Source organism: Halomonas ventosae (genome assembly GCF_004361885.1).
Classification (GTDB): Bacteria; Pseudomonadota; Gammaproteobacteria; order Pseudomonadales; family Halomonadaceae; genus Halomonas; species Halomonas ventosae_C.
This window is the reverse complement of record NZ_SNWH01000004.1, coordinates 170,563-225,294: the sequence shown is the minus strand read 5'-3', so window position 1 is coordinate 225,294 and position 54,732 is coordinate 170,563. Positions and strand designations below refer to the sequence as shown.

General features: G+C 59.1%; 43 protein-coding genes and 5 pseudogenes (1 of these 48 only partly in view). 22 read left to right on the top strand and 26 right to left on the bottom strand.

Translation table 11 applies throughout. The features are described from left to right. Window positions 1-160 precede the first annotated feature (160 nt). The 4 genes from DFO68_RS05310 to DFO68_RS05295 all read left to right on the top strand — a co-directional run bounded on the left by DFO68_RS05310 (window position 161) and on the right by DFO68_RS05295 (window position 4,342). Window positions 161-1,654, top strand: a complete 1,494-nt coding sequence (locus DFO68_RS05310) for a site-specific integrase (protein WP_133482630.1) — start codon at window positions 161-163, stop codon at window positions 1,652-1,654. Next, window positions 1,651-2,127, top strand: coding sequence for a hypothetical protein (locus DFO68_RS05305; RefSeq protein WP_133482629.1), 477 nt, complete (start codon window positions 1,651-1,653; stop codon window positions 2,125-2,127). Before DFO68_RS05310 ends, DFO68_RS05305 begins: the two co-directional genes overlap by 4 nt. After that, window positions 2,124-4,052: a DNA topoisomerase III gene (locus tag DFO68_RS05300; RefSeq protein ID WP_133482628.1), complete on the top strand. Its 1,929-nt coding sequence runs from the start codon at window positions 2,124-2,126 to the stop codon at window positions 4,050-4,052. Before DFO68_RS05305 ends, DFO68_RS05300 begins: the two co-directional genes overlap by 4 nt. Before the next feature lie 131 nt (window positions 4,053-4,183). Next, on the top strand, window positions 4,184-4,342 hold the full coding sequence (locus tag DFO68_RS05295; RefSeq protein ID WP_243726422.1) for a helix-turn-helix domain-containing protein: 159 nt from the start codon (window positions 4,184-4,186) through the stop codon (window positions 4,340-4,342). Window positions 4,343-4,790: 448 nt separating this feature from the next. Here DFO68_RS05295 and DFO68_RS05290 read toward each other — a convergent pair. Next, window positions 4,791-5,549, bottom strand: a pseudogene (locus tag DFO68_RS05290) (transposase); the annotation flags it as partial. Window positions 5,550-5,635: 86 nt separating this feature from the next. Between DFO68_RS05290 and tnpC the strand changes: the two are divergent. Beyond that, complete coding sequence (gene tnpC, locus DFO68_RS05285) at window positions 5,636-6,862, top strand: IS66 family transposase (protein WP_133482627.1); 1,227 nt, start codon at window positions 5,636-5,638, stop codon at window positions 6,860-6,862. 435 nt (window positions 6,863-7,297) lie between these two features. Here the strand turns inward: tnpC and DFO68_RS05275 are convergent. The 3 genes and pseudogenes from DFO68_RS05275 to DFO68_RS05265 form a co-directional block, all read right to left on the bottom strand. Further along, window positions 7,298-7,939 (bottom strand): annotated as a pseudogene (locus DFO68_RS05275) (helix-turn-helix domain-containing protein); the annotation flags it as partial. A 357-nt stretch (window positions 7,940-8,296) separates the two neighbouring features. After that, window positions 8,297-8,908: a LysE family translocator gene (locus DFO68_RS05270; RefSeq protein WP_133482626.1), complete on the bottom strand. Its 612-nt coding sequence runs from the start codon at window positions 8,906-8,908 to the stop codon at window positions 8,297-8,299. Window positions 8,909-8,910: 2 nt separating this feature from the next. Beyond that, window positions 8,911-10,485, bottom strand: coding sequence for a B12-binding domain-containing radical SAM protein (locus tag DFO68_RS05265; RefSeq protein WP_133482625.1), 1,575 nt, complete (start codon window positions 10,483-10,485; stop codon window positions 8,911-8,913). A gap of 107 nt (window positions 10,486-10,592) precedes the next feature. Here DFO68_RS05265 and DFO68_RS05260 point away from each other — a divergent pair, with 107 nt between their 5' ends. From DFO68_RS05260 to DFO68_RS05215, 10 genes and pseudogenes are all read left to right on the top strand, one after another. Further along, window positions 10,593-11,510 carry a LysR family transcriptional regulator gene (locus tag DFO68_RS05260; RefSeq protein ID WP_166637524.1) on the top strand — a complete coding sequence of 306 codons (918 nt, stop codon included), beginning with the start codon at window positions 10,593-10,595 and terminating at the stop codon, window positions 11,508-11,510. 697 nt (window positions 11,511-12,207) lie between these two features. Continuing rightward, window positions 12,208-12,513: an indolepyruvate ferredoxin oxidoreductase subunit alpha gene (locus DFO68_RS15980; RefSeq protein ID WP_347813120.1), complete on the top strand. Its 306-nt coding sequence runs from the start codon at window positions 12,208-12,210 to the stop codon at window positions 12,511-12,513. Window positions 12,514-12,561: 48 nt separating this feature from the next. Continuing rightward, window positions 12,562-13,608, top strand: coding sequence for an iron-containing redox enzyme family protein (locus tag DFO68_RS05250; RefSeq protein WP_133482622.1), 1,047 nt, complete (start codon window positions 12,562-12,564; stop codon window positions 13,606-13,608). A 29-nt stretch (window positions 13,609-13,637) separates the two neighbouring features. After that, window positions 13,638-14,348: a 2OG-Fe dioxygenase family protein gene (locus tag DFO68_RS05245; RefSeq protein ID WP_133482621.1), complete on the top strand. Its 711-nt coding sequence runs from the start codon at window positions 13,638-13,640 to the stop codon at window positions 14,346-14,348. A 29-nt stretch (window positions 14,349-14,377) separates the two neighbouring features. After that, window positions 14,378-15,235: a ThiF family adenylyltransferase gene (locus DFO68_RS05240; protein WP_133482620.1), complete on the top strand. Its 858-nt coding sequence runs from the start codon at window positions 14,378-14,380 to the stop codon at window positions 15,233-15,235. A 28-nt stretch (window positions 15,236-15,263) separates the two neighbouring features. Continuing rightward, the gene (locus DFO68_RS05235) at window positions 15,264-16,337 is read left to right on the top strand and encodes a pyridoxal phosphate-dependent aminotransferase (protein WP_208107355.1); all 1,074 of its coding nucleotides are present in this window, start codon (window positions 15,264-15,266) and stop codon (window positions 16,335-16,337) included. Between the two features lie 96 nt (window positions 16,338-16,433). Continuing rightward, window positions 16,434-17,375, top strand: coding sequence for an N-acetyl-gamma-glutamyl-phosphate reductase (gene argC, locus DFO68_RS05230; protein ID WP_133482619.1), 942 nt, complete (start codon window positions 16,434-16,436; stop codon window positions 17,373-17,375). Window positions 17,376-17,386: 11 nt separating this feature from the next. Further along, window positions 17,387-18,247 (top strand): diaminopimelate epimerase, encoded by an 861-nt coding sequence (dapF, locus tag DFO68_RS05225; protein ID WP_166637523.1) that lies wholly within the window; start codon window positions 17,387-17,389, stop codon window positions 18,245-18,247. A 10-nt stretch (window positions 18,248-18,257) separates the two neighbouring features. Further along, window positions 18,258-18,773, top strand: coding sequence for a GNAT family N-acetyltransferase (locus tag DFO68_RS05220; protein ID WP_133482617.1), 516 nt, complete (start codon window positions 18,258-18,260; stop codon window positions 18,771-18,773). Between the two features lie 56 nt (window positions 18,774-18,829). Continuing rightward, window positions 18,830-19,066: pseudogene (locus tag DFO68_RS05215) on the top strand (transposase family protein); the annotation flags it as partial. Window positions 19,067-19,160: 94 nt separating this feature from the next. Here the strand turns inward: DFO68_RS05215 and istB are convergent. Both istB and istA read right to left on the bottom strand, forming a co-directional pair. Beyond that, window positions 19,161-19,916, bottom strand: a complete 756-nt coding sequence (gene istB, locus DFO68_RS05210; protein ID WP_133482616.1) for an IS21-like element helper ATPase IstB — start codon at window positions 19,914-19,916, stop codon at window positions 19,161-19,163. Window positions 19,917-19,932: 16 nt separating this feature from the next. Next, window positions 19,933-21,497 (bottom strand): annotated as a pseudogene (istA, locus tag DFO68_RS05205) (IS21 family transposase). On the opposite strand from istA, the gene DFO68_RS05200 reads away from it, so the two are divergent. Beyond that, window positions 21,486-22,406, top strand: a complete 921-nt coding sequence (locus DFO68_RS05200) for a LysR substrate-binding domain-containing protein (protein WP_133482615.1) — start codon at window positions 21,486-21,488, stop codon at window positions 22,404-22,406. The pseudogene istA and the gene DFO68_RS05200 overlap by 12 nt on opposite strands. A gap of 249 nt (window positions 22,407-22,655) precedes the next feature. Here the strand turns inward: DFO68_RS05200 and DFO68_RS05195 are convergent, their stop codons facing one another. The 4 genes from DFO68_RS05195 to DFO68_RS05180 are packed head-to-tail and all read right to left on the bottom strand — an operon-like array spanning window position 22,656 to window position 27,208. Then, window positions 22,656-23,753, bottom strand: coding sequence for an SAVED domain-containing protein (locus DFO68_RS05195; RefSeq protein ID WP_133482614.1), 1,098 nt, complete (start codon window positions 23,751-23,753; stop codon window positions 22,656-22,658). 21 nt (window positions 23,754-23,774) lie between these two features. Then, a complete protein-coding gene (locus tag DFO68_RS05190; protein WP_133482613.1) occupies window positions 23,775-24,251 on the bottom strand; it encodes a Mov34/MPN/PAD-1 family protein in 477 nt (158 codons plus the stop codon). Beyond that, a complete protein-coding gene (locus tag DFO68_RS05185) occupies window positions 24,252-25,973 on the bottom strand; it encodes a ThiF family adenylyltransferase (RefSeq protein ID WP_133482612.1) in 1,722 nt (573 codons plus the stop codon). It lies immediately after the preceding gene. After that, complete coding sequence (locus DFO68_RS05180) at window positions 25,970-27,208, bottom strand: nucleotidyltransferase domain-containing protein (protein ID WP_133482611.1); 1,239 nt, start codon at window positions 27,206-27,208, stop codon at window positions 25,970-25,972. Before DFO68_RS05180 ends, DFO68_RS05185 begins: the two co-directional genes overlap by 4 nt. A gap of 491 nt (window positions 27,209-27,699) precedes the next feature. On the opposite strand from DFO68_RS05180, the gene DFO68_RS05175 reads away from it, so the two are divergent. Genes DFO68_RS05175 through DFO68_RS05165 form a run of 3 tightly spaced genes read left to right on the top strand, consistent with a single transcriptional unit; the run spans window position 27,700 to window position 30,874 of the window. Next, window positions 27,700-29,286: a DNA topoisomerase gene (locus tag DFO68_RS05175; RefSeq protein WP_432206835.1), complete on the top strand. Its 1,587-nt coding sequence runs from the start codon at window positions 27,700-27,702 to the stop codon at window positions 29,284-29,286. Between the two features lie 16 nt (window positions 29,287-29,302). Further along, window positions 29,303-30,241 (top strand): ketopantoate reductase family protein, encoded by a 939-nt coding sequence (locus DFO68_RS05170; protein ID WP_133482610.1) that lies wholly within the window; start codon window positions 29,303-29,305, stop codon window positions 30,239-30,241. A 60-nt stretch (window positions 30,242-30,301) separates the two neighbouring features. Beyond that, window positions 30,302-30,874 (top strand): hypothetical protein, encoded by a 573-nt coding sequence (locus tag DFO68_RS05165; RefSeq protein WP_133482609.1) that lies wholly within the window; start codon window positions 30,302-30,304, stop codon window positions 30,872-30,874. 657 nt (window positions 30,875-31,531) lie between these two features. Here the strand turns inward: DFO68_RS05165 and DFO68_RS05160 are convergent. From DFO68_RS05160 to DFO68_RS16035, 4 genes and pseudogenes are all read right to left on the bottom strand, one after another. Further along, window positions 31,532-32,149: a TPM domain-containing protein gene (locus DFO68_RS05160; protein ID WP_133482608.1), complete on the bottom strand. Its 618-nt coding sequence runs from the start codon at window positions 32,147-32,149 to the stop codon at window positions 31,532-31,534. A gap of 62 nt (window positions 32,150-32,211) precedes the next feature. Further along, a complete protein-coding gene (locus DFO68_RS05155; RefSeq protein WP_133482607.1) occupies window positions 32,212-32,994 on the bottom strand; it encodes a TPM domain-containing protein in 783 nt (260 codons plus the stop codon). Then, window positions 32,991-33,611 carry a LemA family protein gene (locus DFO68_RS05150; protein ID WP_133482606.1) on the bottom strand — a complete coding sequence of 207 codons (621 nt, stop codon included), beginning with the start codon at window positions 33,609-33,611 and terminating at the stop codon, window positions 32,991-32,993. Before DFO68_RS05150 ends, DFO68_RS05155 begins: the two co-directional genes overlap by 4 nt. Window positions 33,612-33,672: 61 nt before the next feature. Further along, window positions 33,673-33,776 (bottom strand): annotated as a pseudogene (locus DFO68_RS16035) (prolipoprotein diacylglyceryl transferase); the annotation flags it as partial. Between the two features lie 839 nt (window positions 33,777-34,615). Here DFO68_RS16035 and DFO68_RS05140 point away from each other — a divergent pair. Continuing rightward, on the top strand, window positions 34,616-34,870 hold the full coding sequence (locus DFO68_RS05140; protein WP_133482605.1) for an SHOCT domain-containing protein: 255 nt from the start codon (window positions 34,616-34,618) through the stop codon (window positions 34,868-34,870). 208 nt (window positions 34,871-35,078) lie between these two features. Further along, window positions 35,079-37,394: a copper-transporting P-type ATPase gene (locus DFO68_RS05135; protein WP_243726418.1), complete on the top strand. Its 2,316-nt coding sequence runs from the start codon at window positions 35,079-35,081 to the stop codon at window positions 37,392-37,394. 181 nt (window positions 37,395-37,575) lie between these two features. Here the strand turns inward: DFO68_RS05135 and ppc are convergent, their stop codons facing one another. Genes ppc through cysM form a run of 5 tightly spaced genes read right to left on the bottom strand, consistent with a single transcriptional unit; the run spans window position 37,576 to window position 45,709 of the window. Then, the gene (ppc, locus tag DFO68_RS05130; protein ID WP_133482604.1) at window positions 37,576-40,224 is read right to left on the bottom strand and encodes a phosphoenolpyruvate carboxylase; all 2,649 of its coding nucleotides are present in this window, start codon (window positions 40,222-40,224) and stop codon (window positions 37,576-37,578) included. Next, window positions 40,221-41,099, bottom strand: a complete 879-nt coding sequence (gene mazG, locus DFO68_RS05125) for a nucleoside triphosphate pyrophosphohydrolase (protein ID WP_133482603.1) — start codon at window positions 41,097-41,099, stop codon at window positions 40,221-40,223. Before mazG ends, ppc begins: the two co-directional genes overlap by 4 nt. After that, entirely contained in the window at window positions 41,096-43,378 is a 2,283-nt protein-coding gene (gene relA, locus DFO68_RS05120) for a GTP diphosphokinase (RefSeq protein WP_133482602.1), read from the bottom strand. Before relA ends, mazG begins: the two co-directional genes overlap by 4 nt. Continuing rightward, window positions 43,371-44,810, bottom strand: coding sequence for a TRAM domain-containing protein (locus DFO68_RS05115; protein WP_133482601.1), 1,440 nt, complete (start codon window positions 44,808-44,810; stop codon window positions 43,371-43,373). Before DFO68_RS05115 ends, relA begins: the two co-directional genes overlap by 8 nt. 2 nt (window positions 44,811-44,812) lie before the next feature. Beyond that, entirely contained in the window at window positions 44,813-45,709 is an 897-nt protein-coding gene (gene cysM / locus DFO68_RS05110; protein ID WP_133482600.1) for a cysteine synthase CysM, read from the bottom strand. A gap of 117 nt (window positions 45,710-45,826) precedes the next feature. Here cysM and DFO68_RS05105 point away from each other — a divergent pair, with 117 nt between their 5' ends. After that, entirely contained in the window at window positions 45,827-48,556 is a 2,730-nt protein-coding gene (locus tag DFO68_RS05105) for an ATP-binding protein (protein WP_133482599.1), read from the top strand. On the opposite strand, the gene DFO68_RS05100 is transcribed toward DFO68_RS05105, so the two are convergent. From DFO68_RS05100 to lepA, 7 genes are all read right to left on the bottom strand, one after another. Beyond that, a complete protein-coding gene (locus tag DFO68_RS05100; RefSeq protein ID WP_133482598.1) occupies window positions 48,496-48,873 on the bottom strand; it encodes a holo-ACP synthase in 378 nt (125 codons plus the stop codon). The two genes, DFO68_RS05105 and DFO68_RS05100, sit on opposite strands and share 61 nt — an antisense overlap. Further along, on the bottom strand, window positions 48,870-49,670 hold the full coding sequence (gene pdxJ / locus DFO68_RS05095) for a pyridoxine 5'-phosphate synthase (RefSeq protein ID WP_133482597.1): 801 nt from the start codon (window positions 49,668-49,670) through the stop codon (window positions 48,870-48,872). Before pdxJ ends, DFO68_RS05100 begins: the two co-directional genes overlap by 4 nt. A gap of 96 nt (window positions 49,671-49,766) precedes the next feature. Continuing rightward, entirely contained in the window at window positions 49,767-50,468 is a 702-nt protein-coding gene (recO, locus tag DFO68_RS05090) for a DNA repair protein RecO (protein ID WP_133482596.1), read from the bottom strand. After that, window positions 50,469-51,368: a GTPase Era gene (gene era / locus DFO68_RS05085; RefSeq protein ID WP_133482595.1), complete on the bottom strand. Its 900-nt coding sequence runs from the start codon at window positions 51,366-51,368 to the stop codon at window positions 50,469-50,471. After that, window positions 51,365-52,072 (bottom strand): ribonuclease III, encoded by a 708-nt coding sequence (gene rnc, locus DFO68_RS05080; protein ID WP_133482594.1) that lies wholly within the window; start codon window positions 52,070-52,072, stop codon window positions 51,365-51,367. The genes era and rnc overlap by 4 nt, the downstream gene beginning before the upstream one ends. A 93-nt stretch (window positions 52,073-52,165) precedes the next feature. After that, window positions 52,166-52,969: a signal peptidase I gene (gene lepB / locus DFO68_RS05075; RefSeq protein WP_133482593.1), complete on the bottom strand. Its 804-nt coding sequence runs from the start codon at window positions 52,967-52,969 to the stop codon at window positions 52,166-52,168. 14 nt (window positions 52,970-52,983) lie between these two features. After that, on the bottom strand, window positions 52,984-54,732 hold the 3' portion of the coding sequence (lepA, locus tag DFO68_RS05070; RefSeq protein ID WP_133482592.1) for a translation elongation factor 4. 69 nt of this gene lie beyond the right edge of the window; only the last 1,749 of its 1,818 coding nucleotides appear in the window; its start codon lies off the right edge, out of view — the gene reads right to left on this strand; the stop codon is at window positions 52,984-52,986.

The window sequence follows — 54,732 nt, the reverse complement described above, 5'->3', positions numbered from 1 at the left end:
TCTCGACCGCGGTCAAGCAGGGGCTGGCGGCACATACGGCACTGGAGCAGCTCTTTACGGGTGAAGTGCCGGATTTCATGCGACAGGACGACCTGGATCAGGCGGCGTGAGCTGAATAGTTACACAAAAACTAAAATACAAGACATGGAAAAACCACCTTATGTTTGCATCTCATGCCCAAAGAAAAGGAGTGATAAGAAGGAATATTGATAACTATGAAAAGCTCTCTATTTATCTATCTCCAAATGGTGAGGCGGTTTCGCAAGCGGTATGCTTGCCTGAAAAAATAGCGGCGGCATATTTTAGTGAGGCCCTTGGTTTTATTGAAAAATTACATCCGTACAGACATCAGATTTCCGAATCTTATGAGGAGTTTTCAACTAAATATACGAAGATCATCGAAGAAAAAAGATATTCTTGCGCCCGCATACGGCGGAAATATGCTTTAAAAGGAATAAAATACGAATTAGATAGCTTAGGTGTAAGCTTTGATTACAGGGGAGCTTGGCTGTCAAAGCTGAGAGGAGCTTGTTATATTGTTATTGCCGCATTTACAGGATGTCGAGACGGTGAGATTAAATCTTTTAACATTGACTCATACAAAGAAAAGAAGTACGCAGGGATCAAAGTATCGGTTCTTCATGGTAATCATACCAAGCCCAATGTAGGTGGTGTTTCAAGAGAGACTTCTTGGGTAACTATACCAAGTGTTAAGAAAGCTATTGAATTACTCTGGGATGCTTTCAGATTTGCTCGTGAAGGTTGGAGAAGTCAGGCGGCTGATATTGAACACTTTGACGAGCGACATAAATTCTTGAGAGATATTGATAGCCTTTTTGTAACACTTCCATATCTAACAGGCTATCAGCCTAGGGCCGGCAAGCAATCACTTGCACACTCTCTTAGGACGTTTGTTCGCTCTGTAGATTATCGGGCAACAAGAGAAGATGTAAATGAATTTGATCTTTTAAACCCTACCAGGGAAGGAGACCTGAAAGTCGGAGAGATTTTGGAAGTTCACCCTCACTGTTTCCGTCGAACATTTGCTGTTTATCTTGTACGTAACAAATTAGCGTCACTGCTAGATATAAAGTATCAGTTCAAACATATGAACATAGCAATGACTTCCTGGTATGCAAGTCAAGCCAATCTCGCCTCGCACTTTGATATGATGATCGACTCAGACTTACAGGATGAAATAGCAGGAGAGAATAAGAACTATACGGCAGATATATTTTATTATCTTTACAATGATGCTGAAACCTTAGCAGGACCCGAGGGTAGACGAATAAAAAATCTCCGTGCTGAAGGCGATTTTACAGTATACCTTAGCAAAGAAGAGATTCTGAAACAGGTAGAGGAAGGGCGTCTTTCCATTACTGAACATCCAGGCGGATATTGTACAAATCCAAATTGTGATAGAATTTGCGACATGTCTGTTTGTCAATATAAAGTTGTTACGCTTAAAAAGGCCAGATCCTTAATCCCCACCAGGGAAAAGTTAATGGCAAAATATAACGCTATGTTGGCCAGTGGAATTGATATGCCTAATGTAATATCTAAGATATACTTCGAGATCAGGTCTATAGAGAAGGTTTTTTCCGAGCACAATATCGACTTCGACATATTCAATGGACAGGATTTTCATATATGAGTGGCGAAGATAAACTTTCAGAAAGAGGGGTGGCAACAACTCAAAGGCTAGAATCGGCCCTTAAAAGGCTGATCGAAGGAAAGCCAGAGCGGACTCCAAATGATGGAAAACTGAACCTAAGTCGCATAAATAAAGAAGCAGGACTTAGTTCAGGAGGAATTTATTACTATGTGGAGTTTGTAGAAAGAGCTCGAAAAATAATAAATGAGAATAAAGCAAAAGACGCAGCTTCATCATCTGCATCCAAAAAATTATCCATAGAAAAACTCAGAGCCCAAAGAGACAAAGAGCACGAGCTAAAAGTGCATTACAGGTCACAACGAGATGAGATGAAAAAATTCTGCGACCACGTAGTAGCACGTCATGCGAACTTGGAGTTCTCTCTGTATGAGGCGCTAGAGAGGATAGATGCGCTTGAGGCTGAGTTGAAAAAAGTTACAGTAGTAAAGCTTGATCGAGGTAAAGAAAGTTGATTTTATACATCGCCGAAAAGCCAAGTGTTGGTAGAGCAGTCGCAGATGTACTCCCTAAGCCACACCAAAAGGGTGACGGATTTATCAAAGTTGCTAGTGGCGACGTTGTGACTTGGTGTATCGGCCATTTACTGGAGCAGGCTGAGCCAGAAGCTTACGACCCCGAGTACAAAAAATGGAAAAGAGAGCACCTCCCAATCATTCCGGTCGAGTGGAAGCACGAAGTCAAAAGCCAAACACAAAAACAATTCAACACCATTAAAAAACTTATTAAAGAAGCCGATCAGCTTGTTAACATGGGCGACCCTGATCGTGTTGGTCAGGTTCTAGTCGATGAGGTCATAAATTATTCCGGCGTCAGTAAAGAAAAACGTGATGCGACGCTGCGTTGTCTCGTCAACGACATGAACCCTGCCGCTATCAGAAAGGCCTTGAATGATCTCCGCAAAAACACTGATTTTATATCTTTAGCAACATCCGCCTTGGCAAGGGCAAGGGCCGATTGGCTGTATGGTATAAATATGACTCGTCTGTGCACCCTCCTTGGACAAAGTGCCGGTTACAACGGAGTTTTGTCCATTGGGCGAGTCCAGACACCCGTCTTGGGCTTGGTTGTCCACCGGGACCGAGAGATCGAGAATTTCGTATCTAAGCCTTTTTACGAAGTGTTTATCACACTGCAAACACCTACAGGAGAGTCTTTCGTCGCAAAGTGGAAACCAAGTTCCGCTTGTGAAGCATATATGGATGAAGAAGGTCGTGTGCTTTCACGAAAGCTGGCTGAATTTGTTCAGGAAAAAGTTAAGGGGAAAAATGGAAGCGTCAAGGCCGTTAAACGTGACAGGAAGAAACAAACCTCTCCCCTGCCTTATAACCTATCAGGTCTCCAGGTTGATGCGTCAAAGCGGTTCAACCTCAACGCCCAAAAAACTCTGGACATATGCCAGCAGCTATATGAGCGTCACAAGCTGATCACCTACCCACGATCAGACTGCCGATATCTGCCCAACGGCCACTATGACGAACGTCAGGCCGTAACTAATTCGATTGCTAAAACTGCAATGGGGCTAGTAGATGCTGTAAATAAGGCAGACCTCTGCCTGAGAAGCAAAGCATGGAATGACGCCAAAGTGGGTGCCCACCACGCCATTATTCCTACGTCCAGATCGATGTCTTCTGATCGTTTGACTCAGGATGAGAGGAACGTCTACGAACTTGTTGCCCGTCAATACTTGATGCAGTTCTACCCTGCTTTCGAGTATGCAGAGCATCAAATTGATAGTGAGGTTGAAGGCGGCTTGTTCGTTGCTAGGCAGAAGTCAGTCATTTCTGATGGATGGAAAGCGCTGTTACCGCCTAATAGAAGTGAAAAGCAAAATACTGAGTTTTCTTCAGCAACACTGCCGAATGTTAAAGAAGGTGATTTTGTTATCTGCACTGACGGCAGAATAGACGAGAAGCAGACAAGTCCCCCGAAGCGCTTCACAGATGCAAGCTTGCTGGCCGCTATGACAGGGATTGCACGATTTGTATCAGACCCGGAGATCAAAAAGGTTCTCAGAGATACAGACGGGCTTGGGACTGAAGCTACCCGTGCTGGAATCATCGAGCTTTTGTTCAAACGACAGTTTCTGACTAAGAAAGGCAAAGAGATTCATTCAACTGAAATCGGACGGCAGCTTGTGAAAAGCCTGCCTGAGCGGATGGTCGTTCCAGATATGACGGCACACTGGGAGTCTCAACTTGAAGCAATCAGCGAAAAGCGGATGCGTTATAGGCAATTCATGCAGCCATTGACGGAAGGCCTGGGAATATTAATTACTGAAGTCGAAAATCAAGACTTTACAAGCTTGAAGGGTATGGGTAAAAAAGTAGTTAGAAGGCGAAAAAAATCAAGTAAAAGGACCACTCCTAACTCGAATTGAAATTTTTGTGTGGGAAAGTAACCTCAACTCACATAACGTGACAGGAACTCATGACATGTGGTATTTTTGGCAGTCAGTATAGAACAATTACGAGTGGGGATACTGACATACTTTGATGCCATCTTGCTCGCATGATGGGCGAGCATAAGGTGCGCATAGCTGCTGTCGCTAGAGCTACTGAGCTGAGCAGGACCACAATCACCCTGCTATATAAAGAAACGGAACAGAAATTTGATCCCGAGTCCGATGATAGGCTACGTCGTCTTTTTAATTTTCAGGTTGGAGTTTAACTTGAAATAATCAAATAAAAGCAGGAAGCGTTATGATATTCCACGAAGACACTTGCGAAAACATACCGACCATCTTCCACCTTTTTAATAAATTCAAGTTATCAATCCAGGAGATCAATCAACTTCATCCGGTTCGTGACTGGCTCTCTCCCATGCTAATCAACAATCAGGCATCAGTGAAATGTTTATAAATACTGCGTTTCGCCTCTTGCTAACTCCTGAATCCGTGAAGTCGGCGCTGACACTCTCCCTATCACCGCCAGCGAGCATTTTTTGACCACTCGCCCCGCATATCGAGGGATTCGCGGGCCCGATGTCACCGAAAATGCCCGTGCCGATCGGTCCCGATGGCCCGGTTTTTCCCGATTTTTCACCCGCCAGGCACGGCCCGTCTGGCGACCGGTAGTCGCCACTCGCGCATTGCCTGGGGGTGGTCTCCGGCAGGCGATCAGCATGGCGATCCTCGCGGGTAACGCAGGCGGGTCCGCAACGTCTTGAGTAGCGTCATGCGCCCGATGTCCTGACCGACGTCGAGGATGATCTGGCGCGCCTTGTCGATCACCACGGCGGCGCGATGGACCAGTTCCTGCAACACGGTGCGCAGCCGGCGCCGCTTGGCCGGATGGCGGACCGGGCTCAGCTCGCCGGTCATGCCGAGCTGTCCCATCAGCCGCAGGATGTTGTAGGCCAGTTGGGCGAGATGCAGGATCAGGTCGTTGGTGGCGAACTTGCCGGACGGCAAGCGCTCCAGGTCGAGATCGGTCTTGATCTCGCTGTGGAACTGCTCGTGGGTGGCATGCGCCTGGTAGCGCTTTATCACCGCCTCCGGCGCCTCTTCCAGGCTGGTCCACCAGCCTTCCAGCTCATAGTCCGGTTCGATCAGGAGTTGGCCATCGGGATCAGCGGTGCGTTCCACCAAGCGCATCACGCGCTTGACGACGTATTCGACCTTGTCGTCGCGGATCGAGACGGTCTGGGTCCACATCGCCTGGCGCTTGCCGGGGCGCAGCGCTTCCCAATAGCCTTCAGCCACGGCCAGCCAGGTGTCCAGATCGGCCTTGGCCGAGTCCCGCGGGTTCCATTTGACGAGATAGTCCAGCCGCCGGCCCGCCTCGGCAAAGGCCTGCCGCTGCCGTTCGAGCAGCGCCAGGTGCGCCTGGCTGTCGAAGCCGCTGTCCTCGCGCAGCAGGATCGGTTGCTCGGTCAGGCCCTCCCTGTGTGTCAACCTGAATCCATACACCGGCTCAGTGAGTTAAACTCGATGTCAGAGCCCGAGGTTCAGGAGCCCGTATCATGCCTAAACCGCCAACCGAGCTGCCGGAGGGCATGACGCAGGACGACGTCGAGGTGATCGCCACGCGCAGCACCTTCCGTCTCGCTCAGCGCCGGGCCAGCTTCGAAGTGCTGGAGTATCGCTGTCCGGTATTCAAGGTCAGCAAGGAGGCGCCGCCCCAGGCGACGCCGGCGCCGGCCACGCTGTTCGACGGTTCGCTGGCCGATGTCAGCTTCATCGCCGGCCTGCTGGTCGACAAGTTCTGCTACCACCTGCCGCTCTACCGTCAGCATCAGCGCCTGCAGCAGGCCGGCATCCAGCTCAGCCGCACCACGCTGACCCAGCAGGTGGCGCGGGCCGCCGCCCTGCTGTCGCCGATCCACCTGGCTCAGCTGGAGCACGTGCTGCAAAGCCAGGTGCTGGCCATGGACGAGACGCCGATCAAGGCGGGCCGCAAGGCCAAGGGCAAGATGAAGGAGGCGTGGTTCTGGCCGCTGTACGGCGACCACGACGAGATCAGCTTCACCTTCTCCCCGTCGCGCGCCAAGGCGCATATCGACAAGGTGCTGGGCGAGCACTTCGAGGGCGTGCTGCTGACCGACGGCAACGCCTCTTACCCCTGCTATGCCGAGAAGCGTCCGGGGGTGACCCACGCCGAATGCTGGGCTCACGCACGAAGGCACTTCGAGAAGGCGCAGGGTAGCGATGAGGCGGTCGAGGAAGGTCTGCTGCGGATCGCCGGGCTCTACAAGACCGAGACTTGGATCCGCGAGAAAGGCCGTGAAGGGCCCGACAAGCTCAAGGCGCGCACCACCTACAGCGAACCCCAGGTGCGCGCCTTCTGGCAATGGTGCGACCAACAACTCCAGCGTGACGATCTGGAACCCCGCCACCCGCTGCGCCAAGCCGCCGAGTATGCGTTGAAGCGGCAGCGGAGCCTGGAGGTGTTCCTGTCCGACCCTGACGTGCCGATCGACACCAACCATCTGGAGCGCGGCCTGCGCTGCATTCCCATGGGAAGGCGTAACTGGCTGTTTTGCTGGAGCGAAGTCGGCGCCGAGCACGTCGGCATCGTGCAGAGCCTGCTGACCACTTGCCGGTTGCAAGGCGTCGATCCCTACACCTACCTGGTCGACGTGCTCCAGCGCGTGGCCCTCCATCCGGCCTCTCGGGTCGAGGAATTGACACCGCGCCGCTGGAAGGCCCTGTTCGCGGACGCGCCGCTGCGCTCCGATATCGAACGCTGAATCGACAGCCGCCGGCGCGTCGGGCAAGGTAGCGCCTATCCCGATGCACGAGATCCGGTTTCCCATGCGTATCGACGACATGAGCCTCGACCAGCTCCTGGCGCTCAACGACCTCATCTGCCGCCGTATCGACGAACTCCAGGCCCGTCAGGAGATGGACGTGCTGAGCCGCCTGACCCTGGGACAGACCGTCTCCTTCGAGAGCCGCGAGGGGCAAGTCTTCGGTCGCGTCATCAAGATCAACCGCAAGACCGTCGTCGTGCAGTCGGAAGACCACCGACAATGGAAGGTCGCGGTGAGCCTGATCCAGCCACTACGCGACGTATAAAGGCAAGCGGAAACCGGCACGCCTTGGAATGATCGCTTACGGTGAGGCGCAGCCAGTCTGCCAAGGATGCCAAAGCGTTCATGAAGCGCGTGGAGGAGAAGGCTCGCGTTGTCCGGATCGCCGCCATGAGCCGCCAGGAAGGCGCTGAAGGCCTTGATGGCGTCCTTGCCGTGGCCGGGGACGGCGAAGATCACCGGCTCCTGCTTGCGCTGCATGTCGAGGAACACCGTGACGTAGCGCTGGCCACGTCGGGACGCGGTTTCGTCCACTCCGACGGTGGCCACGTTGCTCAGATCCAGCTCCCCCAGCATGCGGCCAACGTAGTGGTGCACGATGCGCCACAGCCGCTTGTCGGAGATCTCCAGCTGCCGGGAGACGGCCAGTACCGGCATCTCCTTGACCAGCGACATGGCGGCTTGCTCGAACAGCAGGGTGAAGTCGCTGCCTGGCCGAGCCCAAGGTACCTCTATTATGCGCTTGACGCCATGCTCCGGGCACTTGGTGCGGGGCACGCGGGCGTGAAGGTAGCAGTGGTGCTGGAAGAAGTTCAGGTGCCGCCATGTCTTGTCGGCAAAGTCGTGAGCCGGACAGGCCTTGCCGCAGTCAGGACAGGGGTAGAGGCTGCCCCGCTCGGCCTCGACGTAGAGATCCAGGCGATGGGGTGACACGGAGGTATCCAGGTGCTGGTCCTTGAGGATCCAGGGCGCTTCCAGGCCCAGGCCGAGGGTCAGAATCTGGGTGCCGTCCATGCCATGCCTCCTGTCGTCGTGGAGGTCATATCCTGGCCCAGCTCAGGGGGCGAATTCCACACCCAACGACGAAGAGCCCTCTTAAATCGTGTTCTGCCAGGAACATCCTGATTCTACATGAGAAAACCACTCGGCATCTTCGTTTTCAGGTCGGGCTCATGAATAAGCCGGGATTAAATTTGGTCAGTTGAGACATCCTCAGCATAGACCATAGGTTGTGCCGATGTGAGTCAGTGAACTCCACTAATGTGACACCATCATTGATAGTGACTTCGAAATCGTAATTCAGGCACTCTTCAGTATTGATTTTCATTGCCATATCTATTCCAACTTAAGGCCAACATATATAGGCCGGAATCAACCAAAAATTACGACCCCGCCAAGAACTAAGAAGACAATTGAAACAGCAAGCCTCCCATGCTTTTCGTAGTTATCACCCCCGAGCAGATGGTTTTTTATTTTGGATGAGATCAATACGATCAGAACATCTCCTAGCGACATAACCAGATTGGCGAGAGTTCCAATAACAAACAGCATCAGGACAGGATTGTCAGCTTCTTGAGGAAGAAACTGGGGAATGAATGCGAGATAAAATAGCGAACTCTTAGGGTTCAGCACCTCTACAAGAGAGCTCTCCTTAAAAGAGGATGGTCGAACACACGCCATCTTGCCAGCTTCAAATTCATGCGCCCAGAACTGATATAGCTTACGAAAACCTAGATATAGAAAATAGCCACCACCTGCAAAACGCAAACAATCAAACAACACTGGACTGGTGAGCAAAAAGCTGGCTACTCCGGTCGCAGCAATTATCACATGCACCTGCGAGCCACAGAAAACACCAACCACTACCCTGAAGCCCGCAGCTCTCCCCTCTGCCACGGTTCTTGAGATCGTGTAGAGCATCGCCGGCCCCGGCACAAATGCAAATACCAGGCAAGAGCTGAAAAAAAGCATGTAATTTCCCATGGCTATAGCTCATCGCCTACTACAATTCCAAGATTTTTACTATAGCTCCTGATCTCATCTCTTACAGAAGCTATATCAGCTTTGCACAAAGCTGGCATCATAGCCCTAACGTAGTCATTTATTGCAGTGTCTCGGTCAAATATATCTTTATCCTGATAATAACAAGCCACTTCATCCAACACCGCGTCTTCAGAAACCTCAAGCCCAAGAGATTTTGCTTCTCGCTTTGCCGCTTCAGGGTTTATTAAATATTCATAATCCTTAGATCCTGGCTCCGGGGAAAGCATCTCCACGTCGGCGCTAACAATTACATCCCTGCCCATTTCCAATATTTTCTTATACTCTCTCACATTCTCATCAAGCAGTTCTTTATTCATTCCTATATGGCCAAGAACAAAACCTGCCTTAATTTTCACGCCAAACCTCCGAGCATTCTTTATGGCACTAATATTTGCCATATACATACTTTCAGATGAGGCAATAATACTCTTCTTTCTTAGCGGCTTCTTAAGGGCTTGCAGTGACCTTATGGCGCCGGCATCAATTCCAACAAACAGAACCTTGAAGCCAATGCTTGCCATAGCTTCCATTACATTACGCTTTTCCATACCATCAGCCCTAGCATACCCAACTAGCATTGGACGCTTATGGGTCGGCAAGTCCAACCACCATTTGGGCTTAAATTTATCCATATCTAAAAGTAGGCGGGCAAACGTTAACGGGAGCTCATCTGCCGTTATATACAAATAGTCATATCCATTATCATGAGCAGCCTTTATTGCACTCCAGGCCTGCTCATGATGAAGATAATTTCTCCACATCCCTCCATACTGGATAGAACAAAATGAACATGCATCATCTCCCTTGAATTTTATACAACCTCTGGCGATTTCTACAGGCACCCCAGACGTCACAAAACGCTGGGTTAAATCATGAATCCTACCGGTTAATCGCGATTGAAAGTTCTTCTTGTAAACACCAGTATGATCAAACACTTTATCTATCAGAGAATAATCTATATGGTGATTTATTTCTTCATCTCCCCCATTCGCAGGATTTATAATATCTTTTGTCACCAATGATGGTAACCTACGGCTGACATGTTCGTGATCCCTTATGTCATCCAACAAGCATTTTAAAGTTTGATAAACCTCATTGCCAACCACCCCGTAATCAACAGACCAATACCTTCTCATTATCTCTTTATGCATGACACTAAAATGATCATTACCAAAAATGGTCTTTATTTCTTCATCTGCTGCCTTTACAAACTCCCCGACATAAAGACAGGAATCAAAATTTGCAGTTATCGCACTTAAGCAAACTGCCAGAATTTTATCTGCATTTTCCCGAACATAAACAAAAAGCTCATCAATAGGAACAGCCACCCCGTCAAAATAGACAGATTCATACCCAAATTTACCCACATACGACGCAAGAGAAAGGACCCCAAGATGGGGAAAATTAGCCCAGTCAGTATGCTGGACACCTTTTGCAACTGATCCTTCACCATTTTCAAGATTCGCGAAAAAATCGTCTGAATTAGCGGGATTAACAAAAACCACTATATTTCTCATAGCCACCCTCTCCACAAAATAAATGAATTGATAACAAAATGCAGAGCGGTTGGAAAAAGGAAAAAATTAAGGTATGATATTAGTTCAACTCATGCATGAGATTTCACATGAAGCAACCACCACCTCTCTACGCCCTTAGAGCGTTCGAAATGGCCGCTAGATTAGGCTCTTTTACAAGAGCAGCTGATCATTTATGCCTGTCGCAAAGCGCGGTAAGTCATCATGTTAAAAATCTCGAAAATCACTTGGAATGTAAGCTATTCCAACGCAACGGAAAAATACTTTCACTCACCGAAAGAGGAGAGCAATTATCGAGCGACCTTAGAGATGCATTCATGCTTATCGAGAAGGCTTGTTATAAAAATCTAGGAGAAGCATCGGGAATAAAAATAAAAACCCCTACATCACTTACAGCGAGGTGGCTACTATCAATAACACATAGCTACAACAAAAAATCCAGCAGGAACCCTATACAGATAAGTAGCCACTGGATGGAACCCGACGAAGTTGACTTCCATTCAGAGCCATTCGACGGAGCAATATTGTTAAGTAACGGTGACTTCCCCGATCATGTGGTTTCTACAAAACTATTTGATGAGTGGCTAGTACCCATTTGCAGCTCAGATTTTCTTGATGTGCATGCTGAAAGCTTTACCTCCGTCCAGCACCTTCCTCTTCTTCACCCGTCACTAGACAAACGAGACTGGAAAAAATGGCTATATAAAACTGGGTATAAAAACAATTTCAACGTGGAGGAAGGGATGAAATTTGACACCCTAGATCAAGGGATAACTGCCGCATACCAAGGGCTAGGAATAAGCATCGCCGATTTATCAATGATAAAAAACGACCTAGAAAGCCATAGATTACATATACCCTTCCCCTACGCTGTTCATTCAGGCATGGGGTACTTTTTCGTTCGTCCTAAACATTCTGCACGTCAAGAATTGTTAGAAGATTTTGTTTCCTTTTTGTCCCAACACTCTCCAAATCATGATGTACCTGGGTTAACATACATAAAATAATCTCCCATAAGGCGCATCCTTATTTATTGGCATACGCATTCCGGAGGATGTGCCACTTAGAGCTATTATAATGATTTTCCCATCTTCTTTAACGCATTCAGAACAGCAGCTTCACCAAGCACGGTTTTATTTTGGGTATCCGGAAGATCTGGTTGATATTCTCTTGCTGGCGGATGGAAACTACCGCTGACTTCTCCGGATTTTCTGGTTGAAGACCTTTACTGGCGGACTTTTCGTGAACAACCTGATGGGTTTACAGATTTAAGCCTTCCGCCGGTGCAGCATGGCCATGGCGGGCGGTAGGGGAAGATGTCGCTCGGACCGGCTTGCCTTGTAAACGCCAACGAAGGTTGTCCAAGAACAGCGCCGCCCTCTGGCGTCGACACCCCGGCAAGTATGCGCCCCTGCCGGTTTTTTGTGCCTGTTGGGGCCTTGAGAGACGGGACCCATCAACCGCGGTGGATCCAGGGATTGGCTCCGATATCGGCCGCTCCCTGCGTAAGTCATGAATTACACTCCACTCATCTATTGACCATAAGTTCTCAATGCAATGACGTACACGCGAATAGGATAACATCCATTGAATAAGCGGATGCGCACATGTAGTTTGAATAAATCGGTTGCGGAGAGTTGGCGGTCTCAATGAGCAAATGCAACACCTGACCCATCACCATCAGGTAGGTTGTTGCCAGAATAAATGGGGATGCACATGGCGTATGTGGTAGGAGAAGAGTGTGTCAACTGTAAGCATACGGACTGCGTGGATGTGTGCCCAGTTGATGCGTTTCGAGAAGCAAGGGATTTGCTCGTCATCTGTCCAGATACTTGCATCGATTGTGGCGTATGCGAGCCCGAGTGTCCAGAAGATGCAATATTCTCTGAAGAAGAAGCTGACAAAAGCCAGGTAGAGTATGTACATATAAATAATCGCCTGGCGAAAGAGTCGCCTGAAATAACACAAAGCTTTTCCAGCAGGAATTATAGCGCTGTTGAGCTGGCTTGATCCTGCTTTGTTGCGGAAATTTTTCGATAAAACGCTGGAGGAGGGTAAATGATACAGCTGAGTGACGATATTCTGGATTGGATTGAAAAAAGTGTGTGTCTCCCGCCGAACGATTGGGAGGACTTAAATAATAACTTCAGCTTAAGGAAAAAGCTGAACGAGAGTAGCAGGAGGCTAGCAGACGCAGCTTTTAAGGTGGGTGATCGGAAGTCACGCGAGAAAGTGCATAAATGCCTCGCAGCTATTTACAATCTTGACTTCTCAACTGCCACCGTTGACAAGATTGATGCCGAGGTTCAACCAATACTTAGGGATATTGCCTCTGTATTGGAAAAGGCAGTACTCGACTACGAAATCAGCTTGATTCCGGAGTCCAGTCTCGCGGCGTATCCTCGCGATGGCAAGGAGTATGTGAAATGGCTGAAGAAACTGATTTCCAGCCATAAATCTAGTGTTCACCCCGTATACAACGACTACATCTCAGAGCATGCAGATGCCGATGACCTGGCATTCTATCTGATCCAGGAATCCAGCCTGGACCCCCGCTTCGACGACATCCTGGCGCTCATGCAGATCGGCCTGCCTGTCGATCAGAAGCTCGAGCTCGGTCAGAACTATTGGGACGAGATGGGGAATGGAGAGCCTGAGAAAGTGCACTCTCATCTGTTCCAGTCTGCTCTGTATTCCTTGGGTATCAGCTCGCAGCGGATTAAAGACGAGATGCTTCCTGAGGCTCTGGTTCAGGGGAACCTGTCGGCATGCCTCGCCTTGTCACGGCGCCACTATTTCAAAGCAGTCGGCTATTTCGGCGTCACTGAGTACCTTGCGCCAAGACGGTTCAAGCATGTCGTGAAAGCTTGGCGTCGCAATGAACTCCCCGAGGTCGGTATAGAGTATCACGATCTTCACATTGTGATCGACACGCAGCATGCAAATGGGTGGTTTAACAATGTCGTTGCGCCTCTCGTCGAGGAAGATCCGGCAATTGGCCGGGATATCGCTCTTGGTGCCGCCATTCGCTTGAGCACATCCTCTCGGTATCTGGATCAGCTGTTGAAGCACTTCGAGACGAATCGCGAAGCTGCCTCCTTATAATAGAGTTTTGAGTTTCATGGAGATTTATTATGGCTCTAAATGAGAGCGGATACGCTATCATTGAGCTCCCCGAGATTGGGGAGGAGCTGATAGAAAGTTTCAACAGGCTTGTGGCGGATCCTTATATCGGGAATGGCAACCGGCACCGCCGGTTCTCTCAATATAAGATGAGTTTCTCGGGCGAGGAGTGGAAGTTCCATCTGCTACCGCACCGTCCGTACATGACCTTTCCTAAGTACAACAAGGTGGCCGGTGGAATAAAGCGCTACTATGAGCCTCTAGAAGTGGACTTCACACCCTTTATCGCCGCGGGCGCCAAGTCGATCCCTCTCGATACGTCTGATGAGTGGCAGATCAACGTACACCAGTACCGTGTGATCACGAATTCGGAGGTGGTCGGTGTCACGGTCCCCGAGGGACCCCATCAGGATGGGCATGATTACGTCATGATCGCCGTCATCCGGCGGAACCGTGTAACAGGGGGCGAGATGAGCCTTCTCCCGGTAGGGGGTGAGGGGGAAGCCTTCTTCAAGACTACTGTGCTGGATGGTCAGGCAGCTCTGCTGGATGACCGGCGCATGTTCCACTATGTCTCCGAGATCGAGCCAGTGGAAGAGGATGGCCACCGAGATATTTTCGTCGTTGCCTTTTCCCGTTGGGCTGATCGATGGCATGGCGACGACTTCGAGAAAAAGGTGGTTGGAGAGAGTCAGCTGTCACCAGCGGCAGAAGTGTCATAATCCAAAACCAATAGGACAGGAGAACAGCAATGGATCAGTTTGATCGCAACATCCTCTTCAGCCGCATGGTCGGTCTTGTGTCGCAGTCCGAGCTGGATGCCCTAGCGGGCAAGCGCGTGGCTGTTCCGGGCTGCGGGGGAACCGGCTTCACGTACGCTGAGTGTCTGGCGCGTATGGGGGTAGGGGCCATCAATATCGCGGATGCCGACACCTTCGGCCCCGAGAACATGAATCGCCAGTTCGGCTGCACCGTCGACACCATCGGCCTGAAGAAGTCGCAAGTGCTCTCTGAACGGCTGAAAGCGATCAATCCCGCGATGGATGTGCAGGTGGTCGACTTCCTCACAGAGGACAACGTCGATGAGTACCTGGAGGGCGTCGACGTGGTATGCGATACCCTGGACTTTTTCGTCGCGGCGCCGCGCCGGCTCCTGTACAAGGCTGCACGCGCCAAGGGGATCACGGTCATCATCTGCTGTCCGGTCGCCTTCGGGGTGACGGCGCACGTCTTCGAGCCCGACGGTATCACCTTTGAGTCCTTCTTCGGGATCAATGACGCTCAGTCCGAGACGGAGCAGCTGGTGCGGTTCGGCCAGGGCCTCACGCCGTCCAGCCTGTTCAAGGCCTACACAGAGTCTCCGAGCCTGGATTTCGAGGCTAAATCGGTCGCCTCCCTCAGTGCCTCCTGCCTGATGGCCACATCGTTTGGCTCCATGCTGGCGCTTATGAAGCTCTTGGATATCGAGCCCGGTCTAAAGCCGGCGCCATACTCCTATGAATTCGACCTGCGCGCCGGCGCTTTTAAGGAAAATCTCACCGAGACTAGTGCCGGCGAGGCCGGGGCCACCGAATCATCGGAGTGTTCGGCATCGGTTGGCAGCGCATGACTAGCCATTCGCAGAAGGGGCGGTAACGGTGGAAACCATCAGCATTCGTGACTGGGTGTTCCAGGAGGCCGCGGGGCGCTACGACATTGATCTAGGAGACAGCAATGCTCCCTGCTGGAGGGTCGGAGATCTCCCGGACACGAGCCAGGTCGTGCTAGATTACGGGGCCGATCGGGGTACCAGTGCGCTCCGTGAGCATGTCGCTGAGCTCTATGGCTATAGCCCGCGCGCTATTGGCATCACACATGGAGGGCAGGAGGCCCTGTACCTCCTGTACCGGACGCTGCTCAAGCCTGGTGATCATCTGATCACCTTCTGGCCTGGCTGGCAGCAGTCCTGGCTGGCGCCGGAACGCAGTGGGTGTACCGTTACCGCTCTGCCGTATGGCGATGGCTTTCGGATGGACTTTGTCCAGCTCGTGGAGGCAATTCGCCCCACAACCCGGGCCATCGTGGTCAATACCCCATGCAACCCAACGGGGAAGGCTTTGACGGCCACTGAGCGTGACATACTGCTCCAGCTGGCCAGGTCTCGCGACCTGTACCTGATAGCGGACGAAGAGTACCTCTGCGACTTCTCGGAATCACTGGTGCATGAAGACCCGAGGGTGATATCGGTCTCAGGACTTTCTAAGGTCTATGGGGTGCCAGGGCTGCGCATCGGCTGGCTATGTGGTGACGAAACTGTCGTGGCCAACGCAATAGAATACAAGCATTTGACCACGATATCCAATTCGGCACTCTGCGAGCATCTCGGATCCACGCTGCTTGCACGGCGCGCCCATCTATTGGAGGGTTATAAAAAGCTCCTCAAGGAAGGGTATGAGACCCTCCAGCACTGGGTGGCTTCATGTGGTGGTCGGGTTTCGATCGTCGAGCCGGAAGGTACACCGTTCTGCTGGGTCAGGCTGCATGTCCCAGGGTCCTCTCTGGAATTCTGCCGAAGGGTGCTGCACAGCACGGGGGTGCTGACGATGCCCGCCGAGCTGTTCGGCGAGAAGCATGGCATGCGCTTGACCTTCGTGCGCCCCACGGCCGAGCTCGAGGAAGGTCTTGCCAGGATCAAGTCGGTTCTCCTGGAGTCGGCAGGTCAGATAGCCTAGCGGACAGTGGTTGGCTTTTCACTGTCAAACTGTTGCGGCTCAGTACCGGCCTGTTGTGACGCCGTGCTGGCGCTGATACAGAGATAAGGTGATCATATGAAAAGTGTGTTTATCGATGGTGAATCAGGGACCACGGGGCTTCAGGTCCGTGAGCGCCTTGCTATCCACCCCCAGATCAAAGTCGTGAGCATCGATCCGAAACTCAAGCGCGATGCGAACGAAAAGCGTCGCCTGATGCGGGAAGTGGACGTCGCCGTGCTCTGCTTGCCGGACGCGGCAGCGAAAGAGGCAGCGGCGCTGGCGCAAGACGTCGGCTGTCGCGTGCTCGACGCGAGCTCAGCCCACCGGACAGCCGAGGGGTGGGTCTTTGGGTTGCCGGAGCTCAGCGACCAACAGCGTGCTGCCATCGCTGGTGCGCAGTGTGTGGCCAATCCCGGGTGCTACGCCACGGGGGCCATTCTGATGCTGGCGCCCTTGGTGTCTGCTGGGGTTCTGTCCGGAGATGACGTCTACGCTATCAATGCCGTCTCGGGCTATTCGGGGGGTGGCAAGCAGCTCATCGAGCGCTACGAAAGCGGGGAGTTCCAGAGTCCCGCTGTGGCGGCCTATGGCCTGGATTTTCAGCACAAGCATGTCCGGGAGATCCAGGTGCTCAGCGGCCTGGCCCATGCCCCCATCTTCATTCCGAGTGTGGGGGCCTACCGCCAAGGCATGCTGGTGAGCATCCCGCTGCAGGAGGTAAGCGGCGAGAAGCTCGACTGCCTGCAGGGTACTCTCGAAGCGTCCTATCGCGCGGAAGACTTCATTAAGCTCCAGACCTTTAACAAGATCGATCCGGATACGGCGCCGTTCCTGACGCCACATGGCCTGGATGGGAGCAACGAGGTTCATATCCATCTCTTCGGATCCGAGGATGGTTCCCGGGGCCTGTTGGTGGCCAAGCTGGATAACCTCGGCAAGGGCGCTTCCGGTGCGGCAGTGCAGAACCTGAATCTGATGCTGGGGCTCGATGAGTCCCTCGGCGTCGATATTCGCTAAAGGAGCTGCGGTTGGAATTTATCAAATACGATGCCCTGGAGAATGACTACTTGGTTCTGGATCCTGCCTCTTGTGACCTGACCTTGGACCCGGCGGTCATTCGGCGTATCTGTGATCGTCGCCACGGTCTCGGGAGCGACGGCATTCTGTACGGACCCCACCTTGACGATGGACAGTACGGGCTGCGCATCTTCAATCCGGATGGCACAGAGTGCGAGAAGAGTGGCAACGGGCTTAGGATCTTTGCTCGGTACCTGCGTGATGCGGGCTATGTGACGGCAGGAACTGCGCAAGTCTACCTCATGATGTCGGATGCGATGGTGGATGTAGCCTATCTGGGCGATCAGGACGACCTGATCCAGGTGGCGATGGGTCAGTACACCCTGAGGTCAAGTGAGATTCCGGTCCTGCTAGAACTTCCCGTTGTCCTGGGGGTGAAGATGCAGGTGGGGCAGCACTCGCTGACCGCCTCCTGCGTCAACCTGGGCAACCCGCACTGTGTCGTGCTGGACCTGCCTGTTACAGAGAACACGGCGCGTACGGTGGGGCCCGCACTCTGCGAATCCGATCTTTTTCCGGAAAGGGTCAATGTCCAGATCACGCGCGTTGTTGATCGCCAGACGCTCGAGATCGAAATCTGGGAGCGTGGCGCTGGCTACACCCTGGCTTCCGGCAGCTCCAGCTGCGCGGCTGCCATCACCTGCCACCAGCTAGGCTTGGTCGATGCTGAGGTGACGGTGCACATGCCAGGCGGAACCGTCGGCGTGCAGATCGATAAGGCATCCGGCGTTCATCTGACGGGTCCCGTGAAAGCGGTCTTCGCCGCCAACCTGTCGCAAGACCTGAATTCCTACCTCGCTAAGGATAAGTGAGACCTACAACATGAGCTTTACCCATCGCGAAGCAACCATCGACGACCTTCCCCGAATCGTCGAGATCTACAATCACGCCATCGAGACGCGGCGGAGCACCTGTGATGTGGAGCCTCTGACGACTGAGTCCCGCGAGGCGTGGTTCTACAGCCATAGCGGCAGCTGCCGGCCGATTTGGGTGGCTGAGGATTCTGCGGCGCCGGAGAAGGGCGTGGTCGGGTACCTGAACTACTCCTACTTCATGAATGATCGGCCCGGGTACTTCATTACGTCCGACATGGGCTTGTATCTCCATCCGGACTATCAAGGGAAGGGGCTGGGGAGCTATCTCCTAGGGCAGGCGATCGAGCATGCGCCGGCCCTGGGTATCGAGGTGCTGTCGACCACCATCTTCGCCTCCAATACGCCTAGTATCAGACTGTTCGAGAAGTTCCAGTTCGAGCGCTGGGGCTTCATGCCGAAGGTAGCCCGCATGGGCGATATCGAGCATGACCTCGTGATGGTCGGGCGTCGCGTGACCTCTTAATGAGGCGAACAGTCCGTGAGCTCATCGACCCCGCCAGGGAATTGTAAGGGGATTGCGTGACCAGCCTGGCCGATAACCTCCTCCTCTTGCCGGAATACCACATCCTGGGCACCAAGGTAGAGGAACATGATCTCCACCTCCAGGTTGAAGCGCCGGACCCTGTAGCCTGTGAGGGGTGCGGTGTAGAGAGCGAGTTCGTCAGGTTCGGTAAGCGCGATGTCGCCTATCGGGACCTCCCCATCCGTGGCAAGCGGGTCACACTTTGGGTGGTCCGCCGTCGTTATACCTGCCGGATGCGTATTCCGGCGAACGTGACCGGTCATTCCGGCGATCGTGACCGATTTGCTCACTCCTCTCTCGCTGGCTCTGGTTTTGTAAGCTGACCGGTCACGATGGGTCAACTTCTGCCGCTTGCGGGGCGGCGCTCTTGCGCATCGATTCTCCTCTGAGTGTCAGGCGGTGGGCGCTGTGTAGCAGCCGGTCCAGGATGGCGTCAGCCACCGTCGCGGCGCCGATGTAGTCGTGCCAGTGCTCGATGGGCAGCTGGCTGGCGATCAGCGTCGAGCCCCGGCCATGCCGGTCCTCGATCACCTCCATCAGGTCCTGGCGCTGCGGTGCGGTCATCTTCTGCATGCCCCAGTCGTCGAGGATCAGCAGGTCGGTCTTCTGCAGCTGACCCATCAGCCGGGCGTAGGAGCCGTCGCCCTGGGCGATGCGCAGCTGCTCGAACAGGCGCGGCACCCGCAGGTAGCGCACCGAGTAGCCTTGCCGGCAGGCCTGGTTGCCCAGCGCGCAGGCCAGCCAGGTCTTGCCGCACCCGGTGGGGCCGGTGATGCACAGGTTGAGCGCCTGGCCGATCCACTCGCCGCTCGTCAGCGGTGCCATGCGGCCGCGCTCCAGGCCGCGGGGGTGGCGGTAGTCGATGTCCTCGACGCAGGCCGTCACGCGCAGCTTGGCGGCCTTCAGCAGCCGGTCGAGGCGGCGGTTATCGCGATGCAGGACCTCTCGGTCAAGCAGCATGCCCAGGCGCTCCTCGGACGGCAGGTCGTAGGTGTCCGGCTGGGTGAGCTGGTGAGCTAGGGCGTCGTGCATGCCGGTCAGCTTGAGGCGGCGCAGGGTGTCAAGCAGGGGCTGGATCATCATCGGTCGTCTCCTCGGGTCAGTGGTAGTACTCGGCACCGCGCACATTGGTATGGGGCGGCAGATCGTCGAGCGCTTCTGGGAGCGTCAGCATCGGCTGCTGATCCAGCCCCTGCTTGAGAATCGAGGCGATGCTGCTGTAGCGCGTGGTGGGGATCGCCAGAGCATGCGCACAGGCCTGCTCCAGTCGGACCTTGCCGTAGCGCCTACTGAGCTGCAGCAGACCCAGGCAGGCACGGTAGCCATGCTCACAGGATGAGGGCGGTCCTGAAGTTGTCGCTGGGTCATTTCCAGCGTGGCAACGCCGATGTCCTTCGCCCAGTCCAGGAAACGACTCGGTGACCAGTCGCGGTGGGCCTGGTGGCGCTTGGGCATGTGCTCGGCCAGGGTCGAGAAGCGCCCCGGGGCATGGCGCGGGTGTGCCGCCACCTGGTGGCCCTTGTGGAACACCTCCACCATGGCGTGGGTCAGGCGCACCTCCAGCACTTGGCCAACCAGGCTGTGCGGGACGCTGTAGAGGCGTTTGTCGAGATCGAGGTGGTAGTCGATGCCGGGCTTGGCCTTGCGCCACTCGGCGTACTCGTAGAGCGTCTCCGGCAGCGGGCGCAGCACCGGCCGGTCGATGACCTGGAACAGGTCGCGCCGGCTCTCCTCGCGGCCCTGGAAGGGTCGGCGGTTGAGGTCCTCCAGCAGCTCGCGGATGGCCTGGTTCAGTGAACACAACGTGAAGAAGGTGTGGTGCCGCAGGCGGGCCAGAATCCAGCGCTCCACCAGCAGTACCGCGGCCTCCGCCTTGGCCTTGTCCTTGGGCTTGTAGGGCCGCGCTGGCAGCACCGCGACCTGGTAGTGTCGGGCCATCTCGGCGTAGGTCGCGTTGAGCTGGCTCTCGTAGCGACACGCCCGCGTCACGGCGCTCTTCAGATTGTCGGGGATGAGCAACTCGGGGACGCCGCCCAGGAACTGGAAAGTACGCTGGTGAGAGGCAATCCAGTCGGGCAGCGCCTGGCTCCAGGTGGCCTCGGCGTAGGTGTAGCTGGAGGCGCCCAGCACAGCAACGAACACCTGGGCCCGTCGTTCCTCGCCGGTGGCCTGGTTGATGATCGGCACGGTCGGGCCGCAGTAGTCGATGAACAGCTTTTCGCCGGCACGGTGGACCTGGCGCATGCTGCGCCGCTGGCGTTCCCGCCAGGCGCGGTAATGATCGCAGAACCGACTGTAGCGGTAGGCCTTGTCGTCATGGACCTCGACGTACTCTGCCCACAGCAGCTGCAGGGTGACGCCCTTGCGCTTGAGCGCCTGGTGGATCTGGAAGTAGCCCGGCGCCGAAAAGCGCACCGGCGGCGACTTGGCCGGGAACAGCCGCGCCTCCAGCGCCGCTTCGTCGGTGCCATCGGGTAGTGGCCAGCTGATGCCGGCCACTTGGGCCAGGCTGACGTACTTGCTGACCACGCCCTTGGAGAGGCCGCAGGCCCGAGCAATCTTCTCGTGGCTGAGGCCGGCGTCGTACTTGAGGCGCAACACCTCATAGTATCGAAAGCATGATGAGTAGTTGAATACGCGGGAGAGCGAGACATGGCGATAGATACCCGAGCACTTATCACTTTGCGTTCGATGGAGCAATTCATTGCTGTAGCGGAGGAATTACACTTCCATCGTGCTGCAGAACGACTGAATATGTCGCAGCCGCCTCTAACCAGTGCCATCCGTAAGCTAGAGGACGATATCGGTGTCACTCTCATCGAGCGTGGCAACCGCGTACTTGGCTTGACTCCTGCGGGAAAGAAGTTTCTTGACGAGGCACGTGAAACCCTTCGACGGGCGGAACAGACCATCACCGCTACGGTAGATGTAGCTGCAGGTCGAACAGGCGTATTGCGCCTGGGTTATGTGGGAAGCGCACTTTACGGTCGGTTACCTGAGGTTATTCGTGAATTCAGGGCAAGTCATCCGAAGGTTCGTCTTGAGCTACGTGAAGCAACTACCGCTGCACAGATTGCCGCATTACGTGATGGCATATTTGACGTAGGTGTTTTGATCCCTCCTCTTGTGAATGCTGGAGATGTTACACAGACACAATTCGATAGTGACCGCTTATGCATGGCCATCCCAAGAGATCATCCTCTCAGTAAGCAGTCAGAGCTAACGCTTGCCGACCTCTCAAATGAACCATTTATTTTGTGGCCAATGGTTGAAGGACGAGGCTTTCATCTTCAGGTTATTCGCCTTTGTGCGAACGCAGGCTTTGTGCCAATGGTTACACAGGAGGCACACGGGATGCATGCAGTGCTGTCTTTGGTGTCTGTCGGAGGAGGAGTCTCCGTCGTCCCCCAAAGTATGAGTGGCTTTCGTGGAGACCAGATCAGCTACCACCCGTTATCGGGTTCAGAGCCTAGATTTGATCTCGTAATGGGTTACTGCCATTTATCTCCATCGGCGCAGGCCTTCGTTCGTTCCGCCGAGGACACGAGGCCTACTGCTTTACATCCCTCATAATAATGCAATACCCGATGAGGTGTACTTCGATCAACCACTGTTCCAGGCGGCCTGACACCTGATGACAACCCGATCAGAGCTTAGCTCGCCTGTCAGGTGGTCCAGTGAATGGGGTCCACTTCAACCAACCACCGATCCGCACGCCTGTCGCTTGATGACACCCAGCTAGATCGCATTTCACCTATCAAGTGATCCAAGTTCTGAGTTTCACTTAATAACACCTCCGTCAGAGGGTATGTATAACGACTGTTAGTCGCCACTAAAGAATATTTTAGCATAATCAACTCCAGCAACAGGCATCAAAACACCCCAAGGATAGGCCCGTTCTTTACCACGTTCAAACTGATAAACAATCAGCTCAGGTAGATTACGTTTGTCATATCGGCGCCCAAATGTGAAAACCACGCTGTTTGGCGCTGCCATAACTAAATGTATGCGTTTTACATCATGCTCACTGAGTTGCTTGACAACTTCAAAAAATTGCTGTGCTAGGCGATTTTGTTTTTCGCGAGACCAATGTGCGTCTGAGGACATGCCATCGAGAGTAAGCCTCACAGCGGGATAATTAAATGTACTTTTTAAGTTTTTGTCGTCAATTGCATAAGAGAAAGCAAGTGCTATCACCACATCTTCTTCATGAACAACCCTTTCAACCCCATTTACACTAAATTCAGCTCCATCGTCTTCTTCATCTAGTTTACGCCAGTTTTCTCGCGTTCGATCCCAGTCATATAGATCAATCACTCCCTCATCGTCCAAAAGCACGCCTGTTAGAAAAGTATAAGGAACAGATGTTAGACCACCATAAAAGACTTTCAGGCTGCTCCTTTCGGAACTTTTTTTGTGCTGAAGTATCGTTCGGTGCACACTATAAATCTCACTTAGTGCGCGTTCGGGCTCGATGACTTTTCCATCCAGACGATTCCGCAAGTCAAGCAGAACGGGGATAATTTGCCCTTTAGTGTTTTTTCTCACTACTTGATCAAGTGGAGAACCATCATCATCACGAAGTCCTCGACCTTCAACCACTACAACTCTCTTCTTAGAGTTGTTTTTTGCCTCGCTCACAACCCTATAAACAATCAAGCTCAACGCGATTAATATAGCAATAGAGCAGATTGCTAGTATTAAGATGTGGATATCAGTGAAAGTTTTTTGTACGGACAAAATTTCTTCAGGTACAGTCCCCAGAATAAGACGCAAGATAAATGCCACAAATGGCGGGACACCGAAAACAGCTAATAACACACCAAAAGCCGACTTTAAAATAATAGCTTCAATTGAATGAACGCGAAATAGCCAGTCGGTTCCCTTGCGGACAAAATTTTCAAAGAGCTTTTTGATCATTTATATATCACTCACCACCAATTAATATCTGGCTATTAATTTCTCATGGACCAAGCCTATCGGGGTCGGCTCATAATCTCTAACGAAAAGGCTTGCACTAAATTCAAGCTGCGAGCACCACTTCAACCGAGCTATTAAAAGGACTGCAAACTCAACACCTCCTGAACCGTCGACTAAATCCTTCATCGCATTCAGATCCTGCAAACTGGGCTGCACTTCATAGCTTGGATGAGTGTGCCATTCACCAAGATAGTTGTATCTACGATAGTCTGCCCCAGTTCTTTCAAAGAAATCGGTTAGAGCTTGGCTATGCTGCTCTGCATCACGGACAAAATTCGAATGAGAACCACTACTGCAATCAACAGAGAAATCTACAATCCTAAACTTTTGATCTTCAACCTCTTCACCCATAATTATTCCGCCAATTTCACGGCGTCCGGCGCGGAGCATATGGCAGCGCATTTTATTCAGCACATCAGTTGGCAGAAGAATTTGCATCTAACTATCCTCAGAAGGAAAATGCTCTCTAAAGAGCTGTGCAAGCGCTTCTGGCTCCAACATATCAATATTCTCTCCCCATTCCCCATCAGGCATGAGGTCAATAGGGCGAGTATCAAAAGGCTCATTGAATAGCCACTCTGAAGAGAAACCGACAACATAGGCGGAAACAGGGAAGATACTTGCTTCTGGGCGAGACAGAATATCGGATGCAAATCTAGCCGCATATCCTGCCATGATCGAAATCTCAGCATCTTCTGCAATTAACGGTTCCCCTTCTCCATCTCGGCCATCATAATGACTTACCCCTTCTGACCGGATCCAATCCATACCTTGGTCATTGCACCAGACCTTAATTTGAGATCGTGCTGCTAACGGGATGGGATCTATATCGGGGCGGGCACGAGCAACAATTCCACCGATACCCCCAGCAAACACCTCCACCCAAATCATTGGTTTTTTCTGACGTGTTGACACCGAGGCGATCATATTAAATGCTGTTGGTTCAGCTGTAGCATCTATCAGGAGATCGCATTCACCAAGTGACTCGAGGGCTCCAGCCATCGAGTCTGCGCTTTCTTGACCACCGAGGGCGATCCGCAAGGCTTTGATATCCACGTGAGGATTAATTCTGAGCAGCCGACCACGCAAGGCTTGAGCCTTGTGAGCGCCTGTATCGTTAAGGTCTAGTTCATTGCGAATGACATTACCGGGAAAAAAAATATCCTCATCAATAAAAAAGAAACTTCCTACACCAGACCGGCACAAGCTAGCAGCAATTTTTGATCCAATGGAACCGCACCCAACAAGACCTACCACTTTGTTAGAAAGAGAGAAGCTAGTGTCTGGCAAACGTTGCTTTTCGCTCGGAAGTCGCAATGTTGTATAGTTAATGACTTTACGATCATTAATTTCCCCAAAAATACAGAAAAATGACCAAGACTCTTCGTCACCTATTAGCAGATGCGAAAAGCTGTTGCTGTTCAGTAGCGAGTCACACAGATCAACTAGCTCAAAACTTTCGAGAAGCGCTCGCAGCTCATCCGCATTACTTGCACTAGGACTACCGACTCCGACTAGCCGAACTACTAACCCCACATCGTTTATTCTTCCTTCTGGGAACACGAAATCACTAGGCAATGCCGACTCTTCATTCGCACCAACATGAGAAAGCGTTGATATATATACAGACGATGAACTCCGCTCACTCAAAAAAACAGAGGTTGGCTCGCGCTCATTCAATGCATTGAGGATTTTTATATCGTGCTCGGTTACTAAAAATCGAAAATGTTTTGACCGCATGTCACGTCCTAAAGACGCCACGTGAGCCGAATGTGCGTAAAGCATTTTGCCTTGCTCGGGGCGCTCTTCCAACAATAATTTTTGGCAGCTAACTATCATGTCCGCCCCTGTGACTGACGGCTTCCAGTTATCCGGCCGATACTCCAAGCAAAGCTCACCATCCGCACCGTACTGATGCAGAGAAACTTGCGTTCTATCTTTTGTATAAACCATCGGTGGCGTATCTGGGAATACGCTCGGATAGACCATCTGAAAAGCAAACTCTTCATCGCTATTGGTGACTTGGAAGTCTACGCACATAGCAAGATCCACGCTGATTTGCCACCTCGAAACCCGAAGCCAATCAACCGTGGCTTCAAGCTCTGTGATGGAGAGCTTTTCAGAAGATAGCCGCGTGCTATTCGTAATCCACCAGGTCATGCGAAGCCATCCGGCTTTTTGGGGGTTCTTGGCTCGTCAGAGAAAGACACATTGGGTGCCGAAAAAGCCGATGCGGCTGTTGCAGCACTCAGAAGTCCGCCCCCTACGGAGCTCGAAGAATTGATACTATTGCTTACTTGATCAGTCAGATCACTCCCAATGCGACTAGCTAGAACACTAGATATACGCCGGTGTTCGACAAGGCGTCCGGCTTCACGAAAATCCTCACGGGCCTCTTCAAGCCAATCAAAAAATGCTACCGCCCGCTCAGGATGAGCCTCCCACTTGTCTGCAAAATTTTCGAGGGCATCAGTGGGATTCCTGATGATATATTTCTCACCATCATGACCAATCGCATCTTGCATGCGGCTCAAGATCGAAAGCAGGGCAAGACCAATTGTTTCCTCACCTCGATAAGCGTGTGCTGCTAGCGTGGAAATAATGATGGAGATAGGCTTGTTTGTTGGGTCATCAGCAAACATTATGTCTCGATGACGTTTTAGAATCATGATAGCTGATTGAAGTGGGGTTCTGACGCGGTAAGTGGGAATATCTTCGACACTGGCCGTAATTATTCCGCCTGAGCGCACCTCGTCTAGCACCTGTTGCCGCCGACGTTTAAAGACATCTCCCATTCGCAACTTAAACCATTCTGCGTACCCGCGAGGATTGGAACGCGGCCAGTCATTTGTGATCTGATAGTATTGAGGGATTACTTCATTATCAGTAATCGCAACAGCTGTATCGGAAAACTGGGCATCCAGCCTTCTATCTTCGAGCAAACGGCGTTGATCGTGCCCATTTGGAATACATGGAACGATATCCATATGAAATTGCGCACCGTCGGCATATTCTAACCGCCAACACCGCCGACCTTCGTGAACTTCCTTTGAGATTCCTTTACTTTCTCGATAAAGCTTGACTTCATGGCCAAGGAGTTCTTTCAGACCAGCTTGTGTCAGCTCTGACTTATCAAGGTTATTCAAATTACAGGCGCAGTCGACATCATATTCTTCTTCAGCAGACTGTGGTTTGATGACTGTACCCAATCGAAAGGAGCCCTGTACAAACACATCCGGGTCAAGATGTCGCACACAAGAACCGTCCCTATGAAACCATTCTCCAAGAGATTTATAGCTCTTCTCCGCCTGCTCATATCGTGAGATAGGAATTTCAAGGACTTTTGCCAGAGCATCTAAATAAGCTTCACTCTGCTTGGTGATTGTAACTGTCATGCGCACCACTCCCGGCTTCATTTTCTTACAAAGTGGCTTCCAAAAGCATATTAGCCTTAACCACCCTTGCACAAAATTAGCATATATAGAGAAGAAAGAAAAATCAAACTACCACATATGGTAGAAAACAAATCTTCCCCTCAGCTCCCGCAGTGAACATAGACCCCAACACCAGCATCAGGGAAGCACCAGCTACAGCATAATCATCGGAATCACATCAACCTGCGTCGATCGACAATGGTGCTGCTCCCGCAGAGGATGGAATACTGTTGTAAGTATTCACTAGCATTAGCTATAGGAAATTTCGTGATGGACGCATAGGATGGCGCAAGGCTTTCCACCATTCTTACAGCGACCTGAACTAGGCTGGGTCACGCCAATTTGCGAAAAAGCACAGAAAATATGAAATCATGAAATATCCAATAAAATCATATAATTACACATTTTCACACTTTTGCACTTGTAATAGTAACGACGAGGGCCAGCTGCTGGTGCAGGAGGTGATCGAGCACCTGGGCTGGAAGGGGCCGGTATCCCGGCTGCTGGTCAGCGACCTCAACCGCCCGGCGGTGCAGCGCGCGCTCGCCCGGCTCGAGGACAACGGCCGTTTCGAGCCGCTCTATCGGGCGGCCCAGTGTCGCGCCCGGGCCGACTGGCTCTACGGCATCAACCTGACCCGCGCCTGGACGCTCACTGGCCGCCAGGCCGGCCATGACGGTGTGCTCTCGGTGGGCCGTGTCCAGACCCCGGTGCTCGGGCTGGTGGTGCGCCGCGACGCCGAGATCCGCGATTTCATCCCCAAGCCCTTCTTCGTGCTGTGGGTCGACCTCGCCGTTGCGCAGGGCCAACTGCGCGCCTGGTGGGTGCCCGGTGAGCCCCACCCCCTCGACGACCAGGGCCGCCTGCTGGTCCGGAAACCGGCCGATGCCCTGGCCGAGCGGCTGTCCGGCGCCGAAGGGCGACTCACGTCGCTCGAGCGCCGCGACAAGCGCCAGGCCGCCCCGCTGCCCTACTCGCTATCGGCGCTGCAGGTCGATGCCGCCCGACGCTTCGGCCTCTCCGCCAAGGCCACCCTAGACATCTGCCAGCGCCTTTACGAGCGCCACCAGCTGATCACCTACCCGCGCTCGGACTGCCGCTACCTGCCCGAGGAGCATTGCGCCGCGGCGCGGGCCACCCTGGAGGGCGCCTGCCGCCAGGACGAGACGCTGCGCGGCTGGCTTGCCGGGGCGGATTTCGCGCGGCGCTCCAGAGCCTGGGACGATCGCAAGGTCGGCGCCCACCATGCGCTGTCTCCCACCGGCAAGCCCGCCGACCTCGCGCGACTGGAGAAGGCCGAGGCCGATGTCTTCCGGCTGATCGCGCGCAACGTGCTGGCGCAGTTCTATCCCGCGCTTTCCACCCGCGAGGTGAAGGCGGAATTCACCATCGTCGGCGAATGCTTCCGCGCCCGCGGCCAGGAGATCCTCGACCCCGGCTGGAAGCCGTTGTTCACCACTCGGGACGAGGCGCCACCGTTGCCAGTGCTCACCGAGGGTGAGAGTTGCCGGGTCCAGGAGACCGGGGTCGAGGAACGCGAGACCCGCCCGCCGGAGCCTTTCACCGACGCCAGCCTGATCAAGGCGATGATGAACATCGCCCGGTATGTCGAGGACCCGGCCGTGCGACGCACCCTGCGCGAACACGATGGCCTGGGCACCGAGGCGACCCGTGCCGGTATCATCGAGACGCTGGTGGAACGCGGCTACCTGGTGCGCCAGGCCAAGGCGCTTAAGGCCACACGGCTCGGCAGCGCGCTGATCGCCTCGCTACCCGTGGCGGTGGGCCGCCCCGAGCGTACCGCACTCTGGGAACAGCGCCTGGGCGCCATCGCCGAGCAGGGCGAGGCCCCGGCCCCCTTCCTCGCGGCGCTGATCGAGGATCTGCATGGCCTGCTCGCTGCCGCCGACACAGGCCGGATGCGCGAGGCGCTGCACGGCGCCCAGGGCGAGCAGGCCCCGGCAGCGCGCTCGCCCCGTGGCACCCGGCACGGCAGTCCGCGCCGCAAGGCGGCCACACGGCGCACTCGTCGCTCATGACCCCGGGAGGTACCCGATGACCCGAAAGACGACGCACTGGATCGTCGGCCCCGGCGCCCTGGGCCGGCTGATCGCGCTGAGACTTGGCGACCACGCAGCGATCACGCTGATCGGGCGACGCCCGCTCCCCCTCGTCCAGACCCTGATCACCCCGGAGAAGGCATTCCTGACCCGCCGGGTCGAGGTAGCCCGGATCGATGCCCCGCCATCGCCACCGCCCGAGGTGGTGCATCTGACGACCAAGGCATACGCTGCCGAGGCGGCCTACGCCACCCTTGCCACCCGGCTGCCTGACGGCACTCCCCTTGTACTGTGGCAGAACGGTTTCGACTGCCAGCCCCGGCTCACCGCGCGCCATCAAGGGCCGGTGCTCTGCGCCAGCACGACCGAGGGGGCCCACGTTCAGGACGAGACGCGGGTGATCCATGCCGGACATGGCCATACCTTCCTGGGCTGCCTCGATGGCCGGCATGGCGAGCTCGCCGAGCGACTGGCCGTCACTCTCTCGGCGGCCGGCCTGCCCACCGAGGCGGTAGACGACATCCGCGTGCGGCTGTGGCGCAAGCTGGCCGTCAATGCGGTGATCAACCCGCTGGTGGCCCACTTCACAATCCATAACGGCGAGCTGCGCGACCCTCCCTTCCGGCGCATGGTCGAGCGGCTGATCGCCGAAGTCGCGGCGATCCTTGCCGCCGAGGGCATCGCGCCTCCTGAGGGCGAAGGGCTGGCGGGCTGGCGGAGCCTGATATGGCAGGTCATCGAGGCCACGGCCACCAATCGCGCCTCCATGTTGCAAGATGTCCAGGCGGGGCGACTCACCGAGCACGAGGCGATCCTCACCCCGCTGCTGGATGCCGCCTCACGGCACCGGCTACCGGCCCCCTGCCTTGACGGGCATCTCGATGCCCTGCGCCACCGGGCGGCGGCATTGGCGCAACCTCCAACGGCTTGCTAGGCTTGGAAGACCACAATTTAAAGCCCACAGCCCGTCAGCTGACGACTCAAGGTCGGGAACATGCAACCGGATTCACGCCTTGCCATCGCACTGGCCGCCATCCTGACGCTGGTGGCACTGTCCGCTCACGCCGACTCGCCCACGCCTGCCTATGGGGGCAAGACGCGCAACCTCGCCCAACTCGACAACGGCATGATCGTGCAGGGCGGCGATATTGAAACCCTCGACGGCTATACCTCGGGGTTTCGCCTCACTGCCGGCTTCACGCCACAGAATCTGCCCGGCCTCGACCTGGGAGCCGAGTTCAGCTATCGCGAAAGCGATGACGTGCCGGTGGATCTCGCCGATGGCCAGCATGTTCTCGACACCACCAGTCTGGGTGGCAGCCTGATGGCCGGCGTGCGCTTCGGGCCGCTGGGCCTGTATGCCAAGTCGGGCCTGGCGGAGTGGCAGGGCGATCCCGTGGGGGATAACGATCGACTCCGCGAAGGTAGCGGCATCGCCAGGGTGCAGGGCTTCGGGGCCCGCCTGCAGTGGCGACGCCTGGTGAGCCGCCTGGAGCTCGAGAAGATCGATGCCCCGGCCATGGATCATCTCAACCTGATGACGGCCTCCATACACTACCCGTTCTGACCCTGCTTTCGCGCTCCTCACCACCGAGCTGCTCACACATATCGGCTGATCATCTACAGGCGACAACTTCTCTCAGGCGCCTGCCATGGCGGTGGCCTCAATCTAAACCCCAAGGCCAGCGCCAGAAATTCGCCACGCTCCCTTCACGCCCCCTTTGAGTCGATTATCAAGGGAATGGCGCACTCTACCCGGTCATCCCTCGCTGACATCCCCATGACATCACCCACAAGCTCCGCCTTTTCCCCTTAGCTTCACTGTGTCGTCCAGGCGGGTGACGGGAACCCCCGGAAGGCGGGATTTGCATGATGTCGATCAAGGTGTGGTGCCATCCGCCTCTGATGTTCCTCTTTCACTTGACCATTGGGTAACACAAGGGTTTTAGGCTTTGAGCACCTTGGCAGTTCCCAAACGCCTGAGCCTCGCAGAGATGCTGCCGGAAAGGAGCCGTGGAGCTGCCATTGACGGCTCCCGCCACCACCCCATGTCGTACGGATCGATGTCGGTGGCCGCGTCGAAGTCACCGAGGCGCTAATGGTCTTCGTAGATGCCGCCGGTCTGGTGTCATGCCGGTTCCTCCCGTCGGTCGGCCGATGTCGAAAGGTAGCCCCTCGGCCGGGGAGGGGCGCTCGCCATGCCAGGCGCATGGGAAGAAGAGGGTCAATCCAGCATGATCAGGTGATTGGGCAGTTCGTTGCGCTCATGGGTGGCCGGTACCTGCTCCTTGAGGTGTTCGCCGCAGGCCTCGATGCACGCCAGGAACCCCCGCAGGGTCTCGCCGGCCTTCACCTGCCGGGTGAACGCCGCCACGATGGATTGCCAGGTCTCGTCGCTGATACGTGCCGAGATGCCCCGATCAACCAGGATCTCCACATAGCGCTCGGCCTCGGAGACGAAGATCAGCATCCCTGTTCCCCCCTCGGTGTGGTGCAGCTCCTGTTCCAGGAACTGCCGCCGGGCGAGGTTGGCCGCCCGCCAGTGGCGAACCGATCGCGGGATCAGCCGGGTGGTGATGGTGGGGAGGCGGAACACCAGTCCCAGCACGATGAAAGTCGCCCACTGCACCAGCGTCAGCTCCCAGGCCGTCAACCAGCCGGGAAAGTAGTTGATCGCCCCGGGCACCACCAGGGCCAGCAGGCCGGCCCAGAGCAGCGGGATATAGGCATAGTTGTCCGCGCGCGGCGCCAGCACGGTGACCAGCTCGGCATCGGTATCGCGTTCGACCCGATGAATCGCCTCGGCTACCTGGCGCTGCTCGTCTTCACTCAATAAGGCCATGGGGGTCGTGATCTCCGAATCCTGATTGTGATGTCGGTGTCGCCACCGGGCGAAAGGCCGGGTTACCAGCCGCCGGACGCGCCGCCGCCACCAAAGCCACCGCCACCTCCGCCGAAGCCACCGCCTCCGCCGAAACCACTCCCGCTGCCACCACCGCGCGACCTGCCGCCGAGCGCACCGCCCAGCAGCATGCCCGATAGCAGGCCGCCGCGGCCGCCTCGCACCAGGGTCATGACGATGACGAACATCACGAAGAAGAGAATCGATGCCGGTCCTTCAGGCCCCTGCTTCCCGGCCGGGGTGCCGGAGGTGGTACTGGAGTCCATGGGCTCGCCGCCCAGCACCCGGATCATCGCCTCCACGCCCTCGGTGATGCCGCGGGCGTAGTCGCCCTCGCGGAACGCCGGCGTCAGGATCTGGTTGATGATCACCGAGGACTGGGCGTCGGTCAGCCGACCCTCGAGGCCATAGCCGACCTCGATGCGCACCTTGCGCTCGTTGGGCGCGACGATCAGCAGGGCGCCGTTGTCCTCCCCTTCCTGGCCGATACCCCAGTGGCGCCCCAGCTGATAGCTGTACTCCTCGATGCTGACGCCCTGTAAGTCCGGCAGGGTGGCCACCACCAGTTGCTCGGTGGTGGCTGCTTCGTGCGCCGCCAGCCGCTCGCTCAGCTGGGATTCGGTGGCCGGCTCCAGCAGCTCGGCCTGGTCGACCACACGGCCGGTCAGTTCGGGAAAGTTGAGCGCCTGACCCTCAAGTCCCTGGGCCTGGAGGCCTTGTGCCTGAAGGCCCAAGGCCGTCGACAGCAGCAATGCCAATAGCGGAATGCGCAGAAGATCGCTCATTCAAACTCCACCTGGGGGGCCTGGTCCGCATTCTCGGTCGTGGCCTCGAAGGTCTCGCGAAGCGGCATGTCGCTGTAGAGGAGGCTGTGCCACAGGCGACCGGGGAAGGTGCGGATCTCGGTGTTGTAGCGCTCGACGGCGGTGATGAAGTCGCGCCGGGCCACGGCGATGCGGTTCTCGGTGCCCTCCAGCTGCGACTGCAAGGCCAGGAAGTTCTGGTTCGACTTCAGGTCGGGATAGCGCTCGGACACCGCCATCAAGCGGCTCAGCGCCCCGCTGAGCTGCTGCTGGGCCTGCTCGAACTGGCGCATCTTCTGCGGGTCGTCCAGCGACTCGGCGTCGATCTGGATGGACGTGGCCTTGGCCCGCGCCTCCACCACGGCGGTCAGGGTCTCCTGCTCCTGCCGGGCAAACCCCTTGACCGTCTCCACCAGGTTGGGCACCAGGTCCGCACGCCGCTGGTACTGGTTCTCCACCTGTGCCCAGGCCGACTTCACCTGTTCGTCATAGGTGGGGATGTTGTTGATGCCACAACCCGTCAGCAGCATCGCCAGGATCAGCACAAGGGCCAAACGCCAGACGCGAGGGTCGGGAAGCGGGGTGGGTCTCGTCTGCATGGGGTCAGTCATCCCTGTCATTGCGAATCGATCACGTCCAAGGTACACGAAGGAAGCGATGCCAGGCCGCCACGAAGCCGACTGAACGTACATAAGGTCATACCAGTGAAACTGCACCGGCCCGATGGCGATGGCAACCGGATCGATCTGAGGATACTGTAACAGAGGTTTGCCGCGCCATCTGACTTGATCTGTATCAATGGACAGGATCCGCTTCTGGGTCATTGCTATTGGATAGTGGGGATATATCTATAGTGAAGACATATCCTACCATAGGAGCCATGCATCATGGTCAGGCATGCCCTCTTTCCCAAGCAATCCACGCGGCCGCCGTCGCCTGGCCGCGCCTTGGGATGGGTATCCTGCTGGGCATGGTGCTGGTCTCTTTAGTACCACCACGGCGGCGCCCGTGCTCTCCTCCACCGCGTCTGGCCAGGTTGGCGTCGAGCTTCTCTCGGACACGCACTCGAACGTCGACCTCATCGAATCGACGCGGACCATCCTCGGCCGCACTGCCACCATGACCATGGGACTCGCCAGGCCGGTAGCGCCCTGTTGCGCATGGAGCGCCAGGACTTGGAGTTCGAGCCCCATCCCGCGATTCCAGACATGGCCGCGTCTTGCCGGTTCAGGCCACGTCGCGGATTCCCGTGATCGCGCTGGGTATGAGCCTGGGGCTGTTCCTGGCCGTGACCTTCATCCTGTGTGTCGGCCTCGGCCTGCTGTTTCCCGACCGGGCGATGTCTGAGAGTTGGCTGCGCCTGCTACCAGGCTTCATCTGGCCAAGCTTCTTCCTGGGGCCGGTACGTCGCCCTGGTCTTCGGCCCGCTCTACAACTTCTTTGCATGCGTGCGGCGTTGATTCCAGGCCACCGAAGATGCCGAACATTGATGGGGATCAAGACCCGGATACTTTCACCTCGATCTTATCTTGACCCTTGGGTTACCCACAGGTCTTAACCTGACGGCAGGGCAGGGTGATTCAACATGACAGGAGATCCGACCATGTGGGGCGACATGATGACGTATATGGGGAGTTACGGCTGGGGGCATATGCGCTTCAGCGGGCTCATGATGGTGTTGTTCTGGGGCGCCGTCCTTGCCCTGGCCGTTCTCCTGGTCCGTCGTCTGACCCGCGACCGAGGCGAGGCCATGTCTCAACAGCGGCCAACGGCCCTGGATCTTCTGCAAGAACGCTACGCTCGGGGAGAACTCGACCGCGAGGAATACGAGCAACGCAGGCGCGATCTACGAGGTTGATGACGCGGCCAAGGCACCTGGGGCGTCCCTCGCTCGCGCGAAGGAAGACTCGGAGATACCCCCAGCCAACGAAGGTAACGGAGACGGCTTCATGACTCAGCAGCACATCAAGCGGCGCGAGCACTCGCATCACGGCAAGCAGCAGGAAGGCACCGATGCCGGCTCCATGAACGCCAGTGATCAAGGGGCTTCCCCATACACTTGCCCGATGCATCCCGAGGTCGTCTCCGATCAGCCGGGTGACTGCCCGAAGTGCGGAATGCACCTCGTGCCCGCGGGAAGCAGCGAGTCACAGGCGCATGACGACCATGTCCATGGCGAGTGTCACGGGCATGGCACCGACCAGGCGGGAAGCGAACCGGGCCGCGGCGGCAAGTACGACAAGGTGCCGTCCGGGCATGCCGGCGCCGTCTACACCTGCCCGATGCACCCCGAAGTGCGCCAGACCACTCCCGGTACCTGTCCCCTGTGCGGCATGGGGCTGGAGCTGGAGTCGGCGGCCGTCGACGATGAGGGGCCGAATCCCGAGCTGGTCGATTTCACCCGACGCTTCCGGGTCGCGGCCGTACTCACGCTGCCGATTCTGGTGCTGACAATGGGCCCTTACCTGGGCCTCGGGTCCATTCGCGACTTCTTCGGCGAGCGAAGCGCGATGTGGATCGAGTTCGCGCTCAGCACGCCGGTCATCCTGTGGTCGGGCTGGCCGTTCCTGGTGCGCGGCGTCACTTCCTTCCGCACGATGAACCTCAACATGTTCAGCCTGATCGGCATGGGAGTCGGTGCGGCCTATCTCTTCTCGATCGTGGCGCTGCTGGCACCCGGCATCTTCCCCGAGGGCTTCCGCCGGGACGACGGCACGGTCGGCGTCTATTTCGAGGCCGCGGCGGTGATCGTGACCCTGGTCCTGCTGGGCCAGGTGATGGAATTGCGCGCCCGCGAGGGCACCGGCAAGGCGATCCGGGCACTGCTCGACATGGCCGCCAAGACCGCCCGGGTGATCCGGCCCGACGGCAGCGAAGAGGAGGTGGCGCTGGAAGACGTGCAGGTGGGCGATCAACTGCGCGTGCGGCCCGGCGACAAGGTGCCGGTGGACGGTGTGGTCGTCGAGGGTCGCTCCTCGATCGACGAGTCGATGATCTCCGGTGAGCCGGTCCCGGTGGAAAAGGTCGAAGGCGACAAGGTCACCGGGGCCACGATCAACGGCACGGGCAGCCTGGTCATGGAAGCCACCCGTGTCGGCGCCGACACCATGCTCAGCCAGATCGTCGAGATGGTGGCCGCCGCCCAGCGCTCGCGCGCGCCGATCCAGAAATTCGCCGACAAGGTGGCGGGCATCTTTGTCCCCGGGGTGATCGGCGTTGCCGTGCTGTCGTTCATCGTCTGGGCAATCTGGGGACCGGCGCCGGCGCTGTCCTACGCACTCATCTCGGCGGTCGCGGTGCTGATCATCGCCTGCCCGTGTGCGCTGGGACTGGCCACGCCGATGTCGATCATGACGGCCACCGGGCGCGGCGCCCAGTTGGGGGTGCTGATCAAGAATGCCGAGGCCCTGGAGCGTTTCGCCAAGGTCGATACGCTGATGGTCGACAAGACCGGCACGCTGACCGAAGGCAAACCGAAGCTGGTGGCCGTACTGCCGGAGGCGGGGCATGACGAGGCCGAAGTGCTGCGCCTGGCGGCCAGCCTGGAGAAAGGCTCCGAGCACCCGTTGGCCGAGGCCATCGTCGCCGGCGCCGAGGAGCGCGGCGTATCCCTTGCCGATGCTACCGATTTCGAGGCCGTGACCGGCATGGGCGTCAAGGGCGTCGTGGGCGGCCAGTCGGTGGCCCTCGGCAACGCCAAGCTGATGGCCGAACTGGGCCTCGACGGGGGCCGGATTTCCGAGACCGCGAACGCCCGCCGCGATGAGGGCGAAACGGTAATGTTCGTGGTCCTCGATGGCCAGATCGCCGGCCTGGTCAGCGTGGCCGACCCGGTGAAGGAGACCACGCCCGAGGCCTTGAAGGCGCTGCATCGGCTGGGATTTCACATCATCATGGCCACCGGCGACAACGCGCGCACGGCCAAGGCGGTGGCCGGCCGGCTGGGTATCGACGAGATCCGCGCCGACGTGTTGCCCGAAGACAAGGCGCGCATCATCCGTGAATTGCAGGAACAGGGCCGCAAGGTCGCCATGGCCGGCGACGGGGTGAACGACGCCCCCGCCCTGGCCCAGGCCGATGTCGGCATCGCCATGGGCACCGGGGCCGACGTGGCAATCGAAAGCGCCGGCTTCACGCTGGTCAAGGGCAACCTCGATGGCATCGTCCGCGCCCGCAAACTGTCGCTGGCCACCATGCGCAACATCAAGCAGAACCTGTTCTTCGCCCTGGCCTACAACGGGGCCGGCGTACCGATCGCCGCCGGGATCCTCTATCCGTTCCTCGGCATCCTCATCTCGCCGATGTTCGCCGCCTTCGCGATGAGCGCCTCTTCGCTGTCGGTAGTCATGAATTCACTGCGCCTGCGCCGGGTGCGTATCTGATCATGAATGATGAAAAGGAGTGGCTGGAGCGACGGCCGAGCAAGTAGCCCATCAGAGGAGAACATCGGATGAAGATCGAGTCCTTTCACGACCTGATCGAGTGGACCCGGTCCCAGCACCCGTCGACACCATAGAGGGGTATCAGTCTTACCGCGCCTGGCAAAGCCAGGCGCTGCCGGGATCAGCCGGTGTTGCGCAGCCCCGCGGCGATCCCTGCCATGGTCACCATCAGCGCGCGAGAAAGATCTGCGCTGATCGCCCCGTCGGCATCGCGGTTACGCTGCAGGAGCTCCGCCTGCAGGCCGTGCAGCGGATCGATGTAGGGGTTGCGCACCTCGATGGCCTGTCGGATCAGCGGCGTCTTCTCCAGTAGCTCCTGCTGGTCGAGCACCTCCAGCAGCGCCTCGTGAAGGCGAGCGAAGCGGCTGCGCAGCCGCTCGCCGAGCGCCTTGAGGGCCGGTTCGTCGACCAGTCGGTGCTCATAGTAGGCGGCGATGCCCACGTCAGCCTTGGCCAGCAGCATCTCCAGCATGTCCAGATAGGTGCCGAAGAAGGGCCACTGGTCGCGCATCTCGCGCAGCACCTCGAGTCCGCCCTCCTCCTCCAGTCGTTGGCTGAAGGCTTCGCCACTGCCCAACCAGGCCGGCAGCATGAGGCGGATCTGGGTCCAGGCGAAGATCCAGGGAATCGCCCTGAGGGTCTCCACGCCGCCCTCCTGACGCCGCTTGGTGGGGCGCGAGCCCAGCGGCAGGCGACCCAGCGCACCCTCCGGGGTCACTGCACGGAAATAGGGGACGAAATCGGGATCCTCGCGCACCACGCCTACATAGGCGCCATGGGCGATCTTGGCCAGGCGGTCCATCTCCTCGCGCCATTCCGGCTGAGGCGCCGGGGGCGGCAACAAGCTCGCCTCGAGCACGGCACAGGCATAGATCTCCATAGAACGCAGGGCGATCTCCGGCTGGCCGAACTTGAAGCGAATCATCTCGCCCTGTTCGGTCACCCGCAAGCTGCCGTTCACCGAGCCCGGCGGCTGGGAGAGGATGGCCGCATGGGCGGGCCCGCCACCGCGGCCCACGGTGCCGCCGCGACCATGGAAGAGCGTGAGGTCGACGCCATGTCGATCACAGACCTCGACCAGCGTTTCCTGGGCGCGGTACTGCGCCCAGGCGGCGGCCAGCTGGCCGGCGTCCTTGGCGGAGTCCGAATAACCGATCATCACCTCCTGGCGGTCGCCGGCCAGGGCACGATACCCCGGCAGCGCCAGCAGGTGGTCGATGACCTCGCCGGCGTGATCCAGGTCGTCGAGGGTCTCGAACAGTGGCGCGATGGGCAGGCTGACCGCGCCTCCCACCTCTTTCATCAGCAGTGCCACCGCGAGTACATCGGAGGGTTGCCCGGCCATGGAGATGATATAGGTTCCCAGCGCCTCGCGATGCTCGGAGGCGATCACCCGAAAGGTGTCGATCACCTCGCGTGACTCGGCGGAGCACTCCCAGCGTCGCGGGATGAGGGGGCGCCGCGAGGCCAGCTCGGTGAGCAGAAACTCCTGGCGCTGTGCCTCGTTCCAGTCACGATAGTGGCCGAGTCCCAGGCCGTGGGTGAGCTCCTCCATCACCTGAGCATGGCGGCTGGCCTCCTGGCGCAGGTCGAGCTTGGTCAGGGTCACGCCGAACACCGCCACACGGCGCAAAGTATCGAGCAGTACGCCATTGGCGATGGTATCGAGTCCCACGTCGCACAGCGAGCGATAGCAGGTCAGCAAGGGGGCGTAGAGCTGGTCGCGGGTCTCGATGATGGCACCGCCCTCGTAGCTGCGCCCGTCGAGCTCGGCCTTGGCCCAGTCGCGGGTCGCCTCGACGCGGCTGGCCAGGCGCTTGAGCAGTTCGCGGTAGGGCTCGGCGACATCCCCCACCTCGGCCTTGAGCGCGCTGTTGGCCTTCCACATGGAGAGCTCGGCCTTGAGCTGCCCCATGTCCCGCAGATAGAGGTCTGCCGCCATCCAGCGGCCCAGCAGCAATACCTCCCGGGTCACCTTGGCGGTGACATTGGGATTACCGTCGCGATCGCCGCCCATCCAGGAGGCGAAGCGGAGCGGTGCGGCATCCAGTGGCAGGCGCTCGCCGGCGGTCTCCAGCAGCAGATTGTCCAGGTCGCGATGGAAGTCGGGTACCGCCTGCCACAGCGAGTTCTCGATCACCGCGAAGCCCCACTTGGCCTCGTCCACCGGCGTCGGTCTCTCGTGGCGAATCTCGTCGGTATGCCAGGCCTGGCTGATCAGTTCTTCCAGCCGGCCCTGGGCGCGCACCCCGCGCTCCGGGTAGTCCGCGGAGGACTCGATGGCCGTCAGGCAGTCGTCGATGGCGTCGTATTTCTGGATCAGGGTGCGACGGATGACCTCGGTGGGGTGAGCGGTGAGTACCAGCTCGACGCGCATGCCGGCCAGGGTCTCCACCAGCTTGCGCGGCGAATGGCCCTCACGCCGGGCCCGTTCGAGCAGTTCGGAGAGCACCGGCTGCGAGCCGGGCTTGTAGTCCTCGACCCGGCGGAAGCGGGCGCGATAGTGCTGTTCGGCGATATTGGCCAGGTTGAGGAACTGGTTGAAGGCCCGAGTCACCGGCAGCAGGTCACGGTCGGGCAGCTTGCGCAGGTACTCGATCAACGCACGCTGACTGCCCTCCTCGCCCTGGCGGCCACGCTTGGCGAAGCTGCGGATGGTCTCGATGCGGTCGACGAAGCCCGGGCCCAGGTCATCGGCGATGGTGCGACCCAGGCTGTCGCCCAGGATACGGACATTGTCACGCAGCGATTCGTGCAGGTCATGGCTCATGGCCGGGACTCTCCTTCTTGCGACGGTTCCTGAACGGGGGTGTCGAGGTGCTTGGCGGCCTGCCAGTGCCGCTCCAGGGTCGCCAGGCCGGCCTCCGACAGCGGCACACCCTCGGTGACCAGGGCCGCCTCCACGTAGCGGAAGCGCCGCTCGAACTTGGCATTGGTGGCGCGCAGGCACTGCTCGGGATCGGCCTTGAGCGTGCGCGCCAGGTTGGTCACCGCGAACAGCAGGTCGCCCACCTCCTCGGCGGCATGCACCCGCTTGCCCTCTGCCAGAGCCTGTTCCACCTCGTCGAGCTCCTCGCGGATCTTGGCCAGCACCCCACAGGCATCGGGCCAGTCGAAGCCCACCCGGGCGGCCCGCTTGGAGAGCTTGGCGGCCCGGGAGAGGGCCGGCAGGGTGCGCGGCACGTCATCCAGCACCGAAGGGGCGTCGGGCTCGCGACCGGCCCGCTCCGCACGCTCCTCGGCCTTCAGCGACTCCCAGCGGGAGTGAACCTGCTGCGCCTTTACCTCGGCGGCGCTGACGCCCTGGCGTCGCGAGGCCAGGGTGCCGTCAGGGAAGACTTGGGGATGGCGGTAGAGCATCTTGGCAGTAAGGGTATGCACCACATCATGAAAGTCGAAGCGCCCCTCCTCGGCCGCAAACTGGCTGTAGTAGATCACCTGGAAGAGCAGGTCACCGAGCTCGCCGGGCAACTCGCTCCAGGCGCGTCGCTCGATGGCGTCGGCGACCTCGTAGGCTTCCTCCAGGGTATGGGGCACGATGCTGTCCCAATCCTGATTCACGTCCCACGGGCAGCCCTGCTCGGGGTCGCGCAGCACGGCCATCAGCGCGAGCAGGTCGTCCAGGTCGTGGCGAGACTCGCTCATCTTGTCCTCCTGCGCTTGGACGACGTGGCCTTCCCACCGCCACTGCGCAGCCGTCGCACCTCGATGATGTTGGGTAGCTGCTGGATGCGCGAGAAGAGGCGGCCCAGGGTTTCCAGGCCATCGACCTCGACAGTGATGGAGATGCGCGCGATGCCATCCTCGGTGTCGGTGAGGGTGTTCACCGAGAGCACGTTGACGCGCTCATTGCCGAGCACCCCGGTGACATCGCGCAGCAGTCCCGAGCGGTCCCAGGCCTGGATCTCGATGTCTACTGGATATTGGGTAAGGGCCCGCTCGCCCCACTCCACCTCGATGATGCGCTGGGGCTCGTCGAGGCGCAGCTGCAGGATATTCGGGCAATCCTGGCGATGCACGGTAACGCCACGCCCCTGGGTGATGAAGCCGACAATGGCGTCACCGGGCACCGGATGACAGCAGTTGGCCATGCTGGTCTTGAGGTTGCCCACGCCGAGCACGCTGATGTCGCTGCCGCCACCCTTGCCCGGGGCCTTGCGTGGCTTGGCCAGAAGGCGGTCGAGCTGGTCCTGGTCATCGTGCTCGCCGAACAGCTGCTGGGCCTGGTGCAGCACCTGGCCGATGCGCAGGTCGCCCGCCCCCAGGGCCGCAAACATGTCGTCCGGGGTGGGATAGTTGACCTTGTTGGCCAGGGTGAGCAAATCCATGTCCTCGATGTCGAGCCGCTTCATCTCGCGCTCGAACAGCGCCCGACCCTCCTCGAGGTTGCGCTCGCGAGCCTGCAGCTTGAACCAGGACTGGATCTTGGCCCGTGCCCGCGAGGTGCGCACATAGCCCAGGTTGGGGTTGAGCCAGTCGCGGCTCGGTCCGCCCTTGCTGGCAGTGAGGATCTCCACCTGCTGGCCAGTCTTGAGCCGATAGGTGAGCGGCACAATGCGGCCATTGACCTTGGCGCCTCGGCAGCGATGGCCCACCTCGGTATGCACCCGGTAGGCAAAGTCGATCGGCGTGGCGACCTGGGGCAGGTCGATCACGTGGCCATCGGGGGTGAAAACATAGAGGCGGTCCGGGGCCACGTCGCTGGTCAGCCCCTCGCTCAGGTCGCTGAAGTCGCCCACCTCCTCGTGCCACTCCAGCACCTGGCGCAGCCAGGCGATCTTCTCCTCGTAGCTGGCACTGCGCACGCGGGTATCGTGACCCTTGTAGCGCCAGTGCGCACAGACCCCCAGCTCGGCCTCCTCATGCATGGCAAAGGTGCGAATCTGGATCTCGAGCACCTTGTTTTCCGGGCCTAGCACCGCGGTGTGCAGCGACTGGTAGCCGTTCTTCTTGGGGTTAGCGATATAGTCGTCGAATTCGTTGGGGACGTGATGCCAGCGTGAATGGACGATTCCCAGTACCGTGTAGCAGTCGGTCACCTCGGGAACCAGGATGCGTACCGCGCGGATGTCGTGGACCTGGGAGAAGTCGATGCGCTTGCGCTTCATCTTGCGCCAGATCGAGTAGATGTGCTTGGCGCGACCGTCGACCTGATAGTGAGTGATCCCCTGGGCCGCCATCAGCGACTTGAGGGTCGCCACCACCTCGCTGATGTAACGATCGCGGTCCTGGCGCTTCTCGGCCAGTTGCCGCGCGATGGCCTTGTAGTCATCCTCGTGCAGGTAGCGAAAGGAGAGATCCTCGAGTTCCCACTTGAGATGGCCGATGCCCAGGCGGTGGGCCAACGGCGCATAGATGTCGAACACCTCGCGGGCCACCTGCAAGCGTTTCTCGCGTGGCGCGTCGCTTACCTGACGCAGGGCGCAGGTACGTTCGGCGATCTTGATCAGCGCCACACGGACGTCGTCGATCAGGTTGACGAGCATCTTGCGCAGGTTATCCTGCTGGTCATGCTGGCTCAGCCCCTGACTGGGTGCCTGGTAGGTGCTGATGGCGGCCATCTGCAGCACGCCGCCGATGAGCCCGGCAACCTCATGACCGAAGCGCTTGTCGACCTCCTCGAGACCGATCAGCCTCTCGCGGACGGCCCGATAGAGCACCGCGGCCTCCAGCGCCGTCTGGTCGAGCTTGAGCTCGCCCAGGATATCGGCCATCTCCAGGCCCATGCGAAAACTCGAGCCATCCTTGAGCCAGGCCTTATGGGGGCGTTCGCAGGCCAGTTCGAGCCGCTGGGCCAGCGTGCAGACATCCCGCATCTGCTGCGCGTCGCGCAGCTTGACGTCGCCCTGCAGGCGGGTGAGCCACTGGTCGATATCGACCTCCCCTTCCCGGGTCAGCGGCTGCTCTTCGCGCACTTTAACCATCGCTTGACCCTCCTTGGGCCTGCCGCGCCGCGCCGGGGTACTCGAACAACAGCATGGATTCCACATGCGAGGTGTGTACGAACATGTCGGCCACGGCCGCATGCCGAATGCGATAGCCAGCATGCACCAGCAGTGCCGCATCTCGTGCCAGGGTGGCCGGGTCACAGGAGATGTAGAGCAGGCGTGGTACCGGACGCTGCCCCAGCACGCGGCAAGCCGGCTCGGCCCCTTGCCGGGGCGGGTCCAGCACCACCACCTCGGGGCCAACCTCCTGGAGCAACTCGCCCACGGTGGCTTCATCGTTAAGGTCGGCCTGGCGCGCCGCCACGCTCAACTCCCGGCCAGGTGCATTACGGCGGGCGTTGTCGGCGAGCCGCGCGACCATTGCCGCACGGCCTTCCACCGCCGTCACCCGGGCACCGGCGGCGGCCAGCGGCAGGCTGAAGTTACCTACCCCGGCGAACAGGTCCAGCACCCGCCTGCCACGGGCCAGCGGCGCCAGCCAGGCCAATGCCGTGGTCACCATCAAAGAGTTGACCTCGGCATTGGCCTGCAGGAAATCCCCGGGGGCGATACCCAGGGTGAGCTCACCGTCAGGCCCCGGCACTCGACAGCGCAGTGCCGGCGTGGGCGTCAGCCAGTCGAGTTTGGGCGCCTCACGGCCCAGCCAGCGCGCCAGGTGGATACCCCGAGCCCGGGAGAAGGCCTGCCAGCGCCAGGCGTCCGCGGCGTGGTCACGCAGTTGGCGCACGACCACCAGGGCGCCCTGGTCACTGTCGAGCAGTTCGAGATGCCCTACCTGGCGCGGAGCCTCGAGCTCTGCCAACAATCGATGCAGCGGCGCTAGCAGCGCGTCCAGCGCTGGCACCAGCACGGTGCAGGCGTCAATGTCGACCAGACGGTGGCTATGGCGGGCGCGAAAGCCCAGATGGACGCCACCCTCGGCATCCACCTTGACACCCAGGCGGGCACGTCGACGGTAGCTCTCTCCCGACCCGGCGAGCAGCTCGGGCGCCGCCTCTAGGGTGATACCCTGTCGCCCCAGCCACGCTTCCAGCACCGCCTGCTTGTGACGACGCTGCGCCGCCAGGGCGAGGTGCTGCAGGTCGCAGCCACCACACTGCCCGACATGGGCACAGGGTGGCGCGACGCGCTCGGGGGAGGCCACCAGCAGCTCGCGCACATGGGCCTCGTCGAAGCGCTTGCGGGTGCGATGGACGGCGACCCTGACATGCTCGCCGGGTAGCGCGCCCTCGACGAACACCGTCTTGCCCCGCGCGATGCGCGCCACCCCCCGCCCGTCATGGGCCAGTCCCCGGATCTCCAGGGCGTCCTGCTCCTCGCTAGCCTCGCGGTGCTCTGCCTGACGCCCATGAAGCCCCGAGACATCTGACGAAGCACGCCCGGGGCGACGCTTGCCCAGCATGGTCATGCTCAGCGCTCCGGGGCGAACAGCCCGGTGGAGAGATAGCGGTCGCCGCGGTCGCAGACGATGAAGGCGATCACTGCGTTCTCGACCTCGGCGGCGATCCGCAGTGCCCCGGCGAGCGCTCCGCCGGATGATACGCCGGACAGCATGCCCTCCTCGCGCGCCAGGCGACGCATGTGCTCCTCGGCCTCGTGCTGGCCGATGTCCAGCACCCGGTCAACACGGCTCGGCTCGAAGATGCTCGGCAGGTATTCGGGCGGCCAGCGGCGGATGCCGGCGATGCTAGCGCCATCCTCGGGCTGCAGGCCGATGATCTGCACCTCGGGGTTACGCTCCTTGAGATAGCGCGACACGCCCATGATGGTACCGGTGGTGCCCATCGAGCTAATGAAGTGGGTGATGGTGCCGTCGGTCTGCTCCCAGAGCTCCGGGCCGGTAGTGCGATAGTGCGCCAGGGGGTTGTCCGGGTTGGCGAACTGGTTCAGCGGCTTGCCCTCATCGCGGGCGATCATCGCCTCGGCGAGGTCACGGGCCTCTTCCATGCCGCCTTGCTTGCTCACCTCGATCAGTTCGGCACCGAAGGCGGCCATGGCCTGCTTGCGCTCGGCGGAGGCGCTTTCCGGCATGATCAGCACCATGCGATAGCCCATGATGGCCGCCACCATGGCCAGGGCGATTCCGGTGTTGCCGGAGGTCGCCTCGATCAGGGTATCGCCGGGTGAGATCTCGCCGCGGGTTTCGGCCTCCTGGAGCATGCAGAGGGCTGGCCGATCCTTGACCGAGCCGGCGGGATTGTTGCCCTCCAGCTTGGCCAGCAGGGTATTGCCGCGTCCGGCGGTGATGCGCTTGAGGCGGACCAGCGGCGTGTGGCCGACAGTCTCCTCGAGAGTGGGGAAATGCATGTAATCTTCCTGATGGAAATGCCTTTTCGCATTATATCTCTGCCGCTGCGCACAGGACAGGCATCCGAGCTTGCTGTGGCATACTGGACACCGTTTCGCCGCCCGACGAGCCCGCCGATGTCGCTCAAGACCCGACTGATGCTGATGATCCTCGGCCTGCCGCTGCTGTTGCTGACGCTGCTGGTCGGCACGGCATTGACCCTCGAGGATCACCAGCGCCATGCGACACTTCGCGACCAGCTGACGCAAGAAGTCGAGCGGCTCGCGCCGTCCCTGAGCGACGCCCTGGCGCGAGAAAATAGCCCGATATTGTCACGTCTGGTGGACAGCTTGCTGGCGCTGCCGCATGTTCAGGCGGTGAGCCTGCGGAATGACCGGGGCACACCCCTGCTTGAGCGGGGCATGATCCATGACCTCCCGGCGTCAACCGCCCCCGGCACGATACGCTTGCGGGAAGACGGCCGCCGCTGGCTGCTGCAGGCGCCGCTGACCGATGACGCAAAGGAAACGGTCTGGCTGGAGCTGGTCATCGACACCACGCCCCTGCTGATGACCCGCTATCGTCAGCTGGCCAGTAGCGGTCTGGTGCTAATGCTCGCCGGCCTGCTGCTGTTCCTGGCTGCCTATCTCACCACGCGACGTCTATGCCAGCCGCTGGAGGAAGCCAATCGCTGCCTGGATCGTCTGGCCCTCGGGAGGGTACCCGAACGGCTGACGATTCCCCCAGCCCAGGAGCTCGCCCCGCTGGCCCGGCGCATCAATGAGCTGGCCGATCACATCGAGACGGCCAGGCAGGAGAGGCAGGCCCAGATCGAGCAGGCCACCAACAAGCTCCAAAGATCCATGGAGACCATTGAGGTCCAGAACATCGAGCTGGACCTGGCCCACCGCCGGGCCCTTGAGGCCAACCGCGTCAAGTCGGAGTTTTTGGCCAACATGAGCCACGAGATCCGCACTCCCCTCAACGGTATCGTCGGCTTCTGTCGGCTGCTGGGACGCTCGCAGCTGGAACCGCGCCAGCGGGAATGGCTGGATCAGATGCAGCGGGCCTGCGACAACCTGCTGATGCTGGTCAACGATGTGCTGGACTTCTCCAAACTGGAGGCCGGCCGGGTGGAGCTCGAGACCCTGCCGCTGGACATGGTCGCCCTGGTCGATGAAGTGCTCGGCCTGCAGGCCCCGCTGAGCCAGCAGAAGGGGCTGCAGCTGCTCGGCCTGGTCTACGACGATGTGCCGGCCAACCTCCAGGGCGACCCGATGCGCATCCGCCAGGTGCTTACCAACCTGGTCAACAATGCCATCAAGTTCACCGACCAGGGCGAGGTGATCGTAAGGGTCATGCTGGAAGAGGCCGAGGCGGGTCGGATGGTGCTTCAAGTCAGCGTCAGCGACACCGGCATGGGCTTGAGCGAGGAGGCCCGCCGACGATTGTTCCAGGCTTTCCAGCAGGCCGACATCAGCCATCACAGGGAGTTCGGCGGCACTGGCCTGGGGCTGGCCATCTGTCGCCAGCTGGTCGAGCAGATGGGCGGGGAGATCGATGTCAAGAGCGTGCCTGGCCAGGGTTCGACCTTCTTCTTCATGCTGCCGCTGTGGGGCACTGCGGCGTCCGAGCGCGCCCCGGAACTCGTGCTGAGAGGAGAGCTCATCGCGATCGATGAACCTCATTCGCCCACGCGTCGCGCCCTCAAGCATCTGATGACCCGCTGGGGAGCCCGCGTGACGACGCAGGCGAATGCCTGGCTCGAGGAGCAGCCTGTCGCGCTGGTCGTGGCGGGAATCTGCCACGAGGACCTCGATGAGGCGAGTCTTGCGCGATGGCAGCGCCGGCTGGACAAGCTGAACTGCCCTGCCCTGCTGCTGGTCAATGCCAGCCCCCTCGACCTGCCGCCGCTGCCGCTGCCGCATGGTGGCGAGGTGCTGGGCAAGCCGATCTCCCGCTCGGCGCTGGCCGATGCGCTGGTCCGCCAGCTGCACGTAACACCGCGGGCCCTGCCGACAGCTGCGCAGCGCCAACCGATCTCACTGCCGGCCCGGCTGCTGGTCGTCGACGATACGGCGTCCAATCGGTTGCTGCTAGGCGAGCTGCTGGCCGGGCCCAAACTCACGTTGACCCAGGCGGCAAGTGGCGAGGAAGCCCTGGCGCTGGCGCAGACGCGGGAGTTCGATATGGTACTGATGGACATTCGCATGGCCGGCATGGATGGCATGGAGGCGAGCCGTGCACTGAGACGACTGGGAGGCGTCTGGCATCGGGTTCCCATCATCGCCGTCACCGCGCATCTTCAGGGAGAGCAGCAGCGGCGGCTGCGCGAGAACGGACTCGATGACGTGCTGATCAAGCCGCTGCAACCCCAGCGCCTTGCCCACCTGCTGGAGAAGCACCTGGGCATCGTGCTGCCAACGCGGCCGACGGAGGATGAGCCATCGACGCAGGATGCTCCCCAAGCACAGGATCCCGAACTGCCCGTGGTCGACCTGGAGCTGGGTATTCGCCTGGCCGGTGGACGCGAGCCCCTCGCCCGCCAACTGCTGGAAACATTGGCCGACTCCCTGCCCGGCAGCGAGGCAGCCATCCGTGACGCCGTCGCGCATAACGACGAAGTCGTCCTGCTCGATGCCCTGCATGCCCTCAATGGGGCCTGTCGCTATTGCGGCACCCCCCGCCTGGGGCTGCTGGCAGAAACTCTCGAGACCCGTCTGCGCTCACGAGGCTTCTCCGCCGTGGTGGCATGGCTGCCCGACCTCTATGCTGCCATGGGCGAACTGTGTGACTGGCAGGCCGCTCAGCCCTCGAGCACCACGAAGGCCACCGCGAGGGCCGCCTCATCGGAGAGCGACAGGTGAAGCGACCTGACGCCGGCCGCCTCGGCCAGCTCCTGGGCCTTGCCGGAGAGGACCAGGGCAGGACGTCCCAGGGCATCGTTGACGACCTGGATCTCGGTCCAGCGCATGCCCCGGCGCAGGCCGGTGCCGAGCGCCTTGACGAAGGCCTCCTTGGCGGCAAAGCGCTTGGCCAGAAAGGCCGCGGGCAGCACATGGCCGTGGAGCCGCTCGCGCTCCCGCTCACCCAGCAGGCGCTGCGCGAAACGCTCGCCATGGCGTGCCATGCCTTGCTCGAAACGGGCCACCCGGGCGATATCGGTGCCGATTCCAATGATCATCGGCAGCAGCTGGCCGGGTCGCCATGCTCGTGGTCATGGGCCTCGAGGGCGGCCACAAAGCCCGCCTCCTGTCCGGCGATCGCCAGTCGCTTCATTTCGGCCACGGCCTCCTTGAGGCCGACGAAGAGTGCCCGGGCGATGATCGCATGGCCGATGTTGAGCTCGTGAAGACCGGGCAGCGCGGCGATCGCCTCGACGTTGTGGTAGTGGAGGCCGTGGCCGGCATTCACGGTAAGACCCAGCTCAAGCGCCATTTCGACGGCGGCGGCAAGCCGGGCATGCTCGCGGCGGGCGGCCTCGCCCGTCGCCTCGGCGTAAGCCCCCGTGTGCAACTCGATCACCGGGGCGCCAGCCCGGGCGGCCGCCTCGATCTGGACAGGCTCAGGATCGATGAACAGCGACACCTCGCAGGCCACGGCGGTCAGCCGGCGGCATGCCGCGGCGACGGCCGCAAAGCTCCCCACCACGTCAAGCCCGCCCTCGGTGGTCAGCTCCTCGCGCTTCTCGGGCACCAGGCAGACATGGGCCGGACGGATCGTCTCGGCAAGCACAAGCATCTCCTCGATCACCGCCATCTCGAGGTTCATACGGGTATTGAGGACCTCAGCCAGCAGGCGAACATCGCGCTCCTGGATGTGGCGACGGTCCTCGCGCAGATGCACGGTGATGCCGTCGGCGCCGGCCTCCTCGGCGAGCAGCGCCGCCTGAACCGGGTCTGGATAGCGAGTGCCACGGGCCTGACGCAGAGTGGCAATATGGTCGATGTTGACGCCGAGCAGGATACGCGGGGGGTGCATGGGACCTCCTTCGGTAAGCCGTAAGCCGTAAGCCGTAAGCCGTAAGCCGTGATGCTGCCACCCATATCACTAATGGCAAGGATTTTTTCTTACCGCTTACCGCTCCCGGCCAAGCCGGGCCTCGACGAGCTGACGCATCAGCTCGCGGGAGCGCAATGGACGGCTGCCAAGCAGCGGGGCCAATGCTGCCCGGGTGACCGCCTTGGCGGGGCCGGCCAGCCCGGGTTCGGCCCAGTCGCCGTGGGCCAGTAGCCGCAGGGTTCGCCCGTCGATGCCGCCCTCGTCGGCCACGAAGGCCCGCGTGGCCGGATCGAGCAAATAGCGACATTGGGGATCAAGCTCGCTCCCTTCGGGATCGGTGAACCGCGGCCCGCCATCCAGCGCCTCGAGCACCGCCACCTCGAGCCGACGCAGCGCCCCGCTGCGCCCATCGGGCCGCGGCAATGCCTCGAGCATGGTGGTGTAGAAGGCGAAGACCTCGGCAACCGGCAGCTCTATGGGCAGCACGCGGGTCAACAACTCGTTGGCATAGAGGCCGCACAGCAACCCCTCGCCGGCGAGCAGAGCCACGCTGCCGTGCCCCTCCATCAAGCGCAGGCGCTTTAGCTCGCCCTCGCCGACCCAGGTGACATGCAGCGGGGCAAAGGGCTGCAGCCGGCCTCGCGAACGTGACCCGGGACGCTGGATGCCCTGGGCCACGGCCCTGACGCGTCCGCAATGGAGCGTCAGCAGCTCCACCAGGGCGCTGGTTTCGCGGTAGGGCCGCTTGTGCAGCAGGAAGGCCGGTTCAGGTTGCATCTAATCCAGGTCGTAGCCGAGACTTTTCAGTGCGCGCTCGTCGTCAGACCAGCCACGCTTGACCTTGACCCAGAGGTTGAGCATCACCTTGGTGCCCAGGGCACGCTCCATGTCGAGGCGTGCCTCACGACCGATGCTCTTGATGCGCTCACCATTCTCGCCGATCAGGATCTTCTTCTGGCCGTCCCGTTCGACGAGGATTAACGCGCTGATATGCACGACGCGTCCCTCGTCGCGGAACTCCTCGATTTCCACAGTCATCTGGTAGGGCAGCTCGTCGCCGAGCTGACGCGTCACCTTCTCGCGCACCAGCTCAGCGGTCAGGAAGCGCTGGCTCTTGTCGGTGATCTGATCGGCAGGGAAAAAGTGAACGCTCTCAGGCAGATGCTTGGCGACCTCGGCCTCGAGCTCGGCCACGTTGGAGCCCTGCTTGGCGGAGATCGGCACGATGGCGGCGAAGTCACGGCGCGCGCCGAGTCCTTGCAGCCAGGGCAGCAGGCTGGCCTTGTCCTGCAGGCGGTCGACCTTGTTGACGGCCAGGATCACCGGCGCCGCGACGTGCTCAAGGCGCTGCAGCACCACCTGATCCTCGTCGCTCCAGCGGGTCCGGTCGATGATAAAGACCACGCAGTCCACGTCCCGCAGCGCCTGGACGGCGGCCTGGTTCATGAAGTGGTTGATCGCCTTGTTGCGATCGCGGGTCTGGATATGGATACCGGGGGTATCGACGTAGATGAACTGGACCTCTCCTTCGGTCTTGATGCCCATCACCTGGTGGCGGGTGGTCTGGGGTCGTCGTGAGGTGATCGAGACCTTCTGGCCGAGGATCCGGTTCAGCAGCGTCGACTTGCCGACATTGGGACGGCCGACAATGGCTACGAAACCGCAGGTGGAGGTCATGGGCGTGTCCCTTGGCGGTTGTCTGGCTTGGCTGGTTCGAGGCGCGCCAGTGCCTGGGCGGCGGCCTGCTGCTCGGCATGGCGTCGGCTCGCTCCGATGCCGAGGGTGTGCTCCTCGAGCACCTCGACATGGCACTCGACCGTGAAGGTCTGGGCATGGGCCTCGCCCTCCACCGAGGTCACCTCGTAGCGCGGCAGGGGCACCTGACGCGACTGCAGGAACTCCTGCAGTCGGGTCTTGGGGTCCTTCTGGGTATCCTTAAGGCTGATAGCCTCCAGCCGTTCGGCATACCAGGAGAGCACTCGGGCCCGGGCAATTTCCATGCCGGCATCGAGGTAGATGGCCCCAAGCACGGCCTCGACGGCATCGGCGAGAATCGATTCACGCCGGTGGCCACCGCTCTTCAACTCGCCCGACCCCAGACGCAGACATTCGCCGAAGGCCATCTCACGGGCCAGCTCGGCCAGCGTCTGCCCCTTGACCAGGCGCGCGCGCAGCCGTGACAGCTGCCCCTCACGAGCCTGGGGAAAGCGCTGGAAAAGTGCCTCGGCGATGATGAAGTTGACGATGGAATCGCCAAGGAACTCGAGGCGTTCGTTGTTCTGGCCGCCGTAGCTGCGATGGGTCATGGCCAGTTCGAGCAGACCGGGGTCGGCGAATGTATGGCCGATGCGGCGACTGAAGGCGTTGAGAGAGTTGCTCACGACGCTCCTGACTGGTGGGTGACGGGAGTGGCGGTGCCAGGCAAGCCAGTAACTGGCGATTTGCGCCGGCTGCTGTAAACGATCCTGACCGCCCTATTGAATAAGGCGCACACTGGTGAAGCTCGGCAATCCACCATCCCAGTGCATCCAGACGGCGAAGGCTTGGCCGACGATGTTGGCCTCCGGTACAAAGCCCCAGTAGCGGCTGTCGTTGGAGTGGTCACGGTTGTCGCCCATCATGAAGTAGTGTCCCTGCGGCACCACCAGCTCGGGCATCTGGGGACCGGGGGTCAAAGGATTATTGTAGATAGCATGCTTCGTGTCGCCCAGCTGTTCGGATAGCAGAAGCTCAGTGGGAGCCTTGATAGGGCCCGCTTCGAGCAACCGCTTGGGCACCGCCTCGCCGTTGATGAAAAGTTGCTTGTCCTCATAGCGAATCCGGTCGCCTGGCAGGCCCACTACCCGTTTGATGAAGTTCACCGATGGCTCGTCGGGAAAGCGAAATACCATGACGTCGCCTCGTTCGGGCTCGCCCAGATCAAGGATCTGGGTATGCACCACCGGCAGGCGCAGACCATAGGCGAACTTGTTGACCAGGATGAAATCGCCGACCTCCAGGGTGGGGCGCATCGAACCGGACGGAATCTGGAAGGGTTCGACCACGAAGCTGCGCAGTACCAGTACCACCAGCAGCACCGGGAAGAAGGAACGGGCATAGTCCACCGGCCACGGCTCCTTCAGCGCCTTCTCGCGGGCCCGCTCACTGAGTCCCTCGGTGGTACCGGCCTCGACCGTGGCCAGACGCTGTCGACGGGCAGGACGCCACCAGAGCAGGTCGAGCAGCCAGATCAAGCCGGAGACGGCCACCGCCGCCACCAGCATCAGAGCAAAATCCATGTGTTTATCCGTTCCTAGTCATTGACCCTGAGCACGGCGAGGAAGGCATCCTGAGGAATCTCTACCCGGCCGACCTGCTTCATGCGTTTCTTGCCCGCCTTTTGCTTCTCGAGCAGCTTCTTCTTGCGGCTGACGTCGCCGCCATAGCACTTGGCGGTGACATTCTTGCGCAATGCCTTGACGGTGGAACGCGCCACCACCTGGCCACCGATGGCCGCCTGGATGGCCACATCGAACATCTGCCGCGGGATAAGCTCCTTCATCTTTTCCACCAGCAGGCGGCCGCGACTGTGGGCATGGTCGCGATGAATGATCACCGCCAAGGCATCCACCCGGTCACCGTTGATCAGCACATCCAGGCGCACCAGCTTGGCCGCCTGGAAACGCTCGAAGTTGTACTCAAGCGACGCATAGCCCTTGGAGATGGACTTGAGGCGATCGAAGAAGTCCATCACCACCTCGCTCATCGGCAGCTCGTAGGTGAGCTGGATCTGGCTGCCGAGGAACTGCATGTCGAGCTGAGTGCCGCGACGCTGCTCGCACTCGGTGATGACATTGCCGACGAACTCCTGGGGCACCAGGATACTGGCACGCACGATGGGCTCGCGCATCTCCTCGACGTCTGCCATGTCGGGCAGCTTAGAAGGGTTGGCGACGTAGCTGACCGTGCCGTTCTTCATGGCTAGCTCGTAGACCACGGTGGGCGCCGTGGTCAGCAGGTCTAGGTCGTACTCTCGCTCAAGGCGCTCCTGGACGATCTCCATGTGCAGAGTACCGAGGAAACCGACGCGGAAGCCGAATCCCAGGGCGTCGGAGTTCTCCGGCTCATAGTCCAGCGAGGCGTCGTTGAGCGCCAGCTTCTCCAGGGCGTCGCGGAAATCCTCGTAGTCGTCAGCACTGACCGGGAACATGCCGGCGTAGACTTGCGGCTTGACCTTCTGGAAGCCGGGCAGGCGCGGCACGTCCGAGGTCTTGGTGTGGGTGATGGTATCCCCTACCGGCGCACCATGGATCTCCTTGATGCCCGCCACGATGAAGCCCACCTCGCCGGCGCACAGGATACCCGTCTCGCGGCGCAATGGCGTGAAGATGCCTACCTCGTTGACCTGCCAGTCACCGCCGGTGGACTTGATGCGGATCTTTTCCCCCTTCTTCAAGGTGCCATCAAAGAGCCGCACCAGAGAAACAACGCCCAGGTAATTGTCAAACCAGGAGTCGATGATCAGCGCCTGGAGGGGCGCCTCGGCATTCCCCTTGGGGGGCGGAATATCACGCACCAGGCGTTCAAGCAAGGCAGCGATGCCCATCCCGCTCTTGGCCGATACCTGGCAGGCATCGGTGGCGTCCAAGCCGATGATCTCCTCAATCTCGTGGGCGACCTTGTCCGGGTCGGCCTGGGGCAGGTCCATCTTGTTGAGCACCGGCAACACCTCGAGGCCCTGCTCGATGGCGGTATAGCAGTTGGCCACCGACTGCGCCTCGACCCCCTGGCCGGCATCGACCACCAGTAGCGCCCCTTCGCAGGCATACAGCGAGCGCGATACCTCGTAGGAGAAGTCGACGTGGCCTGGCGTGTCGATGAAGTTCAGCTGGTAGGTGTTGCCGTCCTGGGCATGGTAGTCCAGCGTCACCGACTGCGCCTTGATGGTAATGCCACGCTCACGCTCGAGGTCCATGGAGTCAAGCACTTGCTCCTTGAGCTCGCGCTCGGTCAGCCCACCGCAGGTCTGAATCAAACGATCGGCCAGCGTCGACTTGCCGTG

Excerpts from the sequence above, each read along its gene's own strand:
- DFO68_RS05310 (WP_133482630.1), top strand. The coding sequence starts at position 161 with ATGTTTGCATCTCATGCCCAAAGAAAAGGAGTGATAAGAAGGAATATT.
- DFO68_RS05305 (WP_133482629.1), top strand. The coding sequence starts at position 1,651 with ATGAGTGGCGAAGATAAACTTTCAGAAAGAGGGGTGGCAACAACTCAA.
- DFO68_RS05295 (WP_243726422.1), top strand. The coding sequence starts at position 4,184 with ATGATGGGCGAGCATAAGGTGCGCATAGCTGCTGTCGCTAGAGCTACT.
- tnpC (WP_133482627.1), top strand. The coding sequence starts at position 5,636 with ATGCCTAAACCGCCAACCGAGCTGCCGGAGGGCATGACGCAGGACGAC.
- DFO68_RS05270 (WP_133482626.1), bottom strand. The coding sequence starts at position 8,908 with ATGGGAAATTACATGCTTTTTTTCAGCTCTTGCCTGGTATTTGCATTT.
- DFO68_RS05265 (WP_133482625.1), bottom strand. The coding sequence starts at position 10,485 with ATGAGAAATATAGTGGTTTTTGTTAATCCCGCTAATTCAGACGATTTT.
- DFO68_RS05260 (WP_166637524.1), top strand. The coding sequence starts at position 10,593 with ATGAAGCAACCACCACCTCTCTACGCCCTTAGAGCGTTCGAAATGGCC.
- DFO68_RS15980 (WP_347813120.1), top strand. The coding sequence starts at position 12,208 with ATGGGGATGCACATGGCGTATGTGGTAGGAGAAGAGTGTGTCAACTGT.
- DFO68_RS05250 (WP_133482622.1), top strand. The coding sequence starts at position 12,562 with ATGATACAGCTGAGTGACGATATTCTGGATTGGATTGAAAAAAGTGTG.
- DFO68_RS05245 (WP_133482621.1), top strand. The coding sequence starts at position 13,638 with ATGGCTCTAAATGAGAGCGGATACGCTATCATTGAGCTCCCCGAGATT.
- DFO68_RS05240 (WP_133482620.1), top strand. The coding sequence starts at position 14,378 with ATGGATCAGTTTGATCGCAACATCCTCTTCAGCCGCATGGTCGGTCTT.
- argC (WP_133482619.1), top strand. The coding sequence starts at position 16,434 with ATGAAAAGTGTGTTTATCGATGGTGAATCAGGGACCACGGGGCTTCAG.
- DFO68_RS05220 (WP_133482617.1), top strand. The coding sequence starts at position 18,258 with ATGAGCTTTACCCATCGCGAAGCAACCATCGACGACCTTCCCCGAATC.
- istB (WP_133482616.1), bottom strand. The coding sequence starts at position 19,916 with ATGATGATCCAGCCCCTGCTTGACACCCTGCGCCGCCTCAAGCTGACC.
- DFO68_RS05200 (WP_133482615.1), top strand. The coding sequence starts at position 21,486 with ATGGCGATAGATACCCGAGCACTTATCACTTTGCGTTCGATGGAGCAA.
- DFO68_RS05195 (WP_133482614.1), bottom strand. The coding sequence starts at position 23,753 with ATGATCAAAAAGCTCTTTGAAAATTTTGTCCGCAAGGGAACCGACTGG.
- DFO68_RS05190 (WP_133482613.1), bottom strand. The coding sequence starts at position 24,251 with ATGCAAATTCTTCTGCCAACTGATGTGCTGAATAAAATGCGCTGCCAT.
- DFO68_RS05185 (WP_133482612.1), bottom strand. The coding sequence starts at position 25,973 with ATGACCTGGTGGATTACGAATAGCACGCGGCTATCTTCTGAAAAGCTC.
- DFO68_RS05180 (WP_133482611.1), bottom strand. The coding sequence starts at position 27,208 with ATGACAGTTACAATCACCAAGCAGAGTGAAGCTTATTTAGATGCTCTG.
- DFO68_RS05170 (WP_133482610.1), top strand. The coding sequence starts at position 29,303 with ATGACCCGAAAGACGACGCACTGGATCGTCGGCCCCGGCGCCCTGGGC.
- DFO68_RS05165 (WP_133482609.1), top strand. The coding sequence starts at position 30,302 with ATGCAACCGGATTCACGCCTTGCCATCGCACTGGCCGCCATCCTGACG.
- DFO68_RS05160 (WP_133482608.1), bottom strand. The coding sequence starts at position 32,149 with ATGGCCTTATTGAGTGAAGACGAGCAGCGCCAGGTAGCCGAGGCGATT.
- DFO68_RS05155 (WP_133482607.1), bottom strand. The coding sequence starts at position 32,994 with ATGAGCGATCTTCTGCGCATTCCGCTATTGGCATTGCTGCTGTCGACG.
- DFO68_RS05150 (WP_133482606.1), bottom strand. The coding sequence starts at position 33,611 with ATGCAGACGAGACCCACCCCGCTTCCCGACCCTCGCGTCTGGCGTTTG.
- DFO68_RS05140 (WP_133482605.1), top strand. The coding sequence starts at position 34,616 with ATGTGGGGCGACATGATGACGTATATGGGGAGTTACGGCTGGGGGCAT.
- DFO68_RS05135 (WP_243726418.1), top strand. The coding sequence starts at position 35,079 with ATGCATCCCGAGGTCGTCTCCGATCAGCCGGGTGACTGCCCGAAGTGC.
- ppc (WP_133482604.1), bottom strand. The coding sequence starts at position 40,224 with ATGAGCCATGACCTGCACGAATCGCTGCGTGACAATGTCCGTATCCTG.
- mazG (WP_133482603.1), bottom strand. The coding sequence starts at position 41,099 with ATGAGCGAGTCTCGCCACGACCTGGACGACCTGCTCGCGCTGATGGCC.
- relA (WP_133482602.1), bottom strand. The coding sequence starts at position 43,378 with ATGGTTAAAGTGCGCGAAGAGCAGCCGCTGACCCGGGAAGGGGAGGTC.
- DFO68_RS05115 (WP_133482601.1), bottom strand. The coding sequence starts at position 44,810 with ATGACCATGCTGGGCAAGCGTCGCCCCGGGCGTGCTTCGTCAGATGTC.
- cysM (WP_133482600.1), bottom strand. The coding sequence starts at position 45,709 with ATGCATTTCCCCACTCTCGAGGAGACTGTCGGCCACACGCCGCTGGTC.
- DFO68_RS05105 (WP_133482599.1), top strand. The coding sequence starts at position 45,827 with ATGTCGCTCAAGACCCGACTGATGCTGATGATCCTCGGCCTGCCGCTG.
- DFO68_RS05100 (WP_133482598.1), bottom strand. The coding sequence starts at position 48,873 with ATGATCATTGGAATCGGCACCGATATCGCCCGGGTGGCCCGTTTCGAG.
- pdxJ (WP_133482597.1), bottom strand. The coding sequence starts at position 49,670 with ATGCACCCCCCGCGTATCCTGCTCGGCGTCAACATCGACCATATTGCC.
- recO (WP_133482596.1), bottom strand. The coding sequence starts at position 50,468 with ATGCAACCTGAACCGGCCTTCCTGCTGCACAAGCGGCCCTACCGCGAA.
- era (WP_133482595.1), bottom strand. The coding sequence starts at position 51,368 with ATGACCTCCACCTGCGGTTTCGTAGCCATTGTCGGCCGTCCCAATGTC.
- lepB (WP_133482593.1), bottom strand. The coding sequence starts at position 52,969 with ATGGATTTTGCTCTGATGCTGGTGGCGGCGGTGGCCGTCTCCGGCTTG.